50 protein-coding genes and 1 pseudogene are annotated in these 51,191 nt (G+C 70.5%); 25 read left to right on the forward strand and 26 right to left on the reverse strand.

Features of this window, described 5'->3' with window-relative positions; genetic code table 11:
• Positions 1-74: 74 nt before the first annotated feature.
• The 4 genes from ACFWU9_RS32060 to ACFWU9_RS32075 form a co-directional block, all read right to left on the reverse strand.
• Entirely contained in the window at positions 75-1,418 is a 1,344-nt protein-coding gene (locus tag ACFWU9_RS32060) for an amidohydrolase/deacetylase family metallohydrolase (RefSeq protein ID WP_384324583.1), read from the reverse strand.
• Between the two features lie 94 nt (positions 1,419-1,512).
• Complete coding sequence (locus ACFWU9_RS32065; protein WP_384324584.1) at positions 1,513-1,983, reverse strand: RidA family protein; 471 nt, start codon at positions 1,981-1,983, stop codon at positions 1,513-1,515.
• 144 nt (positions 1,984-2,127) lie between these two features.
• Positions 2,128-3,678, reverse strand: a complete 1,551-nt coding sequence (locus tag ACFWU9_RS32070; protein ID WP_384324585.1) for an aminotransferase class V-fold PLP-dependent enzyme — start codon at positions 3,676-3,678, stop codon at positions 2,128-2,130.
• A gap of 317 nt (positions 3,679-3,995) precedes the next feature.
• Positions 3,996-4,475 carry a hypothetical protein gene (locus ACFWU9_RS32075; protein WP_384324586.1) on the reverse strand — a complete coding sequence of 160 codons (480 nt, stop codon included), beginning with the start codon at positions 4,473-4,475 and terminating at the stop codon, positions 3,996-3,998.
• 343 nt (positions 4,476-4,818) lie between these two features.
• Here ACFWU9_RS32075 and ACFWU9_RS32080 point away from each other — a divergent pair, with 343 nt between their 5' ends.
• Positions 4,819-5,379, forward strand: coding sequence for an SRPBCC family protein (locus ACFWU9_RS32080; protein ID WP_384324587.1), 561 nt, complete (start codon positions 4,819-4,821; stop codon positions 5,377-5,379).
• A 27-nt stretch (positions 5,380-5,406) separates the two neighbouring features.
• Here ACFWU9_RS32080 and ACFWU9_RS32085 read toward each other — a convergent pair whose 3' ends face one another.
• The gene (locus ACFWU9_RS32085) at positions 5,407-6,033 is read right to left on the reverse strand and encodes a hypothetical protein (RefSeq protein WP_384324588.1); all 627 of its coding nucleotides are present in this window, start codon (positions 6,031-6,033) and stop codon (positions 5,407-5,409) included.
• Between the two features lie 125 nt (positions 6,034-6,158).
• Here ACFWU9_RS32085 and ACFWU9_RS32090 point away from each other — a divergent pair, with 125 nt between their 5' ends.
• The 5 genes from ACFWU9_RS32090 (at position 6,159) to ACFWU9_RS32110 (ending at position 9,606) form a co-directional block, all read left to right on the forward strand.
• Positions 6,159-6,914, forward strand: coding sequence for a VOC family protein (locus tag ACFWU9_RS32090; protein WP_384324589.1), 756 nt, complete (start codon positions 6,159-6,161; stop codon positions 6,912-6,914).
• A gap of 134 nt (positions 6,915-7,048) precedes the next feature.
• Complete coding sequence (locus tag ACFWU9_RS32095; protein ID WP_384324590.1) at positions 7,049-7,411, forward strand: VOC family protein; 363 nt, start codon at positions 7,049-7,051, stop codon at positions 7,409-7,411.
• Between the two features lie 79 nt (positions 7,412-7,490).
• Positions 7,491-8,474 (forward strand): aldo/keto reductase, encoded by a 984-nt coding sequence (locus ACFWU9_RS32100; protein ID WP_384324591.1) that lies wholly within the window; start codon positions 7,491-7,493, stop codon positions 8,472-8,474.
• A 45-nt stretch (positions 8,475-8,519) separates the two neighbouring features.
• Entirely contained in the window at positions 8,520-8,948 is a 429-nt protein-coding gene (locus tag ACFWU9_RS32105) for a pyridoxamine 5'-phosphate oxidase family protein (RefSeq protein ID WP_384324592.1), read from the forward strand.
• 91 nt (positions 8,949-9,039) lie between these two features.
• Positions 9,040-9,606 carry a GNAT family N-acetyltransferase gene (locus tag ACFWU9_RS32110; protein WP_384324593.1) on the forward strand — a complete coding sequence of 189 codons (567 nt, stop codon included), beginning with the start codon at positions 9,040-9,042 and terminating at the stop codon, positions 9,604-9,606.
• On the opposite strand, the gene ACFWU9_RS32115 is transcribed toward ACFWU9_RS32110, so the two are convergent.
• From ACFWU9_RS32115 to ACFWU9_RS32145, 7 genes are all read right to left on the reverse strand, one after another.
• Positions 9,596-10,849 (reverse strand): SGNH/GDSL hydrolase family protein, encoded by a 1,254-nt coding sequence (locus ACFWU9_RS32115; RefSeq protein ID WP_384324594.1) that lies wholly within the window; start codon positions 10,847-10,849, stop codon positions 9,596-9,598. The genes ACFWU9_RS32110 and ACFWU9_RS32115 overlap by 11 nt on opposite strands.
• Positions 10,846-13,323 carry a glycoside hydrolase N-terminal domain-containing protein gene (locus ACFWU9_RS32120; RefSeq protein ID WP_384324595.1) on the reverse strand — a complete coding sequence of 826 codons (2,478 nt, stop codon included), beginning with the start codon at positions 13,321-13,323 and terminating at the stop codon, positions 10,846-10,848. The genes ACFWU9_RS32115 and ACFWU9_RS32120 overlap by 4 nt, the downstream gene beginning before the upstream one ends.
• A gap of 45 nt (positions 13,324-13,368) precedes the next feature.
• Positions 13,369-15,219 carry an alpha-galactosidase D gene (locus ACFWU9_RS32125; protein WP_384324596.1) on the reverse strand — a complete coding sequence of 617 codons (1,851 nt, stop codon included), beginning with the start codon at positions 15,217-15,219 and terminating at the stop codon, positions 13,369-13,371.
• A gap of 65 nt (positions 15,220-15,284) precedes the next feature.
• Positions 15,285-16,205 (reverse strand): carbohydrate ABC transporter permease, encoded by a 921-nt coding sequence (locus ACFWU9_RS32130; protein ID WP_384324597.1) that lies wholly within the window; start codon positions 16,203-16,205, stop codon positions 15,285-15,287.
• Complete coding sequence (locus ACFWU9_RS32135; RefSeq protein ID WP_384324598.1) at positions 16,202-17,176, reverse strand: carbohydrate ABC transporter permease; 975 nt, start codon at positions 17,174-17,176, stop codon at positions 16,202-16,204. The genes ACFWU9_RS32130 and ACFWU9_RS32135 overlap by 4 nt, the downstream gene beginning before the upstream one ends.
• 127 nt (positions 17,177-17,303) lie before the next feature.
• Positions 17,304-18,617 carry an ABC transporter substrate-binding protein gene (locus ACFWU9_RS32140; RefSeq protein WP_384324599.1) on the reverse strand — a complete coding sequence of 438 codons (1,314 nt, stop codon included), beginning with the start codon at positions 18,615-18,617 and terminating at the stop codon, positions 17,304-17,306.
• A gap of 8 nt (positions 18,618-18,625) precedes the next feature.
• Positions 18,626-19,801 (reverse strand): ROK family protein, encoded by a 1,176-nt coding sequence (locus ACFWU9_RS32145; RefSeq protein WP_384324600.1) that lies wholly within the window; start codon positions 19,799-19,801, stop codon positions 18,626-18,628.
• 181 nt (positions 19,802-19,982) lie between these two features.
• On the opposite strand from ACFWU9_RS32145, the gene ACFWU9_RS32150 reads away from it, so the two are divergent.
• Positions 19,983-22,121, forward strand: coding sequence for an alpha-galactosidase (locus ACFWU9_RS32150; protein ID WP_384324601.1), 2,139 nt, complete (start codon positions 19,983-19,985; stop codon positions 22,119-22,121).
• A 76-nt stretch (positions 22,122-22,197) separates the two neighbouring features.
• Here ACFWU9_RS32150 and ACFWU9_RS32155 read toward each other — a convergent pair whose 3' ends face one another.
• On the reverse strand, positions 22,198-22,731 hold the full coding sequence (locus tag ACFWU9_RS32155) for a TetR/AcrR family transcriptional regulator (protein ID WP_384324630.1): 534 nt from the start codon (positions 22,729-22,731) through the stop codon (positions 22,198-22,200).
• 22 nt (positions 22,732-22,753) lie between these two features.
• Entirely contained in the window at positions 22,754-23,590 is an 837-nt protein-coding gene (locus tag ACFWU9_RS32160) for an alpha/beta fold hydrolase (protein WP_384324602.1), read from the reverse strand.
• A gap of 187 nt (positions 23,591-23,777) precedes the next feature.
• Here ACFWU9_RS32160 and ACFWU9_RS32165 point away from each other — a divergent pair, with 187 nt between their 5' ends.
• Both ACFWU9_RS32165 and ACFWU9_RS32170 read left to right on the forward strand, forming a co-directional pair.
• Positions 23,778-24,716 (forward strand): LysR family transcriptional regulator, encoded by a 939-nt coding sequence (locus ACFWU9_RS32165; RefSeq protein ID WP_384324603.1) that lies wholly within the window; start codon positions 23,778-23,780, stop codon positions 24,714-24,716.
• A gap of 82 nt (positions 24,717-24,798) precedes the next feature.
• Complete coding sequence (locus ACFWU9_RS32170; protein ID WP_384324604.1) at positions 24,799-25,341, forward strand: DapH/DapD/GlmU-related protein; 543 nt, start codon at positions 24,799-24,801, stop codon at positions 25,339-25,341.
• 52 nt (positions 25,342-25,393) lie between these two features.
• Here ACFWU9_RS32170 and ACFWU9_RS32175 read toward each other — a convergent pair whose 3' ends face one another.
• Both ACFWU9_RS32175 and ACFWU9_RS32180 read right to left on the reverse strand, forming a co-directional pair.
• The gene (locus ACFWU9_RS32175) at positions 25,394-25,585 is read right to left on the reverse strand and encodes a DUF1918 domain-containing protein (RefSeq protein WP_384324605.1); all 192 of its coding nucleotides are present in this window, start codon (positions 25,583-25,585) and stop codon (positions 25,394-25,396) included.
• A gap of 17 nt (positions 25,586-25,602) precedes the next feature.
• Positions 25,603-25,794 carry a DUF1059 domain-containing protein gene (locus tag ACFWU9_RS32180; RefSeq protein ID WP_384324606.1) on the reverse strand — a complete coding sequence of 64 codons (192 nt, stop codon included), beginning with the start codon at positions 25,792-25,794 and terminating at the stop codon, positions 25,603-25,605.
• 237 nt (positions 25,795-26,031) lie between these two features.
• On the opposite strand from ACFWU9_RS32180, the gene ACFWU9_RS32185 reads away from it, so the two are divergent.
• From ACFWU9_RS32185 to ACFWU9_RS32195, 3 genes are all read left to right on the forward strand, one after another.
• On the forward strand, positions 26,032-27,027 hold the full coding sequence (locus tag ACFWU9_RS32185; protein ID WP_384324607.1) for a LysR substrate-binding domain-containing protein: 996 nt from the start codon (positions 26,032-26,034) through the stop codon (positions 27,025-27,027).
• A gap of 125 nt (positions 27,028-27,152) precedes the next feature.
• Entirely contained in the window at positions 27,153-27,599 is a 447-nt protein-coding gene (locus ACFWU9_RS32190) for a hypothetical protein (RefSeq protein ID WP_384324608.1), read from the forward strand.
• 178 nt (positions 27,600-27,777) lie between these two features.
• Entirely contained in the window at positions 27,778-28,407 is a 630-nt protein-coding gene (locus tag ACFWU9_RS32195; RefSeq protein WP_384324609.1) for a DUF6629 family protein, read from the forward strand.
• Between the two features lie 30 nt (positions 28,408-28,437).
• Here ACFWU9_RS32195 and ACFWU9_RS32200 read toward each other — a convergent pair whose 3' ends face one another.
• Entirely contained in the window at positions 28,438-29,202 is a 765-nt protein-coding gene (locus tag ACFWU9_RS32200; protein ID WP_384324610.1) for a class I SAM-dependent methyltransferase, read from the reverse strand.
• A gap of 325 nt (positions 29,203-29,527) precedes the next feature.
• Between ACFWU9_RS32200 and ACFWU9_RS32205 the strand changes: the two genes are divergently transcribed.
• A complete protein-coding gene (locus ACFWU9_RS32205) occupies positions 29,528-29,731 on the forward strand; it encodes a cold-shock protein (protein ID WP_023543681.1) in 204 nt (67 codons plus the stop codon).
• A gap of 80 nt (positions 29,732-29,811) precedes the next feature.
• Here the strand turns inward: ACFWU9_RS32205 and ACFWU9_RS32210 are convergent, their stop codons facing one another.
• Positions 29,812-30,156: a PRC-barrel domain containing protein gene (locus ACFWU9_RS32210; protein ID WP_384324611.1), complete on the reverse strand. Its 345-nt coding sequence runs from the start codon at positions 30,154-30,156 to the stop codon at positions 29,812-29,814.
• 212 nt (positions 30,157-30,368) lie between these two features.
• On the opposite strand from ACFWU9_RS32210, the gene ACFWU9_RS32215 reads away from it, so the two are divergent.
• The 5 genes from ACFWU9_RS32215 (at position 30,369) to ACFWU9_RS32235 (ending at position 32,715) form a co-directional block, all read left to right on the forward strand.
• A complete protein-coding gene (locus ACFWU9_RS32215) occupies positions 30,369-30,884 on the forward strand; it encodes a hypothetical protein (protein WP_384324612.1) in 516 nt (171 codons plus the stop codon).
• A gap of 141 nt (positions 30,885-31,025) precedes the next feature.
• The gene (locus ACFWU9_RS32220) at positions 31,026-31,349 is read left to right on the forward strand and encodes an L-rhamnose mutarotase (RefSeq protein ID WP_384324613.1); all 324 of its coding nucleotides are present in this window, start codon (positions 31,026-31,028) and stop codon (positions 31,347-31,349) included.
• A gap of 299 nt (positions 31,350-31,648) precedes the next feature.
• Positions 31,649-31,828 carry a CsbD family protein gene (locus tag ACFWU9_RS32225; protein WP_384324614.1) on the forward strand — a complete coding sequence of 60 codons (180 nt, stop codon included), beginning with the start codon at positions 31,649-31,651 and terminating at the stop codon, positions 31,826-31,828.
• 84 nt (positions 31,829-31,912) lie between these two features.
• Positions 31,913-32,308, forward strand: coding sequence for a phage holin family protein (locus ACFWU9_RS32230; RefSeq protein WP_384324615.1), 396 nt, complete (start codon positions 31,913-31,915; stop codon positions 32,306-32,308).
• Positions 32,305-32,715 (forward strand): DUF3618 domain-containing protein, encoded by a 411-nt coding sequence (locus tag ACFWU9_RS32235; protein WP_384324616.1) that lies wholly within the window; start codon positions 32,305-32,307, stop codon positions 32,713-32,715. The genes ACFWU9_RS32230 and ACFWU9_RS32235 overlap by 4 nt, the downstream gene beginning before the upstream one ends.
• Before the next feature lie 144 nt (positions 32,716-32,859).
• Here ACFWU9_RS32235 and ACFWU9_RS32240 read toward each other — a convergent pair whose 3' ends face one another.
• Positions 32,860-33,288 (reverse strand): SRPBCC family protein, encoded by a 429-nt coding sequence (locus ACFWU9_RS32240; protein ID WP_384324617.1) that lies wholly within the window; start codon positions 33,286-33,288, stop codon positions 32,860-32,862.
• A gap of 292 nt (positions 33,289-33,580) precedes the next feature.
• Here ACFWU9_RS32240 and ACFWU9_RS32245 point away from each other — a divergent pair, with 292 nt between their 5' ends.
• Positions 33,581-35,251 (forward strand): glycoside hydrolase family 13 protein, encoded by a 1,671-nt coding sequence (locus ACFWU9_RS32245; protein ID WP_384324618.1) that lies wholly within the window; start codon positions 33,581-33,583, stop codon positions 35,249-35,251.
• Positions 35,252-35,536: 285 nt separating this feature from the next.
• Positions 35,537-36,526 (forward strand): PRC and DUF2382 domain-containing protein, encoded by a 990-nt coding sequence (locus tag ACFWU9_RS32250; RefSeq protein ID WP_384324619.1) that lies wholly within the window; start codon positions 35,537-35,539, stop codon positions 36,524-36,526.
• Between the two features lie 122 nt (positions 36,527-36,648).
• Here the strand turns inward: ACFWU9_RS32250 and ACFWU9_RS32255 are convergent, their stop codons facing one another.
• Complete coding sequence (locus tag ACFWU9_RS32255) at positions 36,649-37,845, reverse strand: PP2C family protein-serine/threonine phosphatase (protein ID WP_384324620.1); 1,197 nt, start codon at positions 37,843-37,845, stop codon at positions 36,649-36,651.
• 180 nt (positions 37,846-38,025) lie between these two features.
• Here ACFWU9_RS32255 and ACFWU9_RS32260 point away from each other — a divergent pair, with 180 nt between their 5' ends.
• Positions 38,026-38,310: a hypothetical protein gene (locus tag ACFWU9_RS32260; protein ID WP_384324621.1), complete on the forward strand. Its 285-nt coding sequence runs from the start codon at positions 38,026-38,028 to the stop codon at positions 38,308-38,310.
• A gap of 82 nt (positions 38,311-38,392) precedes the next feature.
• Here ACFWU9_RS32260 and ACFWU9_RS32265 read toward each other — a convergent pair whose 3' ends face one another.
• The gene (locus ACFWU9_RS32265; RefSeq protein WP_384324631.1) at positions 38,393-39,343 is read right to left on the reverse strand and encodes a TauD/TfdA dioxygenase family protein; all 951 of its coding nucleotides are present in this window, start codon (positions 39,341-39,343) and stop codon (positions 38,393-38,395) included.
• 364 nt (positions 39,344-39,707) lie between these two features.
• Here ACFWU9_RS32265 and ACFWU9_RS32270 point away from each other — a divergent pair, with 364 nt between their 5' ends.
• On the forward strand, positions 39,708-40,514 hold the full coding sequence (locus tag ACFWU9_RS32270) for a phosphodiesterase (protein WP_384324622.1): 807 nt from the start codon (positions 39,708-39,710) through the stop codon (positions 40,512-40,514).
• Here ACFWU9_RS32270 and ACFWU9_RS32275 read toward each other — a convergent pair.
• From ACFWU9_RS32275 to ACFWU9_RS32290, 4 genes are all read right to left on the reverse strand, one after another.
• Entirely contained in the window at positions 40,511-42,091 is a 1,581-nt protein-coding gene (locus ACFWU9_RS32275; RefSeq protein WP_384324623.1) for a rhamnulokinase family protein, read from the reverse strand. The genes ACFWU9_RS32270 and ACFWU9_RS32275 overlap by 4 nt on opposite strands.
• Before the next feature lie 30 nt (positions 42,092-42,121).
• Positions 42,122-44,179, reverse strand: a complete 2,058-nt coding sequence (locus ACFWU9_RS32280; RefSeq protein ID WP_384324624.1) for a bifunctional aldolase/short-chain dehydrogenase — start codon at positions 44,177-44,179, stop codon at positions 42,122-42,124.
• Between the two features lie 253 nt (positions 44,180-44,432).
• Positions 44,433-45,260 carry a nucleotidyltransferase domain-containing protein gene (locus ACFWU9_RS32285; RefSeq protein WP_384324625.1) on the reverse strand — a complete coding sequence of 276 codons (828 nt, stop codon included), beginning with the start codon at positions 45,258-45,260 and terminating at the stop codon, positions 44,433-44,435.
• Between the two features lie 168 nt (positions 45,261-45,428).
• Entirely contained in the window at positions 45,429-47,288 is a 1,860-nt protein-coding gene (locus ACFWU9_RS32290) for a hypothetical protein (RefSeq protein ID WP_384324626.1), read from the reverse strand.
• A gap of 350 nt (positions 47,289-47,638) precedes the next feature.
• Between ACFWU9_RS32290 and ACFWU9_RS32295 the strand changes: the two are divergent.
• Both ACFWU9_RS32295 and ACFWU9_RS32300 read left to right on the forward strand, forming a co-directional pair.
• Positions 47,639-48,034 (forward strand): annotated as a pseudogene (locus tag ACFWU9_RS32295) (hypothetical protein); the annotation flags it as partial.
• A 383-nt stretch (positions 48,035-48,417) separates the two neighbouring features.
• On the forward strand, positions 48,418-48,822 hold the full coding sequence (locus ACFWU9_RS32300; protein ID WP_384324627.1) for a nitroreductase family deazaflavin-dependent oxidoreductase: 405 nt from the start codon (positions 48,418-48,420) through the stop codon (positions 48,820-48,822).
• Positions 48,823-48,929: 107 nt separating this feature from the next.
• Here ACFWU9_RS32300 and ACFWU9_RS32305 read toward each other — a convergent pair whose 3' ends face one another.
• Positions 48,930-49,817 carry an LLM class F420-dependent oxidoreductase gene (locus ACFWU9_RS32305; RefSeq protein ID WP_384324628.1) on the reverse strand — a complete coding sequence of 296 codons (888 nt, stop codon included), beginning with the start codon at positions 49,815-49,817 and terminating at the stop codon, positions 48,930-48,932.
• Positions 49,818-50,219: 402 nt separating this feature from the next.
• Between ACFWU9_RS32305 and ACFWU9_RS32310 the strand changes: the two genes are divergently transcribed.
• Positions 50,220-51,092, forward strand: a complete 873-nt coding sequence (locus ACFWU9_RS32310) for an FkbM family methyltransferase (protein ID WP_384324629.1) — start codon at positions 50,220-50,222, stop codon at positions 51,090-51,092.
• Positions 51,093-51,191 lie beyond the last annotated feature (99 nt).

Consider the following 51,191-nt stretch of genomic DNA (forward strand, 5'->3'; position numbering starts at 1 on the left):
GCGGTCGGGAGCGGCTCTGTCGTTCCGGGTTCCTCGTTCTGCTTCTGTCGTACGGTCAGGGGCCGTCGGTCCTGTTACGGGGCCGTGTGCTCCTCGTTGGGCTTCTCGCCCACGGCGCCCGGCTTCCACGGCTCGGCCGTCCGGCCGTTGAGGTCCCACACGACCTCACCCGCACGCACCGTCAGCTCGGTGACCAGCTTCTCCTTGCCGTCGATCCGCAGGCCGAAGCTGTCCGCGTAACCGAACGTGCCCTTCTCCAGGTCGAAGACCGCGATGTCGGCCGGCGCCCCGACGGACAGGTTGCCCAGCTCCTTGCGGCCCAGTGCCTGCGCGGGCTTCCAGGTCGACTCCTCGATGACGTCCTTGAGGGGCTGACCCATCGTGAGGAACTTGGACATCACGTTGGACATGTCCTTCATGCCCGCGTTCATGCTGTCCGTGTGCAGGTCCGTGGAGATGGTGTCGGGCCAGAAGCCCTCCTTCTTGCCCTCCATGGCGACGTTCCAGTCGAAGCTTCCGCCGCCGTGGCCCACGTCGAAGAGGATGCCGCGGTCGCGGCCCGCCTGGAGCGCCGGGTTGAGCTTGCCGTCGTCACCGAGCTCGTGGCGCAGTCCGGAGTAGACGTGCGAGTAGATGTCGCCGGCGCGGAGCTTCTTGGTGAGCAGCTCCTCGATGCTCCGCTCCGGGCTGTCCGACCCGAAGTCGATCATCGCCGGCACACCGGCCATCTCGCCGGCCTTCACCGAACGCTCGACCGGCTCCCACGAAGGACCGTTGTAGTGGGCCGTCTTGATACCCCTGATGATCTCCGGGTACCGCTTGGCGACCTTGGCGGCCTCCTCGGCGCTCATGTTGCCGAGGTCCTGCTCCTTGTCACCGCCGGCCATGCCCTTGCCGACGATGTTCAGCATCGCCAGCACCCGGGTCTTGGACGTGTTGATGATGTTCTTCTTGAACAGTTCGAAGTTCTCCGCGCCGGACGAACCGGTGTCGAGCGCCGTGGTCACTCCGGCCCGGAAGGTGAATCCGTCCGGCGGCAGACCGAGCACACCGTCCGCGTAGGCGTCCTGCTCACCGCGGAAGAGATGGGTGTGCATGTCGATGAAGCCGGGGGCCAGGTACTTGCCCTTGATGTCGATCGCCTGCTTGGCGCGCGACGGGTCGATCTTCGATCCGACCGCCGCTATCTTCCCGTTCTTGACGGCGATGTCCATGACCCTGTCGCGGTCGTTCTTGGGGTCGATGACATGACCCCTGCGCAGCAGGAGGTCGTAGGTGACGGCGGACGCCGAGGCGTCCGGGCCCGGCGCCGGGTCGTCCGAGGACTCGCCGGTGGCGCTGCTGGCGGCCGACGCGCCCACCACGAGGGTGAGAACCGCGGGGAGTACGGCCCAGGGAGCCCGTGATCTCAGTGACATGCCAACCCCAATTTCGTCCGGTGACGCGAAGTACGGGTGGTGATGGTGCGGGCGGTGCTGATGCGAGCGGCCTCGGTACGAGCCGTGTCCCGGCTCATCGCACGGCGATGCAGTCGATCTCGACGAGGGAGTCCCCGGGGATACCGGCCTGCGCGGCGATCGTGGTGCGCACCCCGGGCTCGGGGCCGAAGCGGCCGAGGAAGACCGCGTTCATCCCGTCGTAGTCGTCGAGGGAGTTGAGGTAGACGTTGACCTTGAGCACCCGGTCCATGGACGACCCGGCGGCTTCGAGGTACTTCTCCACCTCGTCGAGCACATGCTCGGTGTGGGCGGTGATGTCGCCCTCGAAGTGCGCGCCGATGCCCGAGATGAAGACGAGGTCGCCGTAGCTGACGACCGGGCTGAACAGCGGGTTCTCCGGCGGCTCGCCGCCGCCCGGGTAGTGGATCTCCTTCTCGGGCTTGTGGCGCTCGCGGTCCTCGGCGGCCTTGACGGCCAGTGCCGGGCTCGCCGCCACGGCGGCCACCACCGGAGCCTTGCGGATGAAGTCCCTGCGGTTCGTCACGCGTCCTCCTTCGTCCGTGCCCGCGCGTGCGCGGGCACGGAACGTCAATGGGATTGCTGCTGAGGGGAGTTGTTCGGGGGGAGCGGGGTCCCGGCCGGGCCTGGCCGGGCCTGGTCCGTGCGGGCCGGTCCGGGAGCGCGGGGCTCAGCCGCCGCGCTCGGCCTTCCAGGTGGCCTTCAGGTACTCGCCCATGTTGAGATCGCCGCTCATCGAGTCGCCCTTGAGCGTTCCGGTGAAGGTGAAGTCGAGTGCGTCACCGGACGATTCGCTGAGTGTGCTGCGTACGGTCACGGTCTTGCCGCTGACCGATCCGGTGGCCTTCCTGGACACGTACTCACCGGTGTGGGTACCGGTGATCCCGGCGCCGTCCTGCGTCAGTTCCAGCCGGTGGGCGCTCGAACTGCCCGCCAGGTACTCGATTTCGAGCGTCCAGGTGCCCGTCGCGTCGACCGACGGCGGAAGCGGCGCGGCCGGCGGCTTCGGCGGATCGGTGAGGATCCGGACCAGTGCGTCGGCGATGATCTTCTCCTCGCCGGGCTGAAGCATGTACGGCGTGATCGACACACCCGTCCGCGTGGGGTCCTCGCCGGCGGACGCGTTGAGCGCGATACGGGGCTCGGCCTCGTACAGCGTGTCCGTCACGGTCCGGCCGGAGACGCCGAGCCTCTTCTCGTTCCAGGTGATCGTGAGTGAGGGGGTGCGGTTCGACAGGCTGTCCGGCTGCGTGACCCTCGTCTTCACACTGCCGATCGCGGAGACCCGGCGCGAGATGGACCTCAGCCAGGACTCCCACCGCTCGAACTCGGCGTCGTGGTCGCGCTGGACCCACATCTCGACGGCGGCCAGCATGCCCATGGCCTCTTCCTTGCCGACCTTGTAGCCGCGGCCGATGCCGTGGTGGGGCGCGCTGCTCACCCACGCCGCGCGGACGAGATCCTCCCGGCCGAGCAGCAGACCCGCCGACTGCGGGCCGCGGATGGCCTTTCCGCCGCTGTAGGCGACCAGGTCCGCGCCCCGCTCCAGGTGCACGTTGGGGATGGTCAGGATCTCCGCGGCGGCGTCGACCAGGACCGGCACGCCCTTGGGCCCCGCGATGGCGGCGATGACGTCCGTGGGGAGTTCGCTCTCGTCGACCCTCGGACCGGCCATGATGTAGATCAGCGCGGTCTGCGGGCCGATGGCCTGCTCCAGCTCGTCGGGTGTCGACACCTCGACGACCTTCACGCCGACGGCGCTGACGGCGTTCTCGTACACGTTGCGCGAGTGCGCCGGGATGATCACTTCGGTCTTCTCGAAGCCCGTCAGATCGGGCAGCCGCACATGCAGATCGGGGTTTCCGCCCGCGACGCACGCCGTGGTGGCATGCGTCAGCGCGGCATGACAACCGGACGCCACCAGGCTGTGCTCTGCCTTGGTGATCTTCGCCAGCCGCCTGCCCACCGCGTCGGCGAGTTCGTCGAGATGCACGTACTGTCTCGCGGCCGCGTCCATCGCGTCCCGCACCGCCGGCAGCATCAGCGAACCGCTGATGATCGTGTACGTGCCCCGCGCGTTGATCAGCGGCCGTACGCCGATCCGTCCGTAGACGTCCTTGCTGGCCTTGCCGGCCGCTGCCGCCGTCCCCCCGGTGGACTGCGCCAGTGCCTCGGTCGCGCCGCCGAGCAGCGGCCCCAGGGAGAGGACACCGCCCGCCACCGCACCGCGTTGCAGAATTGCACGACGGGAAAGAGCACTACTTGGCATTCCGACTCCCGTGTCGACTTGTGAGTCAATGTGCGGACCACGGTAAGGAGCCGGGAGGCAACTGTTAAGAGCGTCTTCCAGATGACAGTATTCGATTTCCGGATCGGTGTCTGACCTGCGGATTCAAATAAAAGGGGGTCGACCGTTGAACAATTTACCGCCGGATTGCGTAGGGCATGGGGAGTACCCGGGATTCCCGTTCCGAGAACCGCGTGCGACCAGAGGGACCCGCGCCGCGCAAGGCCGCCAACAGGCTCCGGGGGGCCGGCTCAGAGTGCCGGTTCCACTTCCAGGAAGCGCCGGCGACGCGGGCCGCGGTAGAGCAGCGCCTCCCAGCCCAGCGGGGTGAGCGCGGCGGCGCACTCGGTCAGTCGCCGCTCCTCGTCCTGGGCCGCGCCGCTCCCGTGGGGCCCGAGCCACTCCACCCGTACGGTGCCGGGGCGTTCTCCCTCGGCCACCCGGAATCCCGTGGCCGTACGGCTCCCCTCGGCGTCGACCGCGGAGGGGGTGATGCCGGCGGCCTCCAGAACGAGGGCGACCGCGCGGACCGGTTGGTTCCGCTCCCAGGCGGCGGGAACGGCGGCGGGATCGGAGGCGGTGGTGTTGGTCAGACGGCGGATCTGCGACAGGCCGCCGAAGGCGACCCGGACCTCGGCCGCGCGGACCTCGGGCGGCACCGTCGACGGCGGGCCGTCCCCGGTCGCGGCGGCGAAACCGCCCGGCCTCTCCGCGTCAGCCCCAGCCGTCATGCCTGAACAGTAAAGGAGGCCCCGACCGGACGGGGGAGACCGGTCGGGGCCGTTCAGGCGGGGTGCGGACGGCGGTCGCCTCGCGGCGGCAGGCTCCACAGGGCTTCAGCCGAACGATCTTCCCTGTGGGCATTTATTAATGGGGCCCGGGGACTCTGTTCCGTCCACACCCACACTGATCTCAACGGCGACCGGTCGGCGAATGTTCCCGGGATGTTCCGGTCGTCCCTTTCGGTCCCCACGGTGGGCGGGAGCCGGGCGCAGGCGGACGCCGAACCGTTGTCAGTGGCCGGTGATAGACCGGAACCGTCAGGCCTTCCGGCCGCCCACCCGAGGAGACCCCATGGCCCCGAGCCCCACCCCGACCTCGATCCCGAACCCGATCCCGGTCGGCAGGTTGCTGCGTACATCCGAGGGCGTCGACCTCGTCCTTACCCGGGACTTCGCCCTCCCCGTCGAAGAGGTGTGGGCGGCCGTCACCGAGCCCGACCGCACCGCCCTCTGGTTCGGCCCGTGGGAGGGCGACGGCGCCCCCGGCGGCAGCGTGCGCGTGCGGATGGTCTTCGAGGAGGAGGGCCCCTCCACGGAGGTGACCGTCGAGGTGTGCGAGGCACCCCACCGGCTGATCCTCACGACGGTCGACGAGGCGGGCAGCTGGAGGCTGGAGCTGAAGCTGTCGGGCACGACGGGGGAGGCGGCCGACGGCGGTACGGATGCGGCGCCCGGTACGGAGCTCCAGTTCATCCAGCACCTCCGCACCGAGGACGGCCTCGGTGAGATCGGCCCCGGCTGGGAGTACTACCTGGACAAGCTCAGCGCCTCCCTGGACGGCACACCCCACCGCACATTCGATGACTACTACCCGGCGCAGAAGGCGTACTTCGAGGGACTGACGGCCGAGTAGCCGGGCACACCGGCCGAGGGGGAAGGCTCACAGCGCCCAGTGCGCCGAGGCCGCCGACGTACGCGTACGGCCGAACTCCAGCGTGGTCAGGACCGCGTCCGACGGCAGGTCGAAGACGAGCCACCCACGCGCCGTCCGGCCGGTGGTGAGCGGCACCGACCAGGTCATCATCGGGCCCACCGTCAGATCGGCCGACGCGGGCAGCGGCGCGTGCCGGTGGCCGGAGGCGTCCACGGCCGTGAAGCTGTGCGCGACGTCGTGTCCGTACGGCCGTGCGCCCGCGTTGCTCACCTCGGCGAGGACGGCGACCCACTTCCTGCCGTCGGCGGCGCGCGCCTTCCTCGCCGTTGCCGTGCCGCTCCCCGAGCGGGCGCCTCCGGTGCCCGTGGCCCGGGACGCCTCGTCGACGACCGCCGTCACCGCCAGGGCCAGCATCGCCTCGTCGTGACCGTCGGGATGGTTCACGAGCACGGTGTCGCCCAGCAGCACGGCGGTCCGCGCGGGCCGTACGGTCCGCGCGGACCGCCCGTCGTCGGACTCCGTGTCGCTCGGCGCGGATACGCAGCCGGTCAGGCCGGTCAGTGTGCACGCGGCACCGACGGCTACGGCGAGAACCGTACGACCGAGGGAGCCCCGCCTCGATGAGCGTGTCATGACCGAATGATGGAGCGCCCGATCGTGTACGCGGCGTTCATCCGGGGGTGTTTCTAGGACATGTTCTGTCCTGGACGGTGCCTACGTTGGAGCCATCGCGTCAGCGCCTCACGAAGGAGCACATCATGAGCGTTCTCAGTTCCAATCAGCCCGAGGGCACCCCCACCTGGATCGAACTCAGGACCCCGGACCGCGAGGGCGCGCTCGTCTTCTACCAGGCACTCTTCGGCTGGGACTTCGAGCCGTACCCGACCGGTGAGGCGGACGGCACCGTCTGTCTGCTGCGCGGCCGGCCCGTCGCCGGGATCGTCCCGGACCCGGACCGGACCAGCGCGGTGTGGACCATGTACTTCGCCACCGACGACTGCGACGAGACCGCGCGGCGCGTCACGGAGAGGGGCGGCCGGCTGATCGAGGCACCGGCGGACCTGGCCGACCATGCCCGTACGGCCGTCGCGGTGGACGCGGTCGGTGCCCGGTTCGGACTGTGGCAGGGCCGTTCCCGGCTCGGCAGCGAGATCGTGAACGAGCCCGACTCGCTGGTGCGCAACGATCTGATCACCCCCGACCCCGAGCCCGCCCGCGCCTTCTACACGGCGCTGTTCGGTTTCACACTGGACGGCAACGACGAGGTGCCCGAGCTCGACTTCACCTTCCTGCGCCGTCCCGACGGGCACGAGATCGGCGGCATCATCGGCAGCTCAGACGTGCCGACCTCCGCCTGGGGAACGTTGTTCGCCGTGTCCGACGCGGACGCCGTGGCCGCGCGCGCCACCGAGTCCGGAGGCTCCTCCACCGAGCCCGAGGACACCCCGTACGCCCGCATGGCCACTGTCACCGACCCGGCGGGCGCGGTGTTCTCGGTCGGCAAGGCACCGTAGGCGGCACGGCGGTCATGTCGGGCGCGGACGACCGATGAGTCACGCGCCCGCCGCCGGTCAGCAACGAGAAAGCATCCCTGTGCCGAAGGCCGCCCCCTCGGGGGAGCCGAGCGGCCATCAGTAGGAGGAAACACATGTCTGGCACGATTCAGCCGATGGTCATCTCACCCGCGATCGACCGGCTGCTGGCCTTCTACCAAGGACTGCTCGGCGCGGAGGAGACCTCCCGCACCCCTGACGAAGGGGCGCCGTTCTTCATCAATCTGCGGGTGGGCGACTCCGACCTCGGGCTGGTGTCGGACGCGGACGTCGACCTCGGCGCGGCCCAGCGGATGCTGCTGAGCGTCGCCGTCTCCGACGTGGACGAACTGCTGCCACGCGTGGAGGAGTTGGGCGGGCAGACGCTCGGGCCCGCCAACGACATGCCCTGGGGGCAGCGGGTCGCCCACATCAAGGACCCGGACGGCAACACCGTCAATCTCACCCAGCAGATCTGAGACGGGCCCCCCGGCCCCCGGCCGCCCGCCCCTGCCCCGCCCCTCGGAGCCGTACGGACCCCGACGTAGCATCGTCCGTATGGAAAAGCGCGTACTGGGCAGGACGGGCCGAGAGGTCTCCGTCGTAGGACTGGGCACATGGCAGCTGGGGGCCGACTGGGGTGACGTCGCGGAGGCCGACGCGTTCGCCGTCCTCGACACGGCGCTCGAAGCGGGTGTGACCTTCTTCGACACGGCGGACGTGTACGGGGACGGCCGCAGCGAACAGCTCATAGGCCGGTTCCTGAAGAACCGCCCGGACGCCGGCGTCCTCGTCGCGACGAAGATGGGCCGCCGGGCCGAGCAGCGTCCCGAGAACTACAGCCTGGACAACTTCCGCGTCTGGAACGACCGCTCACGTGCCAACCTCGGCGTGGACACCCTGGACCTGGTCCAGCTGCACTGCCCGCCCACGGCCGCCTACTCCACCGACGCCGTCTTCGACGCGCTCGACACCCTGGTCGCCGAGAAGCGGACAGCCGCCTACGCCGTGAGCGTCGAGACCTGCGCCGAGGCGCTGACCGCCATCGCCAGGCCGGGCGTCGCCTCCGTACAGATCATCCTCAACCCCTTCCGTCTCAAGCCGCTCGAAGAGGTGCTGCCCGCCGCCCGGGAGGCGGGCGTCGGCATCGTCGCGCGGGTCCCGCTCGCCTCCGGACTGCTCTCCGGCAAGTACACCAAGGACACCGTCTTCGCCGCCGACGACCACCGCAGCTACAACCGGCACGGCGAGGCGTTCGACCAGGGCGAGACCTTCTCCGGCATCGAGTACGCCACGGGCCTCGCCGCCGCCGCCGAGTTCGCGGACCTGGCCCCCGAGGGCGCCACACCGGCCCAGACCGCGCTGCGCTGGATCATCCAGCAGCCCGGCGTCAGCAGCGTCATCCCCGGCGCCCGCTCCGTCGAGCAGGCACGGTCCAACGCCGCCGCGGCCTCCCTGCCGCCCCTGTCGGAGACGACGCTGGACGCGGTGCGCGAGGTGTACGACCGCCGCATCCGTGCGGAGATACACCACCGCTGGTAAGGATGACGGGACAGATCCCCGCACTTCACGCGAAGGAGACATCCCGTGGCCCTCAGCAGGGAAGAACGTGAGCAGTTCCTCGTAGAGCCGCACATCGGCGCACTCTCCGTCGACTCCGGCGCCCCCGACCGGGCGCCGCTCGTCGTCCCTGTCTGGTACCAGTACACGCCGGGCGCCGACCTCTGGATCGTGACGGGCGCCGACTCCCGCAAGGACAGGCTGATCGTGGCGGCGGGCCGCTTCTCGCTGCTCGCCGAGCGGACCGAGCCGACGGTGCGGTACGTCTCCGTCGAGGGGCCCGTCACGGAACGGGCCCCCTGCACCCGTGAGCAGTTCGTCGAGATGGCGGCCCGCTATCTGCCCGCGGACACGGTCGACGAGTACGTCAACGCGTCGGCCGGCGACCAGGGCGAGCAGGTCGTCTTCCGGATGCGGCCCCAGCGGTGGCTGTCGTCGGACCTCGGTGTCTTCTGAGCGCGCCCCGGTGGTGACCACGGTGACGGCAGGGGTCCGAGGGGCGCCAAAAGCAGTGAGAATCGAATCACTGATCTATTAGCGTGCCCTTATGGAGAAGCCACTGAAGGGTGCTCTCGTCGTCCTGCGACCCGCCGTCCCGGACGACATCCCCGCACTCGCCGCCATCCGCGCCACGCCCGAGGTCCACGCCACCTGGCGCGGCGGCGACGATCTGATCCTGGCGGTGACGGAGGATCTCGACGAGCCCGACGTCACCTCGCTGGTGATCGAACTGGACGGCGCCACCGTGGGCGCCGTCCAGTTCGGCTCCGAGGAGGACGCCGACTACCGGCACGCGAACGTCGACATCTACCTCGATCCGGCCGTGCACGGCCGCGGGGTGGGCACCGACGCAGTACGGACCCTGGTCAGACATCTGATCGACGACCTCGGCCACCACCGCGTGGTGATCGATCCGGCCGCCGACAACACCGCGGCCATCAGGTGCTACGGCAAGGTCGGCTTCCGGCCCGTCGGGATCATGCGGGAGTACGAGCGCGGTGCCGACGGGACCTGGCACGACGGACTTCTGATGGACCTCCTCGCCGGCGATCTCACCACCGGTCCCATCAGCGATCTCACCGACGGGGCGGACACCATCGGTATCACCGGGTGAGGGACGCCTCCCGGCCGCACTCCAGGGCCTTCAGCGAGACCGCGTCGGCCATCGCCTGCATGCCCTTGTCGTTGGGGTGCAGATGGTCGCCGTTGTCGAACGTGGGCAGCAGCCGCTCCGCGTCGTACGGGCTGCGCACCACCTTGTCGAAGTCCACGACCGCGTCGACCACCCCGCTCGTGCGGATCCACTCGTTCACCTCCGCACGCACGGCCTCCCCCTCGGCGTCCCACTCCGACCAGCCCTTGAACGGCATGACGGTGGCGCCGACGACACACAGGCCCGCGGCGTGCGACCGGTCGACGATCTCCCGGTACCCCGCCGTCAGGGACGCGGCGGTGACGCCGGTGTGGGCCTTGATGTCGTTGACGCCCTCGAACAGGAACACCGTCCGCACCCCGGGCAGCGACAGCACGTCACGGTCGAGCCGTCCGAGCGCGCTCTGCGCGGCCCCGTCCGCGAGGACCTTGTTGCCCGAGATCCCCGCGTTCGCCACGCCCTTGACGGTGCTGTCGGCCGAAGCGCCCAGCCGGCGGGCCAGGAAGTCCGGCCACCGCAGGTTCTTGTCGGTGGTCGACTGCCAGCCGTCCGTGATCGAGTCCCCGAGCGTCACCACCGCGCCCGCCCCGTGGTCCGCGTCCACGGTGACCGCGTCGAGGTGGAACCACGACCCCAGCCGCTCCGTGTACGCCTCGTCCCGCTCCTGAGCCGTACGGTCGCCGCTCGTCGCGTACGACGTCGCGAGCGCCATCCCGTGCCCGGTGGCGGGCCCGGCCGTCTCCCGCACGTACAGACTGACGGCCAGATCGCTCATCGGCGCCACCCGGCCGGGCAGCGGATCGCTGTAGCGGATCTCGCCCGGCGCCAGGGTCACGGACCCGGCGCCGTCGAAGCGGAGCTTCCTGTTGCTGCCGGGGCGCAGCCGGGCACCGCTCTCACGGAGACCGGCGTACGCGCTCCCGATCACCAGCGGGCCCTCCCCGAACGCGTTGGAGACCCGGACCCGCAGACCCGTGCCGCCCACGCTCGTCCGCACGATCAGCCGGTAACTCCGGTCGCCGGCCGCCTCGCCCATCCGGTCCGCGCTCGCCGCCCAGGTGACGACGGCCTTGGCGGGCGGGGGAGGGACGGCCGCCGTCGACGCCCTCGCGGAGGGGACGTGCGCGGGCGCGAGAAGGATCGTGGCGAGTGTGAGCACACCGATCAGGCCGTGGCGTACGGCAGCGCGTACGGCCCCGCTCATCCGAAGTTCCGCAACGTGACGCTCCTGCCGGAACGCAGGTCCACGTCGTGCGAGACACCGCCGGCGGTGACCTTCGTCCTGCGCCCGCCGACACTGCGTACTGTCGCCTCCCGGACCTTCCCGTCCCGCCACCGGAGATCGACGACGAAACCGCCGCGCGCGCCGATGCCGGTGACCGCACCGGACCGCGCCCAGGCCTCGGGCAGCGCGGGAAGCAGTTCGATATGGCCGGGCCGCGAGTAGAGCAGCATCTCGATCATCGCGGCCGGAGTGCCGAAGTTGGACTCGATCTGGAAGATCCCGCGGCCCTTCTCGACCTCGTAGATGTCGAAGAGGTTCATCGCGGTGCCGTTGGTGCCGTCGACGGAGGGCCGCAGATTGTTGACGACCAGCTCGTACGCGTTGTCCGCGTGCTTCAGCCGCGCCCAGCACAGGGCGCGCCAGGCGTTGGCCCAGCCGAAGCTCTCCATCCCACGGGCGGTGAGGAGTTCGGTGGCTCCCTCGACCAGCGCCGCGGGCGAGGCGTCGGGACGGATCCGGTCACCGGGGAACAGGCCGATCAGCGGGGAGAGATGACGGTGCGTCGTCTCGCCGAGATTGTCGGGCGACATCCACTCCTGGAGCCAGCCGGTCTTCGGGCTGACCTCCGGCAGGTACAGCCGCTCCTGGAGCCCGGCGATCGTCCTGGCGAACGCGGCGTCCCTGCCGAGGAGTTCGCAGGCCTCGCGGTAGTTGACGAACAGATCGCGGACCACCTCCTGCGCGTAGGTGATGCCCTTCGCGTCCTGCGGGCCGTGCTCGGGGGACCAGTCGTTGTCGGCGACGAGGACCTCGCGGTCCTCACCGGTCCCCGGGTCCTTGACCGTCAGGGTAACCAGCCGGGTCTCCCAGAACTCGCAGGCACCCTTGAGCATCGCGTAGATCTTCTTCACATGCCCGAGGTCCCGCGTGTACTGGTAGTGCTCCCACAGCGTGTTGCACAGCCACGCGTTGCCCGGCGGGTGCCACCACCAGCCCAGTCCGCCGTAGATGTTCGTCGAGTACGCCACCGTCCATCCGGCGACCTTGCCCGAGGAGTTGCGGAACCGGTTGCGCGGATCGTTGAAGTGCGCCCGCGTCAGCTCGGACCAGACCGGCAGCTGCGCGAGACAGTAGTCGGTGAACGCGTCGAAGTTGCGGGAGAGCGCCGTGCGGTCCGCCATCCAGTAGTTCATCTGGATGTTGATGTCGGTGTGGTAATCGCCCATCCAGTCCGGGTCGTTGCCGTCCAGCCAGGGCCCCTGGAGGGCGACCGGCAGACCGTCCCGTGAACTGCTGATCATCAGATAGCGGCCGAACTGGAGGTACAGCGCCTCGAGTTCGGGGTCGGGCACGTCCTGCTGCGTACGGTGCTTCAGCCGCTCCCAGGTGTCGAGCGCCCGCTGTTCGCCGGTGGAGGGGCCGAGCGAGACGCTCATCCCCTCGAACTGGTCGCGGTAGTCGGCGACATGGGTGTGCAGCAGTGTGGTGGGGGAGTGGCGTACGGCGTCCCGGACCTTGGTCCTGGCGAGCGCGACCGGATCGAGGTCCGGGTCGCGGTAGCCGGTGGTGTGGTCGGGCGCGTAGTTCGATCCGCCGCTGATGACGACGGTCAGCTCGGCGCACCGGGTGAAGACGATCCGCGAGCCGCTCGTGGTGACGGAACCGCCTGTGCCGCGCGCGGTGACGGCGGCGCCGTACCGCAGCCCGTTGGCGAACTCCGCGCCGAGGAAGAGGCCCCCGCTCCCGCCGTCCGCCGACGTCGTCTCGCCGTGGGTGCCGTCGAGCGAGATCGTCCCGGTGTAGTGGCCGCCGCCCCGCTGCGAGAAGTGGACGACGACCGCGTCGTCCGGGTGGCTCGCGAAGACACGGCGCTGATAGCTGACGCCCGAGCGGACATAGCCGGAGGTGACCAGACCCTGGTCGATGTCGAGTTCGCGGCGGAAGTCGTTGACGGAGCCCAGATCGTGGTCCGGGATGTCGACGGTCACATGGGCCAGCTGGGTGAAGCTGCCGAAGTCGGCCCGCCCGTAGGGGAATTGGCCGTCCTGGTCGAGTACGTCGTTGATCCCGCCGGTCCACATGGTGGCGTCGGAGACGAAGAGCAGTTCATGCCCGGGGTCGTTGCCGACGAGCGCGCCGAGGCGCCCGTTGCCGACCGGCAGCGCCCGCTCCAGCATCGTCGTGTCACCGGCCGGGGCGCGATACCACATCCGGGTCGTCGACCCCTCGCCCTCGGCGAGCATCGGGGAGAGCGCCGGGCGCTTCGGGGGAGCGGTGGCGGCGAAGGCGGGCAGTCCGCCGAGCGCGGTGAGAGCGCCGGCGCCGGCGGCGAGGGAGAGCAGGCGCCGACGGGTGGGGCCCGGACCGTCGTCGGGGCCCGTGTCGGGGCCGTGCGGATGCCGATCGTTCACGGGACAACTCCGTTCCTGCGGAAGGGGACGTGCGTGGGACATCTGCCGGGGGCGCGCCCGTGCGGACGCGCCCCCTGCGGAGCCGGATCAGAGGCGCGGCACGTCGATCTTGTCGATGTCCGGCGAGTAGCCCTCACCGCTGTCGAAGGTGAGGGTGTTGCTGCCCGCCCTGAGCGTGACCGGGACGCTGATCGAGTCCACCGCCGACCAGCCGCCGGTGGCCGGGAAGGCCGTGTCGACCGGGGCCTTGCCGTTGGCGGAGACACCGATCGACCGGGGGTCGCCGGAGGTGTAGGCGACCTTGACCAGATAGCGGCCGGCCTTCTTGACGGTGACGTCCGTGAACTGGACCTTGCCGCCGACGTAGAGGTTGCCGATCTTCTTCGTGCCCGAGCACTCGTCGCAGTCGGCGATGGACGCCGAGCCGCTCAGCACGTTGTCCGGGGACTCCGCCTCGTACGCGGTGGTCTTCAGCTCGGGGCCCTCCGGGGTGACGGTGAACAGCCGGGAGCCGTGCGCCGGTACGGCCTGGGTGATGCCGTCCTTGTGCCGGCCGAGGCTCTCGTGGTTCCACACGTCGCGTACGGACGCCTGGCCGGTGAAGCCCAGCGACTGCCAGTCGGCGGTCACCGGCGAGGGGGAGTCACCCTGGTTGAACAGGGCGACGGTGTAACCGCCGTCCGGGTTCTCGGAGGCCCAGACCTGCTCGTCACCGACCGATGTGACGGGCTTGGCGGGCTTCCCCGGCTGCTGGTTGATCTTCAGCACATCGCGGTTGGTCAGCAGCGACAGGCCGTAGTCGTCCAGCTTGGTGAGGTCGTCGCCGCTGTACAGCGGCGACTTGGCGACCGCCCACAGCGTCATGTAGCTCTGCCGCTCGGCCTTGGTCAGACCGCTCATCCCGGCGTTGCCGACATTGATCGCGTCCAGGTCGTTCCAGCCGCCGGGCCCGGCGTACCGCGTCCAGCCCGGTGTGTCACGCCACCGGTCCTCGACCGAGTTCTCCCACGACACCAGGGTGTTGCAGTAGCACTCGACGTCCGTGTCCACGCGCCAGCCGTTGGACGTGGCCTTCCAGTCCTTGGCGTAGTTGATGTCGAGCGACCAGGAGATCTCCAGATGGATGGGCCGCCCGGTGGACTTGATGGCCTTCTGCCAGGCGGCGACGTCCGTGCGGTTGTCGTAGTTGTCACCGCTCTTGAAGGACCCCGGGCCCACACCGTCGAGCTTGAGGAAGTCGTAGCCCCAGTCGGCGATGAGCCGCGCCTGCGAGTCGACGTACTTCTGCGCGCACGGCTTGGTGAAGTCGATTTTGTACGAGCTGTCCCAGCCGTTCGTCGTCCGCAGGTCGCTGTAGACGATGTCGCCGGTGGTGCAGTCGTCGGTGTTCCAGATCTTCAGCCTGCCCTCGCCGTAGCCCTCCTTCTCCAGACCCACGGGAAGGTAGATGCCGGCCTTGAGGCCCTTGCTGTGGATACGGTCCGCGACCGCCTTCATCCCGCTCGGGAAACGCTCCGTGTTGGTCTTCTGGCGCCCGTACTCGTCGAACTCCGGCGTCCAGTCCCAGCCGCGCCACCAGCCGGCGTCGATGTTGATGTACTCGTAGCCGTACTTCTTGAGCTTCGAGGCCAGCGCGTCCGTCTGCTTGTTGACGTTGGCCTCGGTGAGATAGCTGTAGTTGCCGTTGGGGTTCACCCCCGGGTACGAGGTGGTCTGGAGGCTCCAGCTGCTCCAGCCCATGTAGGGCTTCTCGGCGACGGCGTTCCCGCCGGTCGTGGCCGTGGGGGCGGACGCCTTCGCCGGTCCGGCGGTCGCCGGGGCCCGGTCGGGGAACTGGGCCTGGGCCGTGGCCGGTACGGCGACCGCCAGGCCGGCCGTGACGGCGAGGACGAGCGCGGCGCGCGTGGTTCTCGCGACGGTGCGAGCGGGTGGGCGCATGGGAGGGAGCCTCCTGCTTTCTCGTGACGGGGAGGAGCGGGGGTGGGGTGGAGGAGCGGGACTGCCTACTTGCCCGCGCCGATGGTCAGACCGCTGATGAACTGCCGCTGGAGCGCGAAGTACACGATCAGCGTCGGGATCGCGGTCATGAGCGCGCCGGCCGCGATGAGGTTGGGATTGGTGAAGTACTGACCCTCCAGGCTGGCGAGCGCGGAGGTCACGGGACGCTTGTCACCGGTCTCGATCAGTACGAGCGGCCAGAAGAAGTCGTTGTAGATCCAGATCGACTCCAGCGTCGCGAGCGCGGCGAAGGCCGGCCGGCAGAGCGGCAGCACGATCTGGAAGAACTGCCGCCACACGGGCGCGCCGTCCACGAGCGCGGCCTCGGTGATCTCCTTCGGGATCGTCTTCATGTAGTTGCTCAGCACGAAGGTGCAGAAGCCGCACTGGTAGGCGATGTGGATGGCGATGATGCCCCAGTAGGAGTTGTAGAGCAGATACGAGTCGCTCATCCAGCCGGGCAGGTTCCACTGGAGGTAGAGCCGGTACAGCGGGGTGATGAGCACCTGGGCGGGGAGCAGATTGCCCGCGGTGAATAGCATCAGCAGCGCGATGTTCCAGCGGAAGTCGAAACGCGACACGTAGAAGGCGACCGCCGCGGAGAAGAACAGGGTGCCGAGCACGGCCGGCACGGTGACGAGCACCGAGTTCCAGAAGAAGTGCGCCAGACCCGACTGCGCCCACGCGTCGGTGAAGTTCTCCAGGCTCAGACCGCTGGGCCAGGAGAGATAGCCGTTCTTCGCGGTGTCCTCGTACGGCCGCAGCGAGGTGTACATCGCCCACAGCAGCGGGACCAGCCAGAGCAGGGAGATCCCGGCGAGGAAGAGATGACGGCCGGTCTGGCGGCGCGGGCGTGAGCGCTTCACGGGAGGTGTGCCGTGCGGTGCCCGGGGCCGGGCGGCCGGAGGTGTGGCGGTCGCGGTCACTCCTCCTCCTTGTCCTTGCGGAAGTTCTGTACGAGGAAGGTGCAGATGGCGGTCAGCGAGACCAGCAGCATGATCACCGCGATCGCCGAGCCGTAGCCGATATGGCTGGTCTCGCCGACGATGTTGTCGGTGATCAGCAGGGAGAGCAGCTCCATACCGGGCTTGCTGCCGATACCGCCGCCGAGGACGTACACGATGTCGAAGGCGCGCAGCGACTCCATCGCCGTGACGACGAGGATCACGATGTTGACCGGCTTCAGCGCGGGGAAGACCACGCGCAGGAACGTCTGCCGGCCGTTGGCGCCGTCGAGCGCGGCGGCTTCCTTGAGCGCGGGGTCGAAGCCTTTGAGCCCGGCCAGATAGAGGATCATGATGTAGCCGGTGTGCCGCCACGCGGAGGCGACGAGCACGGCCCACAGATTGAGGTCGGGATCGCCGAGCCAGTCGATGTGGGTGCCCGGCGAGACGCTCCCGATGATGCCGTTGAGCAGTCCGTTGTCCGGGTTGTAGATGATCTCCCAGATCAGCCCGACCACCGCGAGGGAGAGCACCATGGGCAGGAAGATCGCCGTCTGGTAGATCCGGGTGAAACGGATCTTCCGGTCGAGCTGGTACGCGAGGAAGATCCCGAACGGCGTCGGCAGCAGCGCGGTGAACAGCAGCCAGATGACGTTGTGCTGGACGGCCGGCCAGAACGGCGGGTAGTTGGTGAAGATCTCGCGGTAGTTGTCCCAGCCGATCCAGTCGATGTCGGACAGCGACAGGCCGTCCCAACTGGTGAAGGAGAGGGCGAGAGAGGCGAGCGCGGGCAGCCAGACGAAGATCAGCAGGCCCAGCAGCGGCACGCCGACGATGACGCCGAGGAACAGCCGGTCGTGCGGGCCGAGCCGGCGCGGCCTGCCCCGACGGGCCGGTACGTCGGGCGCGGCCGGCGTGACCGGTTCCTCCGGTGCTTTGAGTGTGGAAGTCATACGGGTGGGCGTCCCTCGGGCGGGTCGGCGGGGTGGCGGCTCGGGTGTGTCGGGTGGCGGGCTTCGAGCGTGGAGGCGTCCAGGTGTCCAGGCCTCGGGTGTCGGCCGTCGGCTTGCTGACCCCGGATCAGCCCGAGAAGAAGCGCGAGCGCTGCGACTCGATCTTCTTCAGGGTGGCCGCCCCGTCGTCCGGGTGACCGAGCCACTGCGTCAGACCGGGCAGCACGACGGTCGAGATGAACCCGGGGTCGCTGTCCCGGTCGCCGAACTGGGTGATGTGCCTGGCCGCGCCGATCAGCTCGGCCGACTTCTTCTGCAGCGCGTTGTACGTGCTGGTGTCGGCCTTGCTGTGGACGGCCACATTGCTCGGGTCGACGCCCATGTAGATGCCCTCGGCCTCGGGGCTGCCCAGGAACTCCAGGAACTTCCGCGCCCCCTCGGCGTTCTTGGGCTTCCGGCTGAGCATGAATCCGTCGGTCGGCGCCTCGACGGTGTCCGTGCCGTGCGCCGGGTCGACCTCGGGGAACGGGAAGAAGTCGATGTCGTCGCGCAGTGCGGTGTCGGTGATCTGCTGCCCCAGGAAGAGCCCGATGACGGCCATGCCGGACTTCTTGTCGAGCAGCGACTGGGCCGCGTCCTGCCACGAACGCCCACCGGCGCCCGGCTGGTAGTAGGGGGCGAGTTCCCGCCACAGGTCGAGCACGGTGCTCATACGCCGGTCGCTCCACGCGACGTCGCCGCGCATCAGCTCCATGTGGAAGTCGTAGCCGTTGGCGCGGAGGTTCAGATAGTCGAACGCGCCGAGGATGGACCAGCTGTCGCCGCCGCCGTAGCCGGACGCGATGGGCGAGAGCCCGTCCTTCTTCATCCTCTTGGCCAGCGCGACGAACTGCGCCCAGGTGGTCGGAGGCGTGTAACCGCGCTCCTTGAAGACGCTCTTGCGGTAGAAGACCGCCCACGGGTAGTTGTACAGCGGTACGAAGTAGTACTTACCGTCGCTGCCCTTGGAGAGCTGCTTCGCGGCCTCGCTGAAGCCGGAGCCGATGGTCTCCCACACCTCGTCGATGGGACTGGCCAGCTTCTTCTCCGCGAAGTACTGCATGCGGTAGCCGGCGAACCAGGTGAAGGTGTCGTCCGGAGTGCCCTGCAGATAGCTGGAGATGCTCTTCTGGAAGGTGTCGTGGTCGACCGTGTTGGTCTTGACCTTCAGCTCGCTCTCCTTGGTGAAGGCCTCCGTCACCGCCGCGTACGCCTTCTTGGGCGTGGCGTCGGCGCCGTTGGAGCCGAACGTCACGGTCTTCGGGTCGGCCGCCGGGGGGCCGCCGCCGCACGCCGCCAGGGCGGGCCCGGCGAGTGCGGCCGCTCCGACCCCCATCAGGCCGTTGACGACGCTGCGTCGTCTCGGACCGCCGGCTCCGGGTATGCGGCTCTGCTGCGTCATCGCTTCTCCTAGAAGGTCTCGGACCCGATGAAGGTCTGTATCGCGGTGGCCGCGGCCCCGCGCGCCCACTCCTCGAACGGCAGCGGACGTGTGATCACGTCGCACTGATCGGCGGTGCTGAAAGCGGTCGCGGAGAACGCTTCCTTGATCTGGGCGGCGAACAGGTCGTACGCCGCGAGCCCCTCGCCCGAGATGATCACGCGCTCGGGGCCGAGCAGATTGACCACGGTGCCGATCGCCCGGCCGATCGCGGCGCCCGCGTCCGCGTAAGCCTCACGGGCCACCGGGCTGTCGCCGTGCGCCAGTTCGAGTGCCTGCGCGGGGCCGGCCAGCGGTTCGCCGGTGTCGCGCTGGATCCGGCGCACGATGGCCGAGTCCGAGGCGATCGCCTCGACGCAGCCGTGGTTGCCGCAGTGGCACAGCGGCCCCCGCGGGTCGATGGACAGATGGCCGATCTCACCGGCCACGCCGTGCGCGCCGGAGACGACCCGGCCGTTGACCACGAGGCCGCAGCCGATACCGGCGCCGACGGTCACGAGCGCGAAGTTGGAGAGCCCCACTCCGGCGCCGAACCACTGTTCGGCCACCGTCAGCGCCCGTACGTCGTTGTCCACCGTGGTCGGCAGCCCGGTCACCGCCGAGGCGAGCTCCGCGAGGGCGATGTCCCGCCAGTCGAGGAAGGGGGAGTAGCGCACCACTCCGGCCGCCCGGTCCACATCCCCGGACACCGCGACCGCGAGGCCCTGCACCGGCACGCCGAAACCCTCGGCCTCCGTCCTCAACTCGGCCGTCAGCTCCCCGATCACCGCGATCACGGCCCCGGGCTCCCGGTCGGTGAGCGGTACGTGCCGGGCCAGCCGGATCCGGCAGCACAGGTCCGCCAGGACCGCGATCACCTCGTCGGCCGTCACTTTCACGCCGACGAAAAAGGCCCTGCCGCCGTCCACCCGTACGGGGTTGGCGGGCCGGCCGACAGCGGGCGGCGCGCTCTCGTCCGCGGCCTCGACGAAGTAACCGGCCGCCATGAGAGGCCGTACGGCCTTGGTGACCGCGGCCGACGAGAGGCCGGTGCGACGGGAGAGCTCCACCCGGGAGAGCGGGCCCTGGGAGAGCACCGTGGTGAAGACCAAGGAGGCGGCGGGAGTGGCCGCCGGAAACGCCTCCACCTGGTCGGTCGTTGACATGGCCGGAAACGTAGGTGAGTTAATTTCCTCTGTCAATAAAAAAAGCAGGAACCCTGTGAAGTAGAAGTTGATCATCCCTTCTGCTGGGAAAAGTTTCTTGGAGTAGGGCACTTGACAGCGGATCAAAGGGCGGGATTGGCTACCTGCCGTCACAGTGCTGCCCCCGAACGTGAGGATCTCCATGCCCCAGATCTCCTACGCCCCGGACGCGGCCCTGTGGTTGCTCAGCACTCCGCACACCTCGTACGCGGTGCGGATCGACAGCAGCGGCGCGCCCTGTCATGTCGCCTGGGGCGGCAGGCTGACCCTGGACGAGGCACGGGAGATCGCCGGGCGACCCCACCCGGTCGACCGGGAGGCGAACAGCTTCGAGGGGCGTCCACCGGTCGGCGAGGAGCTGCCCGTCGAGGGCGGCGCCCGCTACGGCGTGCCCTCGCTCCAGGTCCGCTTCGCCGACGGCACCCGCTCGATCGAATGGGCGGCGGTCGGCCACGAGATCCGTGAAACCCCGGACGGGGCCGCCGAGTTGGACCTGCTCCTGCGCGACCGGCACTACCCGCTCGACATCGGCCTGCACTACCGCGTGCACGGCGACAGCGATGTGATCGAGCGCTGGACGACCCTGGGCAACACCGGCGAAGACGACATCGTCGTGCTGCGCGCGGACTCGGCGGCCTGGACCCTGCCGCCGAGGGCGGAGTACCGGCTCGGCCATGTCACAGGAGCCTGGGCCGCCGAGACCCAACTGCGCCGCGAGACACTGGCGTTCGGCGAGACCGTACTGACCAGTCGGCGCGGCATCCCCAGCCACCACCTCAACCCGTGGGTCATGCTGGACGACGGCGGCGCGACCGAGGACCACGGCCAGGTCTGGAGCGCCGCGCTCGCGTGGAGCGGCAGTTGGCGCATCACCGCCCAGCGCACCTCCGACGGCCGCGCCGGCTTCACCGGCGGCGCCGGACACGACTCCACCACCCTGCGCCTTGGCCCCGGGCGGACGCACACCACCCCGCGCTTCGCCGGGCTCCACACCGAGGGCGGTTTCGGCGCGGCGAGCCGGGCCTGGCACGCGTACACCCGCGCGCACGTCCTCCCGCACCCGGGCGAGCTGCGCCCCGTGCTCTACAACTCCTGGGAAGCCACCGGCTTCGACATCGACGAGACGCGCCAGATGGCGCTCGCCGCGCGGGCCGCCGAACTGGGGGCCGAGCTGTACGTCATGGACGACGGCTGGTTCGGCGCCCGGCGCAGCGACCGGGCCGGGCTCGGCGACTGGACACCGTCACCCGAGCGGTTCCCCAAGGGCCTGACACCGCTGGTCGACGAGGTGCACCGGCTCGGCATGCTCTTCGGTCTCTGGGTGGAGCCGGAGATGGTCAACGCCGACAGCGACCTCTACCGCGCGCACCCCGACTGGATCCTGCACTTCCCGCACCGTACGCGCACCGAGCTGCGTAACCAGCTCGTGCTCAACTTCGCCAGGGACGACGTCGCCGACTGGGCGTACGCGTGGCTCACCGCGCTCGTCGCGGACAACGGCGTCGACTTCCTCAAGTGGGACATGAACCGCCCCTTCAGCGAGACGGGTCCCGGTGCCGGCGGCCCGGACGGTGACGACCGGCTGTGGAGCGCCTACGTGCACAACCTCTACGGGGTCATCGACCGGCTGCGGGCCGACCATCCCGCGCTGCGTATCGAGGCGTGCAGCGGTGGCGGCGGGCGCGTGGACCTCGGCATCCTGTCCCGTACCGACCAGGCGTGGCCGTCCGACAACACCGACGCCGCCGACCGGATCGGCATCCAGCACGGCTACAGCCAGCTCTACCCGGCGTCGACCATGGCCGCGTGGGTCACCGACGTGCCCAACGAACTCACCGCGCGTACCGTGCCGTTGGCGTTCCGCTTCCATGTCGCGATGGCCGGAGTGCTGGCCGTCGGCGGTGACCTCACCCGCTGGTCGGACGAGGAGATTGCCGAGGCGGCCGGGTTCGTGGGCGCGTACAAGCAGGTCCGTCATCTGGTCCAGCACGGTGTCCAGCACCGGCTGCGGGCACCGGTCGACGACGGCCCGACCGTCGTGCAGTACCTGTCGCCCGACGGGGCGGAGGCCCTGGTGCTGGCCTGGCAGCGGGCACCGCGCCGGGGACGGCCGGAGCTGCCCGTCAATCTCGCCGGACTCGAACGGGGCGCGGTCTACCGGGACGTGGCGACCGGGGTGCGGCACCACGCGACCGTGCTGACGGACCACGGACTGCCGCTGGAGCTGCCAGCCGGTGACTGGGCCAGCACGGCGATCCATCTGATGCGCGTCTCCGACTGACGGACCGTCAAGTGGCGTCCCCGCTCGGCGCGGACGCCCCTGACACCGAAGCGGGCGGGGCTCGGCGGCCGGACGCTCACATCGCGCGCAGACCCCGGTCGGCGAAAGTGATCAGCCACTCGAAGCTCTCGTCGATGTCGGCGCTCCACTGGAAGCCGTTGGCCGCCTGCAACGTCGCGAAGCCGTGGCAGAGGCTGCGGAGCATCCGCAGGGCGTGGTCGATGTCGGAGTCCTCGATCTCGTAGCCGCGCAGCACCGCCCTGAACGCGTCGAGGGAGCGCTGCCCCTCGACGGCGACCGGATCGTCGGGCCCGGACGGCTCGATCCCGATCGTCGCGCCGTACCGCCCGGGATGCTCCACGACGAAGGTGCGGAAGGCGCGTGCCGCCGCCGCCAGGGCGTCGCGGCCTGCGTACCCCTGGACCGCGCCGCCGATGGTGTCGGCGGCCTCGCTCAGCGCCAGCGCGGCGATACGCCGGTTCAGATCGTCCTGGCCGCCCACATGCTTGTAGAGGGACGGAGTACGTACGCCCAGCCGTTCGGCCAGCAGACCCATCGTCAGCTGGGCGAGGCCCACCTCGTCGGCGAGGGCGGCACCGGCCGCGACCACGGCCGCCGGATCCAGTCCCGCCCTAGGCACGGGCGGCGTCCGACCGGAGGAAGCCGAGCGTGAGGGAGACCACTTGGTCGGGGAAGTGGTCGTGCGGGTAGTGGCCGGCGCCCTCGATCATCTCCAGGCGGCCGAGGCCGGACGGCAGGGCGTCGACGATCGCCGAACCCTCGGCGTGCGGGTCGGCCCAGTCGGGGTCGAGCGTGCCCATCACGACCAGGACGGGGCAGCGGACGTCGCCGAGGTGCGCGCCCGCGTCGGACGGGGCGCTGCGGCCCATGCCCTGGAGGGCCTTCATCCTGCCCGGCTCGCGCAGCAGCGAGTCGACACGGTTCAGCCGCTCGGTCCAGTCGGCCGGCTTCGGGCCGGGATACGCCACGTCGAGGTAGGAGCGCCAGAGCGGCACGCTGCCGAACGCTCCGGCGCCGACCAGCCGCAGCATGCCCTGCCGGAATCGCCTGACCCGCAGGTCGCCGAGGCGGATCGACTGCTTGCGGGTGAACGGCGCCAGCTCGACGACCGAGGTGATCAGCGAGGGCTCCAGCGCCGCCGCGATGGTGGCGGCGCCCCCGGAGATCGAGTGGCCGACGAGCACGGCCGGGCCGCCCAGGTGGCGGACCACGGCGAGCAGGTCACCGGCGATGGCGGTGCGGCTCCAGGCCGGCCAGCCGACGCTGGACTCGCCGCAGCCGCGCAGATCGACCGCCGCGACCCGGTAGCCCGCCGCCACCAGCGGCGGGATCACACCGCGGTAGGCGGCGCGGCTGTCGCCCATGCCGTGGGCGAGAACGATCAGCGGGCCGGAGCCCGTCACCTCGTAAGCGATCGTGCCGCCGTCGACGGCAAGGAACTCGGTCATGACTTCTCCCGGGTGGCTGATGGCTAATGTTGTTAGCTATAAGCTAATCGCATTAACTTGGCCTGTCAATCGTCCGCGGACATGCGAGTGACCGAGGTGCGGAGCCCGGTCAAACCTGGATGGCGTCTGCTCGCCAACTCACCCTCACCAGACACAACGGTCGGTTGTGCACTCATACGATGAACCGGTGGACAGCGAGGCATTGCGATCATTCGTCCGGGCGGCCGAGCTCGGGCAGTTCCAGCACGCGGCCGACGAGCTGGCCGTGACACAGCAGGCGGTCTCCAAGCGGATCGCCACCCTGGAACGCGCCCTGGAAGTACGTCTGTTCACCCGTACCGCCCGAGGGGTCGAGCTGACGCCCGACGGCCAGGTGTTCCTCCCCCACGCGCGGAGCATCGTCGCGGCCGTCGAGCGCGCCGTCACCGCCGTCAGGCCGGGCTCCCGGGCCCTGCGGATCGACGTACTCGGCCTGCGCAGCGCGCAAGCGGTCGTACTGCACGACTACTGGCGCGCGCACCCCGGAACCGATCTCGACGTGGTCACCCTCAGAGTCGACGACCCCCGGGTGGCGGCCGTCGCCGTCCAGGCCGGGCATGTCGACGCCTCGTTCCGTACGGTCACCGACCCGGCCGCGCTGCCGCCCGACGTACGGATGACGCGCGCGTTCGACTCCCCGCTGGAGCTCCTCGTCGGCCCGGGACATCCGCTCGCCGCCGCCCCGCGACTCACCCCGCCGCAACTGCGCAAGCACCGGATCTGGGTGCCCGGTATCGCGCCGGGCAGCGAGTGGGCGGAGTTCTACGACCAGCTCGCTACCGACTTCGACCTGCGCGTCGACGCGGCCGGGCCGCACTTCGGGGACGACGTACTCCTGGACACGCTCGCGGACTCGCCGGACGTGGCCACCCTGGTCGGGGCGCGCGACCGGTACATCTGGCCTGCCGGCCACGACCTGCGCCGGATCCCAGTCGTGAATCCGACCCTCGCCTATCCGCTCTCGCTGATCACCCCCAGGACCAATCCACATCCGGGGCTCCGCCGAATCATCACCCACCTCGGGGGCCTGCCACGGCTCCCCGGACCGGTCTGGCTCCCGTCCTGGGCGTCGGAGCCCACCCGGTAGAGGCGACCCGGGCCTTCTCACAGCATCATTCGGCGGATCCTGTCCGGATTGCGCCCATCGTTCCACCAGAAAGGACCCTGGCATGTCCAGCGGCCGTCTCATGCGCATCGACAGTGACGAGTTCCGAGCCATGGCCGAGAGGGTTCTGCGGGTCACCGCGCTCACCTCGCGCCTGAACGTTCTGCCCTTCGACGACGAGGAGGGCAAGGCGGAACTCTTCGAGCAGATCCTCGGCAAACCGTTGCCGCCGAGCGTCACGATCTACCCGCCGTTCTTCACCGAGCACGGCCTCAATCTCGACCTCGCCGAGCGTGTCTTCATCAACCAGAACTGCACGTTCCTCGATTACGCCGGCATCCGGCTCGGCCGGCGCGTGATGATCGGCCCGAAGGTCACGTTCATCACCGGCGGCCACCCGGTCGACCCCGAGCAGCGCAGGCTCTACCTCACGGGCGCCCCCATCGACGTGGCGGAGAACGTATGGATCGGTGCCGGCGCGACGATCCTGCCCGGCGTCACCATCGGCCGTGACGCCGTCATCGCCGCCGGCGCGGTGGTGGCCGACGACGTTCCGCCCGCAAGCCTGGTGACAGGCCCCAAGGCGACGGTGCACCGACAGTGGTGACTGGGCCGGGCGGCCCCTGCGGACTCTCTCCGCGGGGGCCGTCGGCCGGCGGCTATCCGCCTTGTGGATGCTCCACCTGTGAATCGGGACCCGGCACCATGATCAGTTCATGGCCGCGCTCGTCACGTACCCGGAACGGTGGTGAATGAGGCGGTCCCAGTACCTCGACGACCTCCACCACCCGGTCCGTCTCACCGACGACACGGCCGTGCACCACGAGCCGGTCACCCTTGTCTGCCTCCATGGATCCGCCCTTCCGCTTCACGCGTGCTCAGGGACGTCGTCCTTCAGCGTGGACCGGATCTGCTCCCGCAGCTCGGGCCCGTCGGCGTGTCCGTGCACGGTCACCGCGTGGTCGGCGGCGGCGCGGACCACTTCGTTCTCCTCACCGGAGATCGTGAGCGTGCACCCGCTCTCGCTCGGGAAATCCCTGCAGTCGGCTACTTTGCGCATGACGCGCCTCCTTCCTTCCAGTGTCCGCCTGTCGCCGCGTGTACGCGACTGTCACCGGGGTCGTCGTCGTGGTCTGTCCCGCGAGAACGGGTCCCGGACGTGTTGTTCCGCGTGCCCCGGTGGCGGGCAAGGCCGACCCCCGGTCACTCCTGAGCCCGATCAAGAAAGGCCGATGACGGCCTTATTGGTCTGGACCTGACTATTGCCCTCGAACCGGCCGAAGTCCAAGCTCATTCCATGGAGCTGGAGTTACGGCATCTCAAGACGATCCGTGCCATAGCCGACGCGGGCAGCCTCACCAGGGCCGCGTCCGTGCTGGGCCTCGCCCAGCCGGCCCTCAGCGCACAGCTGAAGCGGATCGAGAACGCCCTGGGCGGACGGCTGTTCGAACGGGGGCGGTACGGCGTCCGTACGACACCGCTCGGCGAACTCGTGCTGGCCCGCGCGAGCATCGTCCTGCCCGCCGTGACCGAACTCCAGCGGGACGCCGTCCGGTTCGCCCGGGGCCTGGAGGAGACCCGCCACTTCCGCCTCGGCGGCACCCACGGCCCGCTCCTCGGCGGACTCGTGGACCGGCTCGTCACCGCCCACCCCGACATCGCTGTCACCACGTACACCACCTGGTCCGAACGGGAGATCGTCGCGTCGGTCGCCGAGGGGCGGATCGACTACGCCCTGATCGGCTGCTGCGGAGCGAGCCGGCCGCCCGCGGGGGAGCGCCTGGAATGGCGCGAGATCGCGAGCGACCCCGTCTTCGTGCTGCTCGCGGCCGGCCACCCCCTGGCCGGCCGCCGCGAGATCGGACTCGCCGAACTCGCCGACGAGGCGTGGACCGACGTACCGGGCGACGGCTGTTTCAGCGACTGCTTCACCGCCGCCTGCGCCCGCGCCGGTTTCACACCCACCGGCGTGTACGAGACGGACAGTGCCTCCTGCGTCCATCTCGTCCGGGTCGGCCGTGCCGTCGGGCTCTGCCGCGCCACCTTCCCCAACACCGCCGGGCTCGTGACCCGACCGCTCGCCGGGACTCCGCTCAGCTGGCGGCATCTGCTCGGCTGGCACCCCGCTTCGGGGGCCGCCGACAGCGCGCCCGCCGTCTTCGAGCAGGCCCGTGCCGCCCACGCCGAGGCGGCGGCGCGCAGCGAGAGCTACGCCGACTGGCTGGACGGCGGCAGCGGCCCCCTCGCCTCCCTGCCGCCGGGCAGCCTCCACGACGCCGGGCGGCCGTCGTAGCGCGGGGCCGGACCGCTGGGTGAATTGCTCGTCCGCCGTCCACGCGGCGGGCGCACGGGCCCGGAACATCGCACCGGTCGGGCGGGCCGGTGTTTCAGGCCGGGACGAGCGGCAACACGAACCTCATGACTGAGGACAGCGAAGCGAAAAGGAACGCCAACGGCACGGCGGCGAAGCTCGGCGCGAGCAAGGCCGCCGCGTCCAAGGCGCGGCAGACAAGCAGCGACGCCGCGAGCCGTGCCAAGACGGACTCGGCGCTCGCAGCCTCGAAGGCCAAGTCGTCCGTGCGGGCCGCCGAGAAGTCCGCGGAAGCGGGTGTGCGATCGGCCGGCGAGGCGACGAAACGCGCGGCCACGGCCGGCTGGGAGACCAGCAGGCAGGCCGTCGTGTCGACAGCGGGCAAGGCGGCGACCACGGCCACCACCGCGTGGACGGTCGTCAAGCACCGCAAGGCGATCGCGGCGGGAGCGGCCGCCGGTGTCGCCGGCCTGGCCGGCGGGGCTTTCGCCCTCGGGCGGCAGACCGCCAAGCCGCGGGGTCGCCTCTCCAGGCTGACCGGAGGCCGGATCTGACACACGGCACAACATCACCACGGAGGACCGACGGACCACTGTCGGTCCTCCGTTCGTGTGTGACCACGCGCCACGGCCACAGCCGTGTCACCCGCTCGGGCGCTCCGCGGAACCGTACGATCGGACCCGTTATGCGGTGATCACATCATCACCGCCCCTTTCGGTCCCTGGATGGGCGATGTGCTGGAGCGCGACCGCCGACCTCACCGCGGGTATCTGTATCAGCGCGATCGGGGCGGTCTGTGTCGCGCGCGTCCCCCGGATCCGCGATCTCCCGCTCGCCGCGCTGCCGCTGCTCCTCGGCGCCCACCAGATCGTCGAGGCCGTCGTCTGGGACTCGGGCGGGGGCGCCGGACCCGCCACCACCGCCTGGGCCGTCATCGCCATGCCCCTGCTCGCGCTCTGGGTCCCCCTGGCCGTACTGGTGGCATCGGCGCCGGGCTCACGGCGCCGGCTGGCCGTGCCCCTCGTCTCCGGCGTCGCCACCTCCGCCGCGCTCGCGTACTACCTGGCCACCCGCGAGGTGACCGCCGACATCCGCGGCCACACCATCGGCTACGCCGTCCATCTGCCACGGCCGGGGATCGTCGTGGCCGCCTACCTCCTCGCGACCATCGGCGCGCTGCTGCTGGCCGCCGACCGGACCGTGCGGCTGCTGGGGATGCTCGTCGCCGTTGGGGCGGTGATCTGCGCGGTGATCTGGCGGATGGAGTTCGTCTCGACCTGGTGCGCCTTCGCCGCGCTCTCCTCGATCGTGGTGCTCCGCTGGGCCTGGCGGCGTCCCGGAGCGCCCGGCCCCGCCGTCTGACGCCTCGGACGCCCCTGACCGGCCGGCGGCTCAGGGGCGGTGCGCGACCACCATGCGGCAGCGCGGGCTTCCGTCCGGCAGCCGCCCGAGGCCGTCGAGCGCGACGAGCTCCACCTCGAAGCCCGTACGGGTCAACTCGTCCACCACGTCCGCGAGCCGGAAGGTGCGGTAGTACATGACGAAGGGCGGATGCCACATCGCGTTGCGCGCCCGCATCGCCGCGTCGAAGCCCCAGAGGGCCCAGTACAGCCGTGAACCGACGCGCGGGGGCGCGGGCACCGGGAAGACGAAGACGCCACCGGGCCGCAGGACTTCACGGACCCGGGTGAAGAGCGCGGGGCGCTCGGACGGCAGGAAGTGCCCGAACGCCCCGAAACTCACCGCCACGTCGAAGGCGGCCCGGAAGGGGAGGGCGCGCGCGTCCGCCCGTACGAAGTCGACGGCCGGACCGCCGGAGCGGCCGTCGCGCGAACCGCCCCCGCCCGTCCCCTCCTTGGGCAGCACGGCGGCCCTGGCGGTGGCGAGCATGCCGGCGCTGAAGTCGACACCGGTGACCCGCTCGACGCACACCTCCCGCAGGACGTCCACCCCGGCTCCGGTGCCGCAGCAGATGTCCAGTCCGGCGCGGAAGGGGCCGAGGGGCCCGAGGGCGTCGGCCACGGCGTCCAGAAGGCTGTCCGGAGTGCGGAACGGGGTCAGATCGAACTTCGGCGCGAGCAGGTCGTAACCGCGCTCGGTCGACGAGAGCGCCTGCACGGTCAGTTCGCGGAGGGTCGGGCCCTGTGGGGTGAACATCACCTCTCACCCTACCGACAGTTTCGACACGCCAGGGGGTGAGGGGACATTCACGGACGCTTCCCTCTCCCGGAGGACATAATGCGGCTCGCGGCGCGCCGTCACTGCCCTGTGCGGGTGTTGTCGCGCGTCACGCTTGATCGTTTCTGTGGTCTGGAAGCGAGGAGACGTGTAGCGTCAGTTTTAGCTGTCGTGGTTCCGAAGTACTTTGTCGCCCGTGATCACAGTCGCGGGCGATTCGGCTGTTCAACGTCTCTGAGGACCAGGGCGATCACCTCCGGTTCCCGCACGGTGCGGGGACCGTTATGAGTCCTTTGGAGGACACATGGCCAGCGGTACCGTCAAGTGGTTCAACTCGGAAAAAGGCTTCGGATTCATTGAGCAGGACGGTGGAGGCCCCGACGTCTTCGCCCACTACTCGAACATCGCCACCCAGGGCTTCCGTGAGCTCCAGGAGGGCCAGAAGGTGACCTTCGAGGTCACGCAGGGCCAGAAGGGCCCCCAGGCGGAGAACATCGTCCCCGCCTAGGGCATCTCGCCCCGGCACACATCCCGTGTCCACCAGCGCCCCGGCAGCGTCCTGCCGGGGCGCTGGTGCGTGACGAGGTATCAGGACGTGGTGACCAGGGAGGTGTAATAGGTGCTCAGACCACCCAGGTACACAGGGTCCCGGGTGTCATGGTCGCGCTCGAACACCGGAGCGCCCTTCACGGTCGCCTTCGTACAGCCGACGCGAATCACCCGCACGGCCGGATCGATCGAGGTCACCAGCCCGGCGGGAATGACGAGGCTCTTCCCGAAGACCCACATCCCGGTGTCCACCACCAGGTGCTCGAACGGTGAGCCCTCGGACTGTCTGTCCACGTTGCCCACCGTTCCGTCGGTCGCATGAACGCTGTAGCCGGTGAGGTCCATACCCGGCACATGACCCGACTCGACAGCGAATACCCACATGTCACCCATCCCGGCCCTCACTCTCGTTTCGACTGTCGCGGCGGGATCACCGCTCAAGGTGCACTTGCCCCTCGTGCCCACCGAGCAACCACGCATGGTTCAGCAAGGTGTTACCCGACGGTCGGCTTCAGGGCGGACGCGTCGACAGAAGTACCATCGCCGACAACCGGGGGGACGCCATACAGACGTCATCCAGAGGAAGCGAGCCATTCATGTCCGGCACCGCCGTCACCGAGTTCACAAGCGTCCAGTCGCAGTACGAGGCCCAGGTCGCGGCCGACCTGGAGCGCAACGTGGCGGAGCAGAAACGTCTCCGCGGCGAGATCGCCTCGCTTCAGGGCCAGTTGGAGACCTTGGAGCGCGACCGGGCCCTGCTGCTCGGCGTGCAGCGGGTGTTCGCCGACGGCGCGGGCACGGACACCGCGCGGAGCGCGAGGGTGCCGGGGCAGCGGACGGCGAAGCGCCCCGCGAAGGGAGCGGCCGGGAAGCGGCCCAGCCTCGCCCAGTTGGTGGGCACACTGCTGGCCGCGCACGGCGAGCCGCGTTCGGCCGCCGAGGTCTCCGGCGAGCTGGCCGCGGCGCACCCGGGGCGCAACTCCGACGTCAACGTGGTGCGCAACGCCCTGGAACAGCTTGTCGCCAAGTCCGAGGCGTACCGCACCAAGCAGAACACGTCCGTCTTCTACTCCCACGCGGGCCGGGACGCCGCGGCCCCCGCGGCGGACTGATCAGGCGCCGAGCCGCGGTAGGTGCTCCACGTACCTACCGGAGGGGACGGCGCACGCCAGGCGCGCGTGACGCTCCACAAGGGTTCCTATAGGTTCCCGTCCGGTGGAGAGAGTGCCCGGCGGACGGTGGGGGAGAGGCAGATGCAGCGCATCGCGCAGGTGATCAAGGTGCGGCCGGAGAAGCTGGCGGAGTACCGGGAACTGCACCGCGCGGTGCCGGAGCCCGTGCTCGCCCGGCTGCGCGCCTGCCAGATCGCCAACTACTCGATCCATCTGCTGGGCGACCGGCTCTTCAGCTACTTCGAGTACCACGGCGAGGACTTGGCCGCCGATCTCGCCGCGATGGCCGCCGACGAGGCGACGCGTGAGTGGTGGAAGCTGACCGACCCCTGCCAGGAGCCGGTCCCCGAGGCCGGCCCCGGCGACTGGTGGACACCCATGGAGCGGGTCTTCCTCATGGAGTAGCCATAGCGAGCCGTGCCGGCCGCGGACGGCTTGCGCCTCGAAGCCGTCGAGAACCTGGTCGAGCAGATGCGCGGCCGGCCGGGATCCGGCGAACGGTACGTCGCCTCCCGCGAGTTCGTCGCGGTCGAGCAGGCTCAGCGGCATTCCGGTGACCGACCACCCGCGAGGCACGGCCGGCATCCCGCGCGCGGCCCGCTCCCGTCGCGAGACGCGGCGCCGGGGTTGTGTTTGGCAGCCGCGCCAAGGGTCACACGCATACACGTCCATCCGATTCATCGGCGACAGAGGACGTGAGTGACATGACCAAGAAGAAGAGCTCGAAGACCGAGGCCAGGGCCGAGCACGCCAAGGGCAAGGCCAAGGAGATGACCGGGCGCGCCGTGGGCGACGAGCGGCTGGAGGCCGAGGGCCGCGTCGACCAGGCCAAGGGCGACGCGCGCATGGCCAAGGAGAAGGCGAAGGACAGCTTCAGGCACTGAGACCCGCCTGCTCGCCCACCGGCTCCGGGGCATCGTCCCCCGGCCCGGTGGGCGGCCCGCTGATTCAGTTGGAGGCGAACCACCGTGACCCAGCAGACCGAGAAGTCGGCGGCTGAGCTGGTGCAGCAGACCTCGGAGCAGCTCTCCCGGCTCGTCAGGGAAGAACTCCGCCTCGCGACCGCCGAGATGAAGGAGAAGGGCAGAAGGGCCGGCCGCGGCGGCGGGCTCTACGGAGGCGCGGCACTCGCCGGCGTCCTCGCCCCCAAGGCACTGGTGGCGACGGTCGTCGCCGCACTGGCCCTGGTGCTCCCGGTCTGGGTGTCCGCGCTGATCGTCACCGCCGTGCTCGCGCTGACCGCCGCGGTCCTGGCCGGGCAGGGCCGCCGGGAGACCCGCGAGGCTGCGCCGCTGACGCCGGAGCGGACTGCGGCGAGCGTGCGGACGGACATCGAGGAGATCAAGGAGAGGGCGCACCGATGAGCAAGAACGGGCACGGGCCCCAGGGGCCCGACGACAACACCGTCGCCGGAGCCAGGATCCGGGTCGAGGAGGCGCGCGAGCGCCTCGGTGACACGGTGGACCAGCTCGCGGCCAAGGCCGATGTGAAGGGCCGTACGCAGGAGAAGGCCGCCGAGGTACGTGACCAGGTCGCCGACGTGCGCGATCAGGTCGTCGAGGCAGGCAAGCAGGTCAGGGACCAGGTCAGGGAGCACACGCCGGAACGGGTGCGTGACGCGGCCGCGAAGGCCGCGGTGACGGGCAAGGAGGTGGCCACGAAGGCCGCCGGGACCCGGCGCCGCCACCCCCGGTCGCTGCTGCTCGCGGGAGGAGTGGCGGTGGTGGCCGTAGCCGTCGCGTGGGCCCGTCGCAGGGCCCGGAAGTCCTGACCGCCCCGGCACGCGCCGAACCGCGTCCCGGTAAGCCGCCGAAGCGCCCCGCCCGAGGAATCGGGGCGGGACGCTTCGATGTGTACGGCTGTGTACGCTCGCTGTGTACGGCGTCGTACCGTCTGTCCACGGCCTCCCACGGCCTCAGGGCAGCGAGACGGCACGCTCCGCCATCCGCCGGAACTCCTCAAGGTCGTGGCCGGCCAGCGTCGAGTCCAGATTGGTGAGCGCGCCCAGATGCTCCACGAACCCCTGGGGGTCGTACTCGATCCGGAGCGTCACCCGGCTCTCCGTCTCACCGAGCCGGTGGAAGGTGACGACTCCCGCGTGGTGCACACCCTCCGTGGTCCGCCAGGCGATGCGTTCCTCGGGCACGACCTCCGTGAGTTCCGCCACAAAGCTCTTGTCGGCGCCTGGCAGGGACACCTGCCAGGCGAACAGACGGTCGTCGATGCGCTCCACGTGCTTGACGTGGCTGAGAAAGGCGGGCCAGCGCTCGACGTCCTTCCACAGCGACCAGCTCACGGCGACGGGAGCCTTGATGTCTACGGCTTCGACCAGTGAGGACGTCATGGTTTCTCCTCCTGTGGGGCGGGACGAGCAGGTCTGTCATCCGCTACCCGCCGGATCGGCTTTCACCGCCCCGCACCCTTACGTCCTTCGGACATCCCTTCCGTAACCATCGAAGATCGGGACTTCAGCCTGACGCCGGTGGGTGACAGGCTGTCTCCGTACGAGGCACCACCCGTCGCACGAATCTCCTCAGCACCACGCACCACGCACCACGCAGCACCACGCCCTACGCAGCACCACGCCCTACGCACCACCCGCGTCACCGGCCAGAAGATAAGCACGAGAGGCACCCGTGATCCCGAACACCCCCGACACCCCCGGCGGCCTGCTGTCCCGGCCCGCCCCCGACTGGTGGCGCGAAGCCGTCGTCTACCAGGTGTACGTCCCGAGCTTCGCCGACGCGGACGGCGACGGGATCGGCGATCTCCGCGGGATCACGGACCGGCTCGACCACCTCGCCGGGCTCGGCGTCGACGCCCTCTGGCTCACCCCCTTCTACCCCTCGCCCTGGACCGACGCCGGCTACGACGTCTCCGACTACCGCGGCGTCGACCCGCGCCACGGCACCCTCGACGACTTCCGGGGCCTGGTCCGGCGCGCCCACGGCCTCGGTCTCAAGGTCATCGTCGACGTCGTGCCCAACCACTGCTCCGACCAGCACCCCTGGTTCGTGGAAGCGCTCGCCTCACCGCCCGGCTCACCGGCCAGGGACCGCTTCATCTTCCGTGAGGGCCGGGGCCCGGACGGGAGCCTGCCGCCCGCCGACTGGAAGTCCAAGTTCGGCGGCGGCGCCTGGACGCGGGTACCGGACGGCCAGTGGTACATGCACATCTTCTCCGCCGAGCAGCCCGATCTGAACTGGGAGAACTCGGACGTCCTCGCCGACTTCGAGGGCATCCTGCGCTTCTGGCTCGACCTCGGGGCCGACGGCTTCCGGATCGACGTCGCCCACGGTCTGCGCAAGGACCTCGTGGAGCCCCTGCGGGACACCGGCGGACGCGACTCGGCCTCCCTCAACTCGCCGCCCGAGGGTGAGAACCACCCCTTCTGGGACCGCGACGAGGTCCATGACATATACCGGGCCTGGCGCAAGATCATCGACTCCTACGCACCGCCCCGGATCACCGTCGCCGAAGCGGGAGTCAGCGCGTCCCGGCTGCCCCTCTACACCCGCCCCGACGAGCTCCACCAGGCGTTCAACTTCTTCCATCTGCGCTGCCCCTGGGACGCCGAGGAGTTCAGGAAGGTCATCGACACCTCCCTCACCGGCGCCCGCGCGGTCGGCACCCTGCCCACCTGGGTGCTCTCCAACCACGACGTCGTACGCCACCGCACCCGCTACTCCCTTCCCCAGGGCATCGACTACCGCGCCTGGCTGTCCGGCGGCGGCACCGACCCCGCGCCGGACGACGCGCTCGGCCACCGCAGGGCCAGGGCCGCCGCGCTCCTGACCCTCGCCCTGCCCGGCAGCGCCTACCTCTACCAGGGCGAGGAGCTCGGTCTCCCCGAGGTCTCCGACCTGCCCCTGGACGCGCTGCGCGACCCCATGTGGGAGCGGACCGGACGCACCACCAAGGGCCGTGACGGCTGTCGCATCCCGATCCCCTGGACCCGCGCGGGCGGCAGCCACGGCTTCGGGCCCGGCGGCAGCTGGCTCCCGCAGCCGGAGGGCTGGGGCGAGCACGCGGTGGAGGTCCAGACCGGGCGGCCCGACTCCTTCCTGGAGCTGTACCGCACCGCGCTGTCCCTGCGCACCCGCTTCCGGGGCGACGAGTCCTTCAGCTGGCTGCCCGCGCGCGAGGGCGAACTGGCCTTCCGCAAGGGCGGGTTCGAATGCCGGATCAACCTCTCCCGGCGCTCCCTCCCGCTGCCCGACGGCGAGGTGCTGCTCGCCAGCGACAGCCTGGAGGGGGACCTGATGGCCCCGGACACCGCCGTGTGGACGGCGGCGACGGGCGGCTGATCGATTCGTCGGTATCATCCGACTCCCTTCCGTGGTCATGTCTGTACAACGCGTGACGGAAGGCGGGCGCTCCCCACAAGTGTCACCCGAATGGCTGAATCGGTCCGGCGATGTGCCCGGAGCCCAGCGGGGCGCCTCCGACGCCCCTTTGTCCCCCGGACGGGTCAGAGGGGCGTTTTCCCTGGTTGCCGCCCGCCGTCAGCAGGTGCCGCATGGAAATACGCGAGTCAGCCGACGCGCGGGGATAACGGACCCCGCCGGCTCGCCGCCAAGGAGTGATCACTGATGGCAGCCGACGATGTCTTCCACCACGTGGGTGAACTCACGGGTCTGACGGCCTACGACACCAACGGGGAGAAGATAGGCAGTGTCGAGCAGGCGTACCTCGACAACGAGACGGGCCGCGCGGAGTGGGTGACCGTCAAGACCGGAATGTTCGGCATGAAGGAGTCCTTCGTGCCTCTGTCCGGCGCGACCCGGGACGAGAGCGGTCTCCTGATCCCGCATTCCAAGGACGTGGTCAAGGACGCCCCCCGCATGGACGCCGACGAGCATCTCGACGTCGGCCAGGAGCAGGAGCTGTACGACCACTACGGCCTCACCCGCCCCACCGGGCGGAGCGGGTCGCCCGACACGGCCGCGGCAGCCGGAACGGCCGCGGCGGGGGGCAGGAGCGGGCAGGACACCATGAGCGGTGAGGCCGCCGGGGGGACCGGCGCCGACGCCAGGACCGACGGCGAGAGCGCCCAGGCCCGGAGCGACGCCACGGCCCGGGCGGGCATGACCGACCGTACCGAAGCCCCGGCCCAGACCGGCGGCGCCACCGGCCGCGCGGACATCTCCGAGCCCGCCGCCGCTCCTGCCACCGGTGGCGGCGACGACCAGATGGTGCGTTCGGAGGAACGTCTCCGGGTCGGCACCGAGGAGCACGAGTCCGGCCGGGCGCGGCTGCGGAAGGTCGTGGTGACGGAGAACGTCACCACCACCGTTCCCATCACCCACGAGGAGGTCCGGATCGTGCGCGAGCCCATCAAGCCGGGCGACCGCGATCTCGGCCGCTCGCCGATGGGCAACGCCGAGGCCGAGGTGATCCTGCACGCCGAGGAGGCGGTCGTCCGTAAGGAGGCCGTGCCGGTGGAGCGCGTACGCATGGAGACCGAGAAGATCACCGAGCAGAAGGAGGTGTCGGCCGACGTCCGCAAGGAACAGGTCGAGTTCGACGCCCCCGGGCAGGACGACAAGGGACACGGCGGCGGCCGGGGCCCCAGCCACTGAGCCCCGGACCCGAGCGCGCCCCACGAGGAACCGCACATCGGCGTGGGCCCACCGGTCTTCCGGGTGGACCCGCGCCGTGCCGCGTTCTCGTGCGGCGGGCGGGTTCCCTCGGGCGGGCGCGCTTATGCGCCGGGCGGGCGCCATTCGATGAGCAGCAGCGTCGCGTCGTCGCGCAGCCGGTTCTCATGCTCGTCGAGAATCGAGTGGATGAGCCGGCGCAGCGCCTCGGGAGCGAGTTCACCGGCCGCGGTCGCCCGGATGATGGAGTCCGTGAAACGCTCCAGCCCGAACTCAGAACGGTCCCTGCCCCGGGACTCGACGACACCGTCCGTGTAGAGCAACACCCGGTCCCCGGGCTCCAGTTGCGTCTCATGGACCGTACGAGGGGTTTCACAGAGCCGGACCCGCAGCCCCATCGGCGGCTGGGCCGGACGCTCCAGCGCACCGTCGAGTACCCGCTGGCCCCGGATGAGCAGGGGCGGCGGATGGCCGCAGTTGCACCAGCGGAAGAGGCCGCCCGCGAGATCCAGCTGGGTGACGATCCCCGTGCAGTACTGCTCGGGCAGCCACTGCGCGAGCGCCTGATCGACCGTGTCCACCAGGTCGAGCAGATCTCCGCCGCCCCTGCGGGCGGTACGGCAGCCCGCCAGCGCGACGGCCGTGGTCAGCCCCGCCGCCAGGTCGTGGCCCATCGAGTCGAAGATGTCGACATGCAGACTTGAGCTGGTCATCGAGTGGTCGAAGGCGTCGCCCCCGATCTCGTACGCCGGCTCCAGCACCGCCGTCGACAGCGCGGCGGCGTTGCCGATGGTCCGCGGCGGCAGGAACGCGCGCAGCATCTCGGCGGGCAGCTGCATCCGCTCGGTACGCGCGTGCTGCGCCAGACTGTCGCTGTAGGCCCGCTTCGAGGTGATCGCCATGGAGAGGACGGACGCCAGCATGCGGCAGCGGCGCAGCCGGACCGGATCGATGGCGGGCGCGTGCACACTGAGCACACCGAGCCGCTCCGCCCCGTCGACCAGGGGCACCCAGGCGGTGAGCCCGTCGTCCCCCGATTCCTCGATCCGCAGGGTGAGTGAGCGGTAGGCCTGGCCACCCGTCGTGGAGTCCACCGCGAGCGTGGGCATCCCCTCGGTGAGCGGGACGAGCTGCCGCTGCTGGATGTCGACCAGATGGATGACGATCCGGTCGACGCCGAGCGCGGTGGCACAGCGGTCCACGAGCCCCGGCAGCTCCATCGGCGCCGCGGCGTGTGCCGCGGTGAGGAGCTCTTCGAGCAGTTCCTCACCGGGCCCGGGGGTCGCGCTCTCGCTCGGCATGGCGACCGCCTCCTCACCGGCAGGCTCCTACCAGCATCGCAAATCTGCCGGGAGGATGCGGCCGATGCCCGCCGGGACCGGGCATCGGCCGGGCCGTGCGGACGGCCGGACGGGCTGTGTGAGGGGGGACTCGCCGCGATCGCTGGGCAGCGCCGGAGCCACCCTGATAGGGAGGGAGGCATGAGCGAAGAGACCCCGATCCCCCCTGTCCTGACCGTCATCGCCGCCAGCACCATCGAGCCGAACATCGTCGGGGAGGGTGCCGCCGACCGGAACTCGTGGATGGTGATCGAGACGGCCGAGCAGGGCCAGCTCCTGCTCAATCTGCCGGGACCGCTGTACCGCGCCATGGAGCAGGCGCCCTTCCTGGCCGCCAACGAGGCCGGCCCCGGCCGCCTGGCTCTCACCGACCGGGAGATCGCCGCCTACCGCGAGCGCATCGCCGGTCTCACCGAGAAGTCCTAGCCGGGACACCCCGCCGGACGGCATCGCGTCGACGGGGACCCCGGCGCCCGGGGCCCCGCGGCCGGCGGGCGGGTCGGACGGATCAGTACGGGCGGTCGCCGACGACGGCGACGCGTTCGGCGATCCGCCGGTGCGAGCCGTAGTCGGCGACCGCGTAGTGCTGGGTGGCGCGGTTGTCCCAGAACGCGATGTCGCCCGCCCGCCAGCGGAAGCGCACCTGGTATTCGGGCACATGGGCCTGCTGGAACAGCAGCCGCAGCAGGCGGTCGCTCTCCTCCCGGGGCATCCCCACGATCCGGGTGGTGAACGACGTGTTGACGAACAGCATCCGCCGGCCCGTCTCCGGATGCGTACGCACCACCGGGTGCTCGACCGGCGGGAAGAGATCCTGGAACTCGGCCAGGCGTCCGGCGGGATAGAACCGCGCGAATCCCGGCACGAAGTCGTGGACGGCGACGGCGCCGTCGATCCGGTCCCTCACCTCGCGCGGCAGATTGTCGTACGCCACCGCCATGTCCGCCCACAGGGTGTCGCCCCCGGCCGGCGGCACCTCTCGCAGTTGCAGCACGGCGCCCATCGCGGGTCGCTCCCGGAAGGTGACGTCCGTGTGCCAGACGTTCTCGAACGTCGGGACGGCCGTACGGTCGAAGCGCGCCACGTCCTCGGCGTCCCCCGCCGTCAGCAGCGGATTGGTCTCCAACTCCCCCCAGGCGAGGGCGAACGCGCGCTGCGCGCCGGGGGAGAGCCGCTGCCCCCGGAAGAAGAGGACCTTCCACTCCAGAAGAGCGCGATTGATCTCGTCCCGCAGGACGGGCGACGGCGGGGCCGACAGGTCCAGGCCATGGATCTCGGCCCCGATCGTGGCGGACTGCGGGACGAGCTCGAAGAGTTCGTACGGCCGGTCCTCCCAGCCTTCGGGAACGCGGCGCAGCTCCCGATTCCCCTCGTACAGCCCGTCGGCGGGGATGTGGGGATCACGGAGGACGGGAGGGGCGGGAGCGACGGGCCGGGCGGGGGCGGCGGGGGCGGATATCGCGGGGACGGCGGCGGTGGTGGTGGTCACGAGGCTCCTCAGGAGTACGAACCGGTGGGGAAGGGACGACGGGGCCCGGCAGGGGCGCACGGGCGCGGGCGGGTCCGAGAAGGTGGTACGAGGGGGCCGGCGGCGCGGGTCAGCGACAGCGACAACAGAGGGCGGGCGGGGATCCCACCCGGCCGCGGCGCAGCAGGAAGCTGAGGCCGCGAGGCGCGCACTCACCGCGAGGGCCGCTGTGACGCGGCTCCCCTGCACGGTGGTTCGAGTACGGACCCATGGCAGGCACCGTACCTCAGCCAATGTCCCGGCGACATCGGTGGAACGGACGGTGGGCGTCGGCACGTCCGGGCAGTGTGGGCCCATGGCCCTCTCCGTCGCGCACCTCAGTGACCCGCACCTCACGACCGGCCCCCTGGGCGGCGCACCCGCCGAGGGGCTGAGCCGGGCGCTCGGACGCGTGCTCGTGCTCGATCCACGGCCGGACTGTGTGGTGATCACCGGAGACCTCGTGGAGCGGGGAAGTCCGGACGAGTACGAGGTGCTGCGCGAGGTGATCGGACGCTTCCCGCTGCCCCTCTTCCTGGTGCCGGGCAACCATGACGAACCCGGCGCCCTGCTCGGCGCGTTCGGCGGGTCCGCGCTGATGGGCGGGGCCCACCAGGCGTACTACGCGGCCGAGTTGCCCCGGCTCACTCTCGTGGCCCTCGACTCCTCGGTGCCGGGAGAGGGCGGCGGGCGTCTCGGACCGGGCCAACTCGCCTGGCTCGACGAGGTCCTGGCCCGCAGGGCGGACGTCCCGGCGTTCGTGTGTCTGCACCATCCACCGGTGCCGGTCGGCATCCCCTTCCTGGACGGGATGCGGCTGGCCGACGGCGACGCGCTCGCCGAGGTGCTGGTACGGCACCGGAACGTCGCCCGGGTGCTCGCGGGCCATGTCCACCGCCCGGTGACGACGGCGTACGCGAACAGCACCCTCGCCGTCGCACCCAGCACCTATCTCCAGAGCGGGCTCGTCCTGCGCGAGGGCGTTCCCGACTACCTTCCTGAGCCGACGTCCTTCCTCCTCCACCTGCTCGCCGGCACGTCCTGGCTCACCCACACCGTGCCGGTCAGCCACACGGCGGGTCCGGTCGGCGGGTACCAGGCCGGACCGGCGGCCAGGCCCTAACCCCGCCCACCGCCGGGTGCGTCGAGTCCGACGCGGGCCGCCGCCTCCGACCACGCGCGGGCGTCGCCGCGCGGCTCGTACCGGCGCAGCCGTTGCGTTCGCGCCACCAGTCGGCGCATGTCCGCGCGGTCTCCCACGAGGCCCCGCGTGCGCGCCTGGACGAGGACGTTGCCCAGCGCGGTGGCCTCGGCCGGGCCCGCCACCACCGGCAACCCCGTGGCGTCGGACGTCAGTTGGCAGAGCAGCCGGTTACGGCTGCCGCCCCCCACCAGATGCACGGTGCGGATCTCCGTGCCGGACAGCTCGGCCGCCGTACGCAGCGTGGCGCGGTGCGCCAGCGCGAGGCTCTCCAGTACACAGCGGACCGTCGCCGCCTGATCGACCGGCGGTCGCTGTCCCGTACGGGCGCAGTACGCCGCGATACGGGCCGGCATGTCGCCCGGCGTGAGGAACGACGGGTCGTCCGGATCGACCAGCGCGGCGAACGGCCGGGACCGGGCCGCCCCTTCCAGCAGCGGCGCCAGCTCGGCGGGCAGCCCACGGTCCGCCCAGGCACGCCGGCTCTCCGACAGCAGCCACAGCCCCATGACGTTGCGCAGGAACCGGTAACCGCCGTCCAGCCCCAGCTCGTTGCTGAAGTTGGCGGCCCTGGAAGCCTCGGTGACCACCGGCTCGTCCAGTTCCAGACCGGCGAGCGACCACGTACCGCACGACACGTAGGCGAAGCCCGGCCCGGTCGCGGGCACGGCGGCCACCGCCGACGCCGTGTCGTGCGAGGCCACGGCCGTGACGGGGGTGGACTCCGGCAGCCCGGTCCCGGCCGCCACGTACGGCAGCAGCGTCCCGGCCGGGTCCCCCGGACGCCGGATCGGCGGGAACAGGCTCCGGTCGATGCCCAGACGTTCCATGAGCGCGTCCGCCCAGTCGCCCGCGCGCGCGTCGAACAGCCCCGTGGTGGAGGCGTTGGTGGCCTCCGCGCCGACGCTGCCCGTGAGCCAGTGCGTCAGCAGATCCGGAATCATCAACAGGGTCCGCGCGGCGCCCAGTTGAGCGTCACCGGACGCCGCCGCGAGCTGGAACACCGTGTTGAACGGCAGATGCTGCAACCCGGTGATCCGGTACAGCTCCCCGGCCGGGACCGTCTCCCACACCCGTTCGCCCACACCCTCCGTACGGGTGTCGCGGTAGTGGTACGGGTTGCCGAGCAACTGCCCGTCCGCGTCCAGCAGACCGTAGTCCACCGCCCAGCTGTCGATCCCGATCGAGGCGATCCCGCAGCCGTGGGTACGGGCCGCGCGGCCGAGTCCGTCGAGCACCCCTTGGAAGAGCGCGAGCACGTTCCATCGCAGACTGCCCGGCAGACGCACCGGCCGGTTCGGGAAGCGGTGGACCTCGGCCAGGTCGAGCGTCCTCCGATCAGCCCCGCCGGCCCTGCCCTGCCCGCCGGCCCCGCCCACGCGCCCCGCCATCACCCGCCCGCTGGTCGCGCCCAGGTCCACCGCGAGGAAGACCGGAGCGTCCCCGTCCGGCGCGGCGGTGCGCGGCTGCTCCGGCTTCGGTTCGGTGCCGTACGACATGGCGGTGACCCCCGGCTCTCTCTCGGCGCCTCAACGCAGGAACGCCGCGGCGACACCCGCGTCGACGGGAATGTGCAGCCCGGTCGTGTGCGTGAGATCGCCGCCGGTGAGCGCGAACACCGCGTTCGCCACATGCTCGGGGAGCACCTCGCGCTTCAGCAGCGTCCGCTGGGCGTAGAACTCGCCCAGCTTCTCCTCCGGCACTCCGTACACCGCCGCCCGCTGCGCCCCCCAGCCCGCGGCGAAGATCCCGGACCCGCGCACCACCCCGTCCGGGTTGACGCCGTTGACCCTGATCCCGTGCTCACCCAACTCGGCCGCCAGCAGCCGGACCTGGTGCGCCTGGTCGGCCTTGGTCGCCGAGTAGGCGATGTTGTTCGGGCCGGCGAACACCGCGTTCTTCGAGGTGATGTAGACGATGTCACCGCCCAGCCCCTGCCCGGTCATGACCCGCGCCGCCTCCCGCGAGACCAGGAACGAACCGCGCGCCATGATGTCGTGCTGGAGGTCCCAGTCCCGCGCCGTCGTCTCCAGAAGCGGCTTCGAGATCGAGATACCGGCGTTGTTGACGACCAGATCCACTCCACCGAAGGCGAGCACCGCCTCCCGGAAGGCCCCGGCGATCGCGTCCTCGTCCGTCACGTCGACGGTGACCGCCAACGCCCGGTCCGGGCCGCCCAGTTCACCGGCGACCTCCGCCGCGCCCGCCGTGTTCACATCGGCGACCACCACGCACGCGCCCTCGGCCGCCAGCCGGTGCGCGACGGCCCTCCCGATACCGGACCCGCCACCCGTCACCAGCGCGACCCGTGTCGCCAGCGGCTTCGGGGCGGGCATCCGCCGGAGCTTCGCCTCCTCCAGTGCCCAGTACTCGATACGGAACTTCTCCGCCTCGTCGATCGGCGCGTACGAGGAGACCGCCTCGGCGCCCCGCATCACATTGATCGCGTTGAGATAGAACTCTCCGGCCACCCGCGCCGTCTGCTTGTCCTTGCCGTACGAGAACATGCCCACCCCCGGCACCAGCACGATCGCCGGGTCGGCGCCGCGCATCGCGGGCGAGTCGGCGTCGGCGTGCCGGTCGTAGTAGGCGGCGTACTCGGCGCGGTACTCCTCGTGCAGACGCGCGAAGCGGGCCGTCACCTCGTCGAGCGGCGCGGACGCGGGCAGATCGAGGACCAGCGGCCGGACCTTCGTACGAAGGAAGTGGTCCGGGCACGAGGTGCCGAGGGCCGCCAGACGCGGGTGCTCGGCGCGTGCCAGGAAGTCCAGAACGGGAGCGCTGTCGGTGAAGTGCCCCACCTGCGGCCGGTCCGTCGAGGCCAGCCCGCGCAGCAGCGGGGCCAGCGCGGCGGCGCGGGCCGGCCGCTCGTCGTCCGGCAGCGCCGCGTACCCGTCCAGGAGAGGGCCGAAGGGCTCCGGCTTACCGCGCTCGACCAGAAATCGCTCGGCCTCCCTGATGATGGTCAGTGAGTTCTCCTCGCACTCTCGCGAGGTGTCGCCCCACGCGGTGATGCCGTGGCCACCGAGCACACAGCCGATGGCCTGGGGGTTGGCGCGCTTCGTCTCGGCGATGTCCAGGCCGAGTTGGAAGCCGGGACGGCGCCAGGGCACCCAGATGACACGGTCGCCGAAGCACTCCGCCGTCAGGGCCTCGCCGTCGGCCGCGCAGGCGAGCGCGATGCCGGAGTCGGGATGCAGATGGTCGACATGCGCGGCGTCCACCAGCCCGTGCATGGCGGTGTCGATGGAGGGAGCCGCGCCGCCCCTGCCGTGCAGGCAGTAGTCGAAGGCGGCGACCATCTCGTCCTCGCGCTCCACGCCCGGATACACCTCGGCGAGCGCGCGCAACCGGTCCAGCCGGAGCACGGCGAGACCCGGCCCGGTGAGGGTGCCCAGGTCCCCGCCGGAGCCCTTCACCCACATCAGCTCGGTCTCGGCGCCGCTCACGGGATCGGGCGCCAGACCCTTCGCGGAGGTGTTCCCGCCCGCGTAGTTGGTGTTGCGCGGGTCCGCGCCGAGGCGGTGCGAACGGGCCAGGAGCTCGACCGAGGGCAGGGGCTGAGCGGTTTCGGGGGAGGGCGTCATCAAGAGGCTTCCTTCGATCCCAGATCGATGAATGAATCGATTCATTGAGAAGGTAGGCGGCGGCGCGGACGCGTGTCAAGGTTGGGTCCGGCCTCACAGCCGTACTCGCGCTTTCGGCTGAACCGTTCCAGGTCAGACGCCCTCGGCCGTCACCGCGCCCTGCTCACCGCGCCCTGCCGACCGTGCTCCGCCCACCGCGCGAGAGCCGAGGGGGCGGACGCCCGCGATCCGCCGCCCCGCGACGCCGCGGAACTCACCCCTTGGCCAGCAACTCGGCTATCTCCTCGTGCAGTTGGAGCGGCAGCCGAGTGCCCCAGCGCTCCGCCGCCTCCGCCGCCAGATCCCGGCTCCACCGCCAGCTCTCCACGGCCGCCACGCGCACCTCGGCCGGGAGCCCGCCGCCGGTCGTCAGGAGATGGCGGGCGCGGTCGGCCTCCGGGATGTCCCGCTCCAGCGCACGGCTCGGCGTCAGCCAGTGCGCCGTCGAACCGCGCAGCAGTCGGCACAGCTTCAACTGGAGCGGTGCGACGACGGCGTGCAGCAGGTTGTACGCGCGCGCGGACTCGCCGCGCGCGGCCACATGAGCCAGCATCAGCGTCCAGTTGGCGAGCTCGTCGCACAGCTCCTGCGCCGTGGACACCGGCTCCGGCGGCCGGAATTCGGCGAGCCGCCGGGCTGCGGCGGTCAGCCGCCCGCCCCGGTCGAGCAGGACGGCGGATCCGGGATCGGGGAGATGCACCGACCCCTCCCACGAAGCGATCAGATCGATACCGGGACCCGCCGCGTCGACATGGAACTCCCCGCGCATGAGGTCGTTGAAGACCACGGCGAGGATGCCGTGCATATTGATGTGGGCCAGCTTCAGAGGGGCCAGCCTCTCGACGAACTCACGCCCGTCGAAGGTCTCCACGTGCTCGTCCCGTACGAAGAGATACGCGTCGATGTCGGAGTGCGCGTCCGACTCCCCGAGGGTCCAGGACCCGTACAACAGCACGCCGTCCAGGCGTGGTTCGGCCTCGGCGAGCTCACGCAGCCGTGCGACGCGGCGGTTCAGGACGGGGGAGGGCGATACGTAGGGCATGGGCAGGTCTCTCCTGGGCTCGGACGACGGCACACGAACGCGGCCCGGTGGCTGCCGGGCCCTCGGGTCGTGGTCTCGGACCACGCTCGTGTGCCGCTCAGGTCATACCCATGCCAGGGATCCTAGAGGACGCGCCCCGGGCGTCCACCGGGTCGGCCATCGGGTCGTCTACCTGGAGAGCAGTGGCTCCAGCGGCTCCAGGGACGGGAGAGGGAAGTCGGGGAGGTCCGGCAGGTCGGGGATGAGCGGCGGGACGCCCAACGGGTCCGTCTCGACGACATAGCTGCAGTACGTGTACGAGTAACCGGACTCGACCGACATGCCGTCCGTCGTGCTCGTGACGTCGTCCGCCGCGTCCCCGGAGTGCTTGAGGAGGAAGTGGTAGTCACCCACGGGCAGTCGCAGCGTTTTCCTCGGGTAGTTCTTGCCGGAGTCCTTGCAGGCCCTGCCGGCGGCGCCGTAGGTGGAGTAGTTCACACAGCCGTCGCACGCCTTGATCTTGACCGTGCCGGTCACGGGTCCGGTGTAGAGGATCTCCACGGCGTCCGACGCGTCGTTGCTGATCACCACCTCCAGCCGGGGACCGCCCGGCGCGCCCGAGGGCGGCAAGCGGTTGCCGGCCGCGGCACGCTTCGTGGCGATCTCGGCGGCGATGGAGATGTCCCGCGCCCGGTCCAGACGCGGGCTGTTCTTGTAGGTGGACCTGAAGGACGTCAGTGTCTCCAGGGCGAGGTCGAACTTCTTGTCCTTGAACTGGTCGACACCGCACGAGTAGGTCCCGGACTCCACGGCCGACGCGGCCCTCTTCTTGAGGGCGGCCGTGTCCGTTTCGAAGGAGGCGACCATAGTGGAGATGTTCTCGAGCTCGGTGGTGGACGCGCACGGATCGGCGCCGCCCAGCTTCCCGGAGCGGTCCTTGATCGCCGCGTCCACGGCCGGGGTCACCGCCGCAGCCTGATCGGATTCGGGGAACGTCGAGATCAGTTCGGCCAGTTCACCACCGTCGCTGACCGGACTGCCCGGGGCGAGTCCCAGCTTGCCGCACTCCAGGAGCGAGGTGGCCAATGGCCGGTCCGGCCAGGTGGCCAGCTTGCCGAGCAGCTCGCGGTCGACCGAATCGGGCACGTCGCGCAGGTACTTGAGAGCGTCGACGGCGTCGCAGTAGTCCTTGTCCTTGTACGGGACGGACACCGCGTCGTAGAACGTGGCGAGCCGCTCGGGCACGAGCTTGCCCGCCCTCGAATCCCTCTCGTTCTCCCCGAGTTGCCGGTAGACGCTGAGGGCTGCCGTGAACCCCACACTCTTGTCCTCGCTGCTGCCGCCGTTCGCGCGCGTCGTCTCGACCTTCCTGTCGGCCTCGGCGAGCCGGTCGAGCAGCATCCTCTCGACGGCCTCGTCCCGCGCCGCCTCGTAGGCGATCGCCCCGCCCACGGGTATGGCGAGCAGGACAAGAGCCAGGGCGACGGCCGCGGCGGGCCGCAGGGCCGGGAGCGCCAACGGCGGTCGTGCGACGGGGACACGGGCGCGCCGCGCGCCGTCGAGGGCCGCCGCGATCAGTACCAGGGCGTAGAGGGCGACGAGCAGACCTGGCGCGCCGTTGGTGTCGGCGGGCAGCACGAGGAAGAGGAACAGCCCGGTCGCCGCCAGATTGAGCGCGAGCCGGAGCCAGTCGCGGATCAGGGCGTAACCGAGCCCGAGGCCGGTGAGGTTGAGGAGGGCGACGGCGGCGACATGACCCGTCGGGGGAGGCGGGCCGGTCGGCGCCGGGGGAACGGAGGGCGGCGGCGGGGGGAAGCCGAAGACCGGCGGCTGCTCCGGGGGCGGCGGTGTCGTCGGAGGGTGGGCCGGCGGCGTCGGGGGCGGTGATGCCGGCAGCGGTGTCAGCGGTCGCGCCGGTACCGTCGGCGGCACGGGGTCGCCGGGTCCGCCGCCACTTGTCCCCGGGGCGGTCGCGTCCGGCTCTCTGCCCGCTTCGGAGCCCGCGCTCCCGCCCGTCCCTTTCTCGTCACTGTCTCTGCCGGTCGACATGTGCCCCCCTGTGGTGTTGTGCCGCAGTGTCCCACTGCTACTTCATAGAGTGAACGTCAAGGTCGGTGCCGTGCAAGGCAGTTGGGGAATGATCGCTCGATCCTCCTGGCGCCCCGGACTCTCGCCGGGCCACCGAATTTCGGCCGAGGAGTTGGATTAATCCACTCGAACTCTGGCGAGAATGATGCCGTGGCAGTGAGTCGGCGAACTACATAATAATATGTTGGGGCGCTCCTAAAGATCATCGATTCTGCTCTCCGGGATTCGCCCCGCCACCGCGCACTGTCAGCACACACGGCAATATGTCCCAGGCCACCGGGCCACCAATGAACGGCGCGAGGAGAGCGGCCGTGCATGATGAATTCCTGTGCCATGTCACCGCCTACGGAGTCAGTGGCGGTCAGCGTATAGGCGTACCCCTGGGAACGTATCGCGCACCCACTCTGTCACTTGCACTGTGGTGGTTACGGGACCGGGCGACATGGATAGCGGAACGTCTTGATCCGAGCCCCGACAATGGCAAATTTCCCGCCCAGGCGCTGGCCCCGCTGGCGGACAATGTCCCTGACGTGCCCCAGATGCTGCGGGCCTGGCGCGACAATCGCGCCCATCAGGACCGGGTGGCCGAACATCTGGCGGCGGGACTGCTCATTCGTGTGGCCACGCGCGACGAAACCACCGAATACGAACTCCTCGCGGAATCCGTCGACGCGCTTCGCATGGACCGCGCCAGCCCCTCGCTGCTCGACGAGACGGAAATCCGTGACGCCTACGCCGACGCGCACGCGTACGGACCGGCCCCGGTCGGCGCGGAGCATCAGTACGGGAGTGAGTACGGGTACGCGTACGCATATGTGAAGCCTTCCGAAGGCGCCGGGAAATGGCATACGGCCGACGACTCCTTCGCCGACACGTTGCAACTGGGCAGGCTCTCCCCCTAATCGGGGGACCGGCGCATCGGAATAACTTCTTCCGGACCGCTGTTGTCCGTCTGCGCACACGTGGCGCGCGGTGCGCCACGTGGCGGTGGCTATCGCGTGGACGTTGCTACGGTCGGATTCGCACGAGCCCGGGGGCTTCCCCGCGCGGGGGCGTTCCGGGCGGAGCGAGACCCAGAAGGAGACGGCAGATGCTGTACGGCAAAGAGCATGTGAAGCGCTACCAGGAGACGGACGGCGAGGTGGGACACGAGTGGGAGAACGGCACGACCACGCTGATCCTCACCACCACCGGGCGCACGAGCGGCGAGCAGCGCAGCACCCCCCTCATCTACCGCCCCCACGGTGACGACGTGATGGTCGTCGCCTCCCACGGCGGCGCCGAACTGCCTCCGCAGTGGTACCGCAACATCCAGGTCGACCCCGAGGTCCAGGTCCAGGTGAAGGGCGACCGCTACACCGCCCGCGCGCGCACCGCGACCGCGGAGGAGAGGCCGGAGCTGTGGCGCCGGATGGCCGAGGTCTGGCCCGCGTACGACGACTACCAGACCAAGACGGACCGCGAGATCGCCGTGGTCATCCTGGAACGCGTCTGAGCGTTCCGCCCCGCGCGCCGGCCGCCGCAGAGCGGCCGGGCGCGGTCTTCGCTTCCGTGAAGAAGCCCGCCCGCACGCGCGGGCGGGCCTCTTCCGTCGCGGCCCCGTCAGCTCCGCGGTGTCAGCTCCAGCGACTCGGCCAGCGCCCGCCACTCGGTGAGCGGGAGATGCCTTCTCCGGTCGCCCGACAGCACCTGGAGCGCCAGATGGTCGGCGCCCGCGTCCAGGTACTCCTCCACACGTGCCCGCACCGTGTCGGCGTCGCCCAGCGCGAAGAGCGCGGCCAGGAGCCGGTCGCTGCCGCCGTCCGCGAAGTCGCCCTCGGTGAAGCCGAGGCGGAGCAGGTTGTCGGTGTAGTTGGGCAGCTGGAGATACATCGAGATCATCCCGCGCGCGACGGCACGGGCCGCGACGATGTCCGTGTCGAGTACGACGGTGAGTTCCGGCGCGAGCAGCGCGTCCGGCCCCAGCACGGCCCGGGCCTCCGCCGTGTGTTCCACGGTGACGAGATAGGGGTGTGCGCCGGCCGCCCGCTTGGCCGCGAGCTTCAGCATCTTGGGGCCGAGTGCGGCGAGGACACGCCCCGACGCCGGTACCGGGGCAGCCGCCGCGTCCAGCGCGTCGAGGTACTCGACCATGGTCGAGTAGGGGCGCGCGTAGTTCGGGGTGGAGCTGTCGTGACTGACGCCGAGACCGAGGACGAAGCGCCCCGCGGCGTCCTGCTGGAGCCGCGCCGCCTGCTCGGCGACCGCTTGGGCCCGGTGCTCCCAGACACTGAGGATGCCCGTCGCGACGGTGATGTGGCGGGTCGCCTCGACGACGGGAGCGACCTGGTCCAGCGACGGGCTGCCGCCCACCCAGATCGTTCCGTAGCCGAGCGCGTCGAGTTCGGCGACGGCGGCCGAGACCGCCGCGCGGGCGTCGGGGTCCGAGGGGTGCAGGGCCGAACTCCAGATACCGATCCGGCCGAAACGTGCGTGATTCACAGAGGGCATGTCGAAAACGTAACCCAGGGGTGGTCCGCCGGGGTGCTACGTCGCCTGCCCGCCCGGACGGCGTCGGCGTGGGTCCCGGAGGTGTCACCGGGCAGGGAGCGCGACCTCTCGGAGGTGCGGGGGCCGGGCGGTCGAACCGGGCGCCCGCCCCGGGCGTCCGTGACCACCACTTCGGGAGGTTTCGCGGGGCCCTTTTCGGCCGCCCCCGCCCCCTCGGTCGTGACGGGATGGTTCCCCGCCCGTTCATCAAACCAACATCCGCCGCTCACTCGGTGTCGACAACATCGCCCTACCCCCCCGGCCGTCTGAACGACATATAGGAGCCCCGTGAAGATCCTCCGCAAGTTCTCATCAAGCGCGAGCGCCGGAAGGCCGCGGCCGGGCCGGCCGGCCGGTGCGCGAGTGGGTACCCGGATTCGCGATCTCGACGAGGCGAACCGCCGGACCGAGGAGGAGGCGGCACGGGTCAGGCCCGTCACCACGTCCGACATCCTCACCAAGCACCGCAAGGGCTTCCCCCATCACGGCTGGGTCGAGATCGACTCCGAGCACTGTCCGCCGTTCGTCATGTTCTGCGCCAACGACGAGGCCGTCGCCCTCGACACCGTGTGGAACGGCCGCTTCGGTTACGAGTCGGCGAGCCTGCACCACTGGAGCCGGCTCGCCGCCACCAGCCGTACGATTTTGGACATCGGCGCGCACGTCGGCTACTACGCGATGATCGCGGCCCTGTCGGCGCCCAAGGCCACGGTGCACGCGTTCGAGCCGGTTCCGCCGATCCACGCGCGGCTGGCCGTCAACCACCGGGCGAACAACCTCAAGAATCTCGTCCTGCACCAGAACGGCGTCTCGGACCACAGGGGCACCGCGGACATAAACATCCGCTTCCCGCTGTCCAACCTGCTCTCCACGGGCTCCTCGCTGGAGGAGTTCACCAAGCCGCCGGCCAGCGCGTTCACCACCCGCGTCCATCTCCTCACGGTGGACGAGACTCTCGGGGACACCCCCGTCGACCTGATCAAGATCGACGTCGAGGGCCATGAGCCGAGCGTCCTGGCCGGAGCGCGGGGCGTCATCAAGCGAGACCGTCCGGTCATCATCCTCGAAGCGCTGCACAAGACGCTGCTCGGCAAGCTCACCGAGCCCTTCGAGGGACTCGACTACACCTTCCGCTGGATCTCGGAGGCCGACGGCCGTCTGGTCCCCATCACCGGTGACCGCCCCGAGAAGAGCCGCAACCTGATCTTCGCGCCGAAGGAGCGGGAGTACTCCTGACCCGCTCGACGGCCTGCCGCCCCGGTCCCGGCATGGCGCCGCCCCGGCACGGGCGGTGACGCTCGTGCCGGGGCGGCTGGTCGGCAGACCCGGCCGGCC

Origin of the sequence: Streptomyces sp. NPDC058653 (assembly GCF_042716895.1) — a bacterium.
Lineage (GTDB): Bacteria > Actinomycetota > Actinomycetes > Streptomycetales > Streptomycetaceae > Streptomyces.

Excerpts from the sequence above, each read along its gene's own strand:
- ACFWU9_RS32205 (WP_023543681.1), top strand. The coding sequence starts at position 29,528 with ATGGCCAGCGGTACCGTCAAGTGGTTCAACTCGGAAAAAGGCTTCGGA.
- ACFWU9_RS32090 (WP_384324589.1), top strand. The coding sequence starts at position 6,159 with ATGAGCGTTCTCAGTTCCAATCAGCCCGAGGGCACCCCCACCTGGATC.
- ACFWU9_RS32075 (WP_384324586.1), bottom strand. The coding sequence starts at position 4,475 with ATGACGGCTGGGGCTGACGCGGAGAGGCCGGGCGGTTTCGCCGCCGCG.
- ACFWU9_RS32270 (WP_384324622.1), top strand. The coding sequence starts at position 39,708 with ATGGCCCTCTCCGTCGCGCACCTCAGTGACCCGCACCTCACGACCGGC.
- ACFWU9_RS32120 (WP_384324595.1), bottom strand. The coding sequence starts at position 13,323 with ATGTCCCACGCACGTCCCCTTCCGCAGGAACGGAGTTGTCCCGTGAAC.
- ACFWU9_RS32100 (WP_384324591.1), top strand. The coding sequence starts at position 7,491 with ATGGAAAAGCGCGTACTGGGCAGGACGGGCCGAGAGGTCTCCGTCGTA.
- ACFWU9_RS32080 (WP_384324587.1), top strand. The coding sequence starts at position 4,819 with ATGGCCCCGAGCCCCACCCCGACCTCGATCCCGAACCCGATCCCGGTC.
- ACFWU9_RS32290 (WP_384324626.1), bottom strand. The coding sequence starts at position 47,288 with ATGTCGACCGGCAGAGACAGTGACGAGAAAGGGACGGGCGGGAGCGCG.
- ACFWU9_RS32195 (WP_384324609.1), top strand. The coding sequence starts at position 27,778 with ATGTGCTGGAGCGCGACCGCCGACCTCACCGCGGGTATCTGTATCAGC.
- ACFWU9_RS32150 (WP_384324601.1), top strand. The coding sequence starts at position 19,983 with ATGCCCCAGATCTCCTACGCCCCGGACGCGGCCCTGTGGTTGCTCAGC.
- ACFWU9_RS32095 (WP_384324590.1), top strand. The coding sequence starts at position 7,049 with ATGTCTGGCACGATTCAGCCGATGGTCATCTCACCCGCGATCGACCGG.
- ACFWU9_RS32185 (WP_384324607.1), top strand. The coding sequence starts at position 26,032 with ATGGAGCTGGAGTTACGGCATCTCAAGACGATCCGTGCCATAGCCGAC.
- ACFWU9_RS32250 (WP_384324619.1), top strand. The coding sequence starts at position 35,537 with ATGGCAGCCGACGATGTCTTCCACCACGTGGGTGAACTCACGGGTCTG.
- ACFWU9_RS32085 (WP_384324588.1), bottom strand. The coding sequence starts at position 6,033 with ATGACACGCTCATCGAGGCGGGGCTCCCTCGGTCGTACGGTTCTCGCC.
- ACFWU9_RS32235 (WP_384324616.1), top strand. The coding sequence starts at position 32,305 with ATGAGCAAGAACGGGCACGGGCCCCAGGGGCCCGACGACAACACCGTC.
- ACFWU9_RS32220 (WP_384324613.1), top strand. The coding sequence starts at position 31,026 with ATGCAGCGCATCGCGCAGGTGATCAAGGTGCGGCCGGAGAAGCTGGCG.
- ACFWU9_RS32180 (WP_384324606.1), bottom strand. The coding sequence starts at position 25,794 with ATGCGCAAAGTAGCCGACTGCAGGGATTTCCCGAGCGAGAGCGGGTGC.
- ACFWU9_RS32060 (WP_384324583.1), bottom strand. The coding sequence starts at position 1,418 with ATGTCACTGAGATCACGGGCTCCCTGGGCCGTACTCCCCGCGGTTCTC.
- ACFWU9_RS32300 (WP_384324627.1), top strand. The coding sequence starts at position 48,418 with ATGCTGTACGGCAAAGAGCATGTGAAGCGCTACCAGGAGACGGACGGC.
- ACFWU9_RS32145 (WP_384324600.1), bottom strand. The coding sequence starts at position 19,801 with ATGTCAACGACCGACCAGGTGGAGGCGTTTCCGGCGGCCACTCCCGCC.
- ACFWU9_RS32240 (WP_384324617.1), bottom strand. The coding sequence starts at position 33,288 with ATGACGTCCTCACTGGTCGAAGCCGTAGACATCAAGGCTCCCGTCGCC.
- ACFWU9_RS32175 (WP_384324605.1), bottom strand. The coding sequence starts at position 25,585 with ATGGAGGCAGACAAGGGTGACCGGCTCGTGGTGCACGGCCGTGTCGTC.
- ACFWU9_RS32260 (WP_384324621.1), top strand. The coding sequence starts at position 38,026 with ATGAGCGAAGAGACCCCGATCCCCCCTGTCCTGACCGTCATCGCCGCC.
- ACFWU9_RS32255 (WP_384324620.1), bottom strand. The coding sequence starts at position 37,845 with ATGCCGAGCGAGAGCGCGACCCCCGGGCCCGGTGAGGAACTGCTCGAA.
- ACFWU9_RS32215 (WP_384324612.1), top strand. The coding sequence starts at position 30,369 with ATGTCCGGCACCGCCGTCACCGAGTTCACAAGCGTCCAGTCGCAGTAC.
- ACFWU9_RS32225 (WP_384324614.1), top strand. The coding sequence starts at position 31,649 with ATGACCAAGAAGAAGAGCTCGAAGACCGAGGCCAGGGCCGAGCACGCC.
- ACFWU9_RS32200 (WP_384324610.1), bottom strand. The coding sequence starts at position 29,202 with ATGTTCACCCCACAGGGCCCGACCCTCCGCGAACTGACCGTGCAGGCG.
- ACFWU9_RS32110 (WP_384324593.1), top strand. The coding sequence starts at position 9,040 with ATGGAGAAGCCACTGAAGGGTGCTCTCGTCGTCCTGCGACCCGCCGTC.
- ACFWU9_RS32135 (WP_384324598.1), bottom strand. The coding sequence starts at position 17,176 with ATGACTTCCACACTCAAAGCACCGGAGGAACCGGTCACGCCGGCCGCG.
- ACFWU9_RS32125 (WP_384324596.1), bottom strand. The coding sequence starts at position 15,219 with ATGCGCCCACCCGCTCGCACCGTCGCGAGAACCACGCGCGCCGCGCTC.
- ACFWU9_RS32160 (WP_384324602.1), bottom strand. The coding sequence starts at position 23,590 with ATGACCGAGTTCCTTGCCGTCGACGGCGGCACGATCGCTTACGAGGTG.
- ACFWU9_RS32170 (WP_384324604.1), top strand. The coding sequence starts at position 24,799 with ATGTCCAGCGGCCGTCTCATGCGCATCGACAGTGACGAGTTCCGAGCC.
- ACFWU9_RS32190 (WP_384324608.1), top strand. The coding sequence starts at position 27,153 with ATGACTGAGGACAGCGAAGCGAAAAGGAACGCCAACGGCACGGCGGCG.
- ACFWU9_RS32280 (WP_384324624.1), bottom strand. The coding sequence starts at position 44,179 with ATGACGCCCTCCCCCGAAACCGCTCAGCCCCTGCCCTCGGTCGAGCTC.
- ACFWU9_RS32210 (WP_384324611.1), bottom strand. The coding sequence starts at position 30,156 with ATGTGGGTATTCGCTGTCGAGTCGGGTCATGTGCCGGGTATGGACCTC.
- ACFWU9_RS32115 (WP_384324594.1), bottom strand. The coding sequence starts at position 10,849 with ATGAGCGGGGCCGTACGCGCTGCCGTACGCCACGGCCTGATCGGTGTG.
- ACFWU9_RS32275 (WP_384324623.1), bottom strand. The coding sequence starts at position 42,091 with ATGTCGTACGGCACCGAACCGAAGCCGGAGCAGCCGCGCACCGCCGCG.
- ACFWU9_RS32305 (WP_384324628.1), bottom strand. The coding sequence starts at position 49,817 with ATGCCCTCTGTGAATCACGCACGTTTCGGCCGGATCGGTATCTGGAGT.
- ACFWU9_RS32140 (WP_384324599.1), bottom strand. The coding sequence starts at position 18,617 with ATGACGCAGCAGAGCCGCATACCCGGAGCCGGCGGTCCGAGACGACGC.
- ACFWU9_RS32285 (WP_384324625.1), bottom strand. The coding sequence starts at position 45,260 with ATGCCCTACGTATCGCCCTCCCCCGTCCTGAACCGCCGCGTCGCACGG.